Source organism: Acinetobacter sp. WC-323, assembly GCF_000314615.1.
Classification (GTDB): domain Bacteria; phylum Pseudomonadota; class Gammaproteobacteria; order Pseudomonadales; family Moraxellaceae; genus Acinetobacter; species Acinetobacter courvalinii.
Window position 1 is genome coordinate 1 of record NZ_AMZS01000045.1, and the last position, 57,671, is coordinate 57,671.

The 57,671-nt window shown below is 42.0% G+C and carries 52 protein-coding genes (1 of these 52 running past the window's edge); 16 read left to right on the plus strand and 36 right to left on the minus strand.

The features are described 5' to 3' along the window. From ACINWC323_RS09285 to ACINWC323_RS09255, 7 genes are all read right to left on the minus strand, one after another. The coding region (locus ACINWC323_RS09285) for an IS256-like element ISAba26 family transposase (protein WP_009506471.1) at positions 1-1,110 on the minus strand (1,110 nt) is incomplete at its 3' end. 257 nt (positions 1,111-1,367) lie between these two features. Next, positions 1,368-3,305, minus strand: a complete 1,938-nt coding sequence (locus ACINWC323_RS09280) for a BRCT domain-containing protein (RefSeq protein ID WP_009512265.1) — start codon at positions 3,303-3,305, stop codon at positions 1,368-1,370. A gap of 11 nt (positions 3,306-3,316) precedes the next feature. Next, on the minus strand, positions 3,317-4,537 hold the full coding sequence (gene ligA / locus ACINWC323_RS09275; protein ID WP_009512384.1) for an NAD-dependent DNA ligase LigA: 1,221 nt from the start codon (positions 4,535-4,537) through the stop codon (positions 3,317-3,319). 72 nt (positions 4,538-4,609) lie between these two features. Next, positions 4,610-5,620: a cell division protein ZipA C-terminal FtsZ-binding domain-containing protein gene (locus ACINWC323_RS09270; protein ID WP_009512398.1), complete on the minus strand. Its 1,011-nt coding sequence runs from the start codon at positions 5,618-5,620 to the stop codon at positions 4,610-4,612. A gap of 1 nt (position 5,621) precedes the next feature. Then, positions 5,622-9,107, minus strand: coding sequence for a chromosome segregation protein SMC (gene smc, locus ACINWC323_RS09265; RefSeq protein ID WP_009512298.1), 3,486 nt, complete (start codon positions 9,105-9,107; stop codon positions 5,622-5,624). 10 nt (positions 9,108-9,117) lie between these two features. Continuing rightward, positions 9,118-9,813, minus strand: a complete 696-nt coding sequence (locus ACINWC323_RS09260; RefSeq protein ID WP_009512415.1) for a GntR family transcriptional regulator — start codon at positions 9,811-9,813, stop codon at positions 9,118-9,120. 367 nt (positions 9,814-10,180) lie between these two features. Then, positions 10,181-10,981, minus strand: a complete 801-nt coding sequence (locus tag ACINWC323_RS09255) for a sulfite exporter TauE/SafE family protein (RefSeq protein ID WP_032881490.1) — start codon at positions 10,979-10,981, stop codon at positions 10,181-10,183. 6 nt (positions 10,982-10,987) lie between these two features. Here ACINWC323_RS09255 and ACINWC323_RS09250 point away from each other — a divergent pair, with 6 nt between their 5' ends. Both ACINWC323_RS09250 and ACINWC323_RS09245 read left to right on the plus strand, forming a co-directional pair. Beyond that, positions 10,988-11,764 (plus strand): biotin--[acetyl-CoA-carboxylase] ligase, encoded by a 777-nt coding sequence (locus ACINWC323_RS09250; protein WP_009512317.1) that lies wholly within the window; start codon positions 10,988-10,990, stop codon positions 11,762-11,764. A 15-nt stretch (positions 11,765-11,779) separates the two neighbouring features. Then, complete coding sequence (locus ACINWC323_RS09245) at positions 11,780-12,523, plus strand: pantothenate kinase (RefSeq protein ID WP_009512272.1); 744 nt, start codon at positions 11,780-11,782, stop codon at positions 12,521-12,523. Here the strand turns inward: ACINWC323_RS09245 and ACINWC323_RS09240 are convergent. Continuing rightward, positions 12,493-13,080 carry an RBBP9/YdeN family alpha/beta hydrolase gene (locus ACINWC323_RS09240; RefSeq protein ID WP_009512294.1) on the minus strand — a complete coding sequence of 196 codons (588 nt, stop codon included), beginning with the start codon at positions 13,078-13,080 and terminating at the stop codon, positions 12,493-12,495. The genes ACINWC323_RS09245 and ACINWC323_RS09240 overlap by 31 nt on opposite strands. A 160-nt stretch (positions 13,081-13,240) precedes the next feature. After that, positions 13,241-14,650 (minus strand): signal recognition particle protein, encoded by a 1,410-nt coding sequence (gene ffh, locus ACINWC323_RS09235; protein ID WP_004770827.1) that lies wholly within the window; start codon positions 14,648-14,650, stop codon positions 13,241-13,243. A gap of 147 nt (positions 14,651-14,797) precedes the next feature. On the opposite strand from ffh, the gene ACINWC323_RS09230 reads away from it, so the two are divergent. The 3 genes from ACINWC323_RS09230 to ACINWC323_RS09220 all read left to right on the plus strand — a co-directional run bounded on the left by ACINWC323_RS09230 (position 14,798) and on the right by ACINWC323_RS09220 (position 17,139). After that, positions 14,798-15,607, plus strand: coding sequence for a cytochrome C assembly family protein (locus ACINWC323_RS09230; RefSeq protein ID WP_009512368.1), 810 nt, complete (start codon positions 14,798-14,800; stop codon positions 15,605-15,607). A 24-nt stretch (positions 15,608-15,631) separates the two neighbouring features. Then, positions 15,632-16,135 carry a hypothetical protein gene (locus ACINWC323_RS09225; protein WP_009512393.1) on the plus strand — a complete coding sequence of 168 codons (504 nt, stop codon included), beginning with the start codon at positions 15,632-15,634 and terminating at the stop codon, positions 16,133-16,135. A gap of 74 nt (positions 16,136-16,209) precedes the next feature. Continuing rightward, entirely contained in the window at positions 16,210-17,139 is a 930-nt protein-coding gene (locus ACINWC323_RS09220) for a tRNA dihydrouridine synthase (RefSeq protein WP_032881492.1), read from the plus strand. 68 nt (positions 17,140-17,207) lie between these two features. On the opposite strand, the gene ACINWC323_RS09215 is transcribed toward ACINWC323_RS09220, so the two are convergent. The 7 genes from ACINWC323_RS09215 to ACINWC323_RS09185 form a co-directional block, all read right to left on the minus strand. Further along, on the minus strand, positions 17,208-18,209 hold the full coding sequence (locus ACINWC323_RS09215; protein WP_032881493.1) for a DUF6160 family protein: 1,002 nt from the start codon (positions 18,207-18,209) through the stop codon (positions 17,208-17,210). Positions 18,210-18,332: 123 nt separating this feature from the next. After that, on the minus strand, positions 18,333-20,756 hold the full coding sequence (locus ACINWC323_RS09210; protein WP_009512276.1) for a DUF6160 family protein: 2,424 nt from the start codon (positions 20,754-20,756) through the stop codon (positions 18,333-18,335). 29 nt (positions 20,757-20,785) lie between these two features. Beyond that, positions 20,786-21,514: a DUF6160 family protein gene (locus ACINWC323_RS09205; RefSeq protein WP_009512344.1), complete on the minus strand. Its 729-nt coding sequence runs from the start codon at positions 21,512-21,514 to the stop codon at positions 20,786-20,788. Between the two features lie 13 nt (positions 21,515-21,527). Continuing rightward, the gene (locus tag ACINWC323_RS09200; protein WP_032881495.1) at positions 21,528-23,684 is read right to left on the minus strand and encodes a hypothetical protein; all 2,157 of its coding nucleotides are present in this window, start codon (positions 23,682-23,684) and stop codon (positions 21,528-21,530) included. 242 nt (positions 23,685-23,926) lie between these two features. Continuing rightward, complete coding sequence (locus ACINWC323_RS09195; RefSeq protein ID WP_032881498.1) at positions 23,927-25,342, minus strand: hypothetical protein; 1,416 nt, start codon at positions 25,340-25,342, stop codon at positions 23,927-23,929. A 254-nt stretch (positions 25,343-25,596) separates the two neighbouring features. Then, positions 25,597-26,166, minus strand: coding sequence for a dCTP deaminase (gene dcd / locus ACINWC323_RS09190; protein WP_002120290.1), 570 nt, complete (start codon positions 26,164-26,166; stop codon positions 25,597-25,599). A gap of 107 nt (positions 26,167-26,273) precedes the next feature. Continuing rightward, positions 26,274-26,867, minus strand: a complete 594-nt coding sequence (locus ACINWC323_RS09185; RefSeq protein ID WP_009512370.1) for a LysE family translocator — start codon at positions 26,865-26,867, stop codon at positions 26,274-26,276. A 313-nt stretch (positions 26,868-27,180) separates the two neighbouring features. Here ACINWC323_RS09185 and ACINWC323_RS09180 point away from each other — a divergent pair, with 313 nt between their 5' ends. Continuing rightward, the gene (locus tag ACINWC323_RS09180) at positions 27,181-27,738 is read left to right on the plus strand and encodes a DUF2062 domain-containing protein (protein WP_032874814.1); all 558 of its coding nucleotides are present in this window, start codon (positions 27,181-27,183) and stop codon (positions 27,736-27,738) included. Between the two features lie 24 nt (positions 27,739-27,762). Here ACINWC323_RS09180 and ACINWC323_RS09175 read toward each other — a convergent pair whose 3' ends face one another. The 4 genes from ACINWC323_RS09175 to ACINWC323_RS09160 all read right to left on the minus strand — a co-directional run bounded on the left by ACINWC323_RS09175 (position 27,763) and on the right by ACINWC323_RS09160 (position 31,491). Further along, positions 27,763-28,638: a 5'-methylthioadenosine/S-adenosylhomocysteine nucleosidase gene (locus ACINWC323_RS09175; protein ID WP_171062194.1), complete on the minus strand. Its 876-nt coding sequence runs from the start codon at positions 28,636-28,638 to the stop codon at positions 27,763-27,765. 147 nt (positions 28,639-28,785) lie between these two features. Then, a complete protein-coding gene (gene apbC, locus ACINWC323_RS09170) occupies positions 28,786-30,015 on the minus strand; it encodes an iron-sulfur cluster carrier protein ApbC (protein WP_009512278.1) in 1,230 nt (409 codons plus the stop codon). A 302-nt stretch (positions 30,016-30,317) separates the two neighbouring features. Next, the gene (locus ACINWC323_RS09165) at positions 30,318-30,767 is read right to left on the minus strand and encodes a hypothetical protein (RefSeq protein ID WP_005228953.1); all 450 of its coding nucleotides are present in this window, start codon (positions 30,765-30,767) and stop codon (positions 30,318-30,320) included. 187 nt (positions 30,768-30,954) lie between these two features. After that, positions 30,955-31,491, minus strand: a complete 537-nt coding sequence (locus tag ACINWC323_RS09160) for a GNAT family N-acetyltransferase (RefSeq protein ID WP_009512421.1) — start codon at positions 31,489-31,491, stop codon at positions 30,955-30,957. A gap of 109 nt (positions 31,492-31,600) precedes the next feature. On the opposite strand from ACINWC323_RS09160, the gene ACINWC323_RS09155 reads away from it, so the two are divergent. After that, positions 31,601-32,098, plus strand: a complete 498-nt coding sequence (locus tag ACINWC323_RS09155) for a hypothetical protein (RefSeq protein ID WP_009512432.1) — start codon at positions 31,601-31,603, stop codon at positions 32,096-32,098. A 51-nt stretch (positions 32,099-32,149) separates the two neighbouring features. Here ACINWC323_RS09155 and ACINWC323_RS09150 read toward each other — a convergent pair whose 3' ends face one another. Further along, positions 32,150-32,611 (minus strand): hypothetical protein, encoded by a 462-nt coding sequence (locus ACINWC323_RS09150; RefSeq protein ID WP_009512346.1) that lies wholly within the window; start codon positions 32,609-32,611, stop codon positions 32,150-32,152. Between the two features lie 349 nt (positions 32,612-32,960). Here ACINWC323_RS09150 and metG point away from each other — a divergent pair, with 349 nt between their 5' ends. After that, entirely contained in the window at positions 32,961-35,018 is a 2,058-nt protein-coding gene (gene metG, locus ACINWC323_RS09145; RefSeq protein ID WP_009512395.1) for a methionine--tRNA ligase, read from the plus strand. 67 nt (positions 35,019-35,085) lie between these two features. On the opposite strand, the gene ACINWC323_RS09140 is transcribed toward metG, so the two are convergent. Beyond that, positions 35,086-35,856, minus strand: coding sequence for a hypothetical protein (locus ACINWC323_RS09140; protein ID WP_249364866.1), 771 nt, complete (start codon positions 35,854-35,856; stop codon positions 35,086-35,088). Positions 35,857-36,146: 290 nt separating this feature from the next. Here ACINWC323_RS09140 and ACINWC323_RS09135 point away from each other — a divergent pair, with 290 nt between their 5' ends. Then, a complete protein-coding gene (locus ACINWC323_RS09135) occupies positions 36,147-37,124 on the plus strand; it encodes an MBL fold metallo-hydrolase (protein WP_009512260.1) in 978 nt (325 codons plus the stop codon). Between the two features lie 61 nt (positions 37,125-37,185). Here ACINWC323_RS09135 and ACINWC323_RS09130 read toward each other — a convergent pair whose 3' ends face one another. The 3 genes from ACINWC323_RS09130 to ACINWC323_RS09120 form a co-directional block, all read right to left on the minus strand. After that, on the minus strand, positions 37,186-37,809 hold the full coding sequence (locus ACINWC323_RS09130) for a LysE family translocator (protein ID WP_005228946.1): 624 nt from the start codon (positions 37,807-37,809) through the stop codon (positions 37,186-37,188). A 139-nt stretch (positions 37,810-37,948) separates the two neighbouring features. Then, entirely contained in the window at positions 37,949-38,710 is a 762-nt protein-coding gene (locus tag ACINWC323_RS09125) for a class I SAM-dependent methyltransferase (RefSeq protein ID WP_009512407.1), read from the minus strand. Positions 38,711-38,806: 96 nt separating this feature from the next. Continuing rightward, on the minus strand, positions 38,807-39,487 hold the full coding sequence (locus ACINWC323_RS09120) for a DUF1345 domain-containing protein (RefSeq protein WP_009512356.1): 681 nt from the start codon (positions 39,485-39,487) through the stop codon (positions 38,807-38,809). A 185-nt stretch (positions 39,488-39,672) separates the two neighbouring features. Here ACINWC323_RS09120 and ACINWC323_RS09115 point away from each other — a divergent pair, with 185 nt between their 5' ends. From ACINWC323_RS09115 to ACINWC323_RS09095, 5 genes are all read left to right on the plus strand, one after another. Continuing rightward, a complete protein-coding gene (locus ACINWC323_RS09115) occupies positions 39,673-40,221 on the plus strand; it encodes a TetR/AcrR family transcriptional regulator (protein ID WP_005228943.1) in 549 nt (182 codons plus the stop codon). Positions 40,222-40,234: 13 nt separating this feature from the next. Further along, a complete protein-coding gene (locus tag ACINWC323_RS09110) occupies positions 40,235-41,881 on the plus strand; it encodes an MFS transporter (protein WP_009512274.1) in 1,647 nt (548 codons plus the stop codon). 125 nt (positions 41,882-42,006) lie between these two features. Beyond that, positions 42,007-43,074 carry an HlyD family secretion protein gene (locus tag ACINWC323_RS09105; protein ID WP_502322126.1) on the plus strand — a complete coding sequence of 356 codons (1,068 nt, stop codon included), beginning with the start codon at positions 42,007-42,009 and terminating at the stop codon, positions 43,072-43,074. Positions 43,075-43,139: 65 nt separating this feature from the next. Further along, on the plus strand, positions 43,140-44,012 hold the full coding sequence (locus tag ACINWC323_RS09100) for a 1-aminocyclopropane-1-carboxylate deaminase/D-cysteine desulfhydrase (RefSeq protein ID WP_009512441.1): 873 nt from the start codon (positions 43,140-43,142) through the stop codon (positions 44,010-44,012). A gap of 55 nt (positions 44,013-44,067) precedes the next feature. After that, positions 44,068-45,264: a BaiN/RdsA family NAD(P)/FAD-dependent oxidoreductase gene (locus ACINWC323_RS09095; RefSeq protein ID WP_009512437.1), complete on the plus strand. Its 1,197-nt coding sequence runs from the start codon at positions 44,068-44,070 to the stop codon at positions 45,262-45,264. A gap of 45 nt (positions 45,265-45,309) precedes the next feature. On the opposite strand, the gene ACINWC323_RS09090 is transcribed toward ACINWC323_RS09095, so the two are convergent. The 3 genes from ACINWC323_RS09090 to ACINWC323_RS09080 form a co-directional block, all read right to left on the minus strand. Continuing rightward, positions 45,310-45,489, minus strand: a complete 180-nt coding sequence (locus ACINWC323_RS09090; RefSeq protein ID WP_005228938.1) for a hypothetical protein — start codon at positions 45,487-45,489, stop codon at positions 45,310-45,312. A 276-nt stretch (positions 45,490-45,765) separates the two neighbouring features. Continuing rightward, entirely contained in the window at positions 45,766-47,463 is a 1,698-nt protein-coding gene (locus tag ACINWC323_RS09085) for a mechanosensitive ion channel (protein ID WP_032881501.1), read from the minus strand. 230 nt (positions 47,464-47,693) lie between these two features. Then, on the minus strand, positions 47,694-47,894 hold the full coding sequence (locus tag ACINWC323_RS09080) for a hypothetical protein (protein WP_005228936.1): 201 nt from the start codon (positions 47,892-47,894) through the stop codon (positions 47,694-47,696). A 206-nt stretch (positions 47,895-48,100) separates the two neighbouring features. On the opposite strand from ACINWC323_RS09080, the gene ACINWC323_RS09075 reads away from it, so the two are divergent. Beyond that, complete coding sequence (locus tag ACINWC323_RS09075) at positions 48,101-48,523, plus strand: hypothetical protein (RefSeq protein ID WP_009512444.1); 423 nt, start codon at positions 48,101-48,103, stop codon at positions 48,521-48,523. 29 nt (positions 48,524-48,552) lie between these two features. Here ACINWC323_RS09075 and ACINWC323_RS09070 read toward each other — a convergent pair whose 3' ends face one another. Both ACINWC323_RS09070 and ACINWC323_RS09065 read right to left on the minus strand, forming a co-directional pair. Next, entirely contained in the window at positions 48,553-48,876 is a 324-nt protein-coding gene (locus ACINWC323_RS09070; protein WP_009512286.1) for a hypothetical protein, read from the minus strand. A gap of 50 nt (positions 48,877-48,926) precedes the next feature. Continuing rightward, positions 48,927-49,688 carry a ferredoxin--NADP reductase gene (locus ACINWC323_RS09065; protein ID WP_009512296.1) on the minus strand — a complete coding sequence of 254 codons (762 nt, stop codon included), beginning with the start codon at positions 49,686-49,688 and terminating at the stop codon, positions 48,927-48,929. Positions 49,689-49,772: 84 nt separating this feature from the next. Between ACINWC323_RS09065 and gigC the strand changes: the two genes are divergently transcribed. Continuing rightward, on the plus strand, positions 49,773-50,657 hold the full coding sequence (gigC, locus tag ACINWC323_RS09060; RefSeq protein WP_005228933.1) for a LysR family transcriptional regulator GigC: 885 nt from the start codon (positions 49,773-49,775) through the stop codon (positions 50,655-50,657). A 52-nt stretch (positions 50,658-50,709) separates the two neighbouring features. Here the strand turns inward: gigC and ACINWC323_RS09055 are convergent, their stop codons facing one another. The 6 genes from ACINWC323_RS09055 to nuoL all read right to left on the minus strand — a co-directional run. After that, a complete protein-coding gene (locus ACINWC323_RS09055; protein WP_009512417.1) occupies positions 50,710-52,890 on the minus strand; it encodes a TonB-dependent receptor in 2,181 nt (726 codons plus the stop codon). 192 nt (positions 52,891-53,082) lie between these two features. Further along, positions 53,083-53,373 carry a cold shock domain-containing protein gene (locus ACINWC323_RS09050; protein ID WP_005283667.1) on the minus strand — a complete coding sequence of 97 codons (291 nt, stop codon included), beginning with the start codon at positions 53,371-53,373 and terminating at the stop codon, positions 53,083-53,085. A gap of 123 nt (positions 53,374-53,496) precedes the next feature. Further along, positions 53,497-54,132 (minus strand): uracil phosphoribosyltransferase, encoded by a 636-nt coding sequence (upp, locus tag ACINWC323_RS09045; protein WP_004770784.1) that lies wholly within the window; start codon positions 54,130-54,132, stop codon positions 53,497-53,499. Positions 54,133-54,238: 106 nt separating this feature from the next. Next, positions 54,239-55,735: an NADH-quinone oxidoreductase subunit NuoN gene (gene nuoN / locus ACINWC323_RS09040; protein ID WP_005228929.1), complete on the minus strand. Its 1,497-nt coding sequence runs from the start codon at positions 55,733-55,735 to the stop codon at positions 54,239-54,241. Between the two features lie 3 nt (positions 55,736-55,738). After that, positions 55,739-57,337 carry an NADH-quinone oxidoreductase subunit M gene (gene nuoM, locus ACINWC323_RS09035; RefSeq protein ID WP_005228928.1) on the minus strand — a complete coding sequence of 533 codons (1,599 nt, stop codon included), beginning with the start codon at positions 57,335-57,337 and terminating at the stop codon, positions 55,739-55,741. A gap of 1 nt (position 57,338) precedes the next feature. After that, positions 57,339-57,671 carry the end of an NADH-quinone oxidoreductase subunit L gene (gene nuoL, locus ACINWC323_RS09030; RefSeq protein ID WP_005228927.1) on the minus strand. Its footprint extends 1,563 nt past the window's final position, so only the last 333 of its 1,896 coding nucleotides appear in the window; its start codon lies off the right edge, out of view; its stop codon occupies positions 57,339-57,341.

Here is a 57,671-nt window from a genome sequence, read left to right on the forward strand (position 1 = left end):
TGATGTTGCTAAGTAAATGACCTTCTTTACTGAGTCATCAGATGAAAAGATTTTCCTTTTCTTCGTTGAATGGCGTATTACGCTATTCAACGACTCAATCGCATTTGTTGTATAAATAGCATGACGTATTTCGGCTGGATAGCTAAAGATCGTTCGGATATTTTCCCAATTGGCCCGCCAGGATTCTCCAATTTTGGGATACTGGTGATTCCATTGATCACAGAAGATGTCTAGGGACTTTAAAGCATTTTCCTCTGTACTTGCCTGATAAATCGCTTTCAGACCCGACGTAACAGCCTTGTAGTCTTTCCAGCTTACAAATCTCAGGCTATTGCGTACAACATGCACAATACACAGTTGAATATCAGTATGAGGGTAAACAGAGGCTATCGCGTCAGGAAAGCCTTTTAATCCATCTACACAGGCAACAAGAATGTCCTGTACTCCTCGATTTTTTAGCTCTGTCATGACTGACAGCCAGAATTTGGCACCTTCTGTCTGAGCAATCCACATACCCAGTAATTCTTTTTGCCCATCCATATTGATGCCTAAAGCAAGGTATACGGACTTGTTAATCACATTGGAGTGCTGACGGACTTTGACAACAATACAGTCAAGATAGACAACAGGATAAAGGCTATCTAAGGCTCTATTTTGCCACTCAGTCACTTGCTCAATCACAGCATCGGTAACTTTGCTGATGAGAGATGCTGACACATCGGCATCGTACATTTCTTTGAAGAAGGCTACAATTTCCCTATTAGTCATTCCTTTTGCATACAGTGAGAGGATTTGGTCATCCATACTGGTGATGCGTGTTTGGTGCTTTTTGATAATTTGTGGCTCAAATGAACCTTCTCGATCACGGGGAATATCTAAAGCCAGTTGTCCATCTTGAGTTGTAATGGTTTTAGAACTAAACCCATTACGGCTATTTGAGCCTTTCTTGGGCTGATGCTTTTCATAACCGAGATGGTCTGAAAGTTCAGTATTGAGTGCAGTTTCAATCATGAATTTTTTAAAGACTGCTGTCATTTGGTTTAAGTCTTCTGGTGTTTTTAGACCTTTAGCCAATTCGGCAGCCATACTTTTGATTGTTGCTTCATCCATGTGAAGTACCTTTTGTAATTATCCTCTGAAGGATAAATGAAAATTAAGTACTTACACAAAATTTAGAACAGTCCCCTTTCATCGCATGAAATCTAATGTATCATGATCACCAAACACTTTAAAAAGGTTCTTCTCGACTATGAAATTGCACGTCCTTCTTGTGTCTCAATTTAGCTCAAACCTAATCTGGCGCTTGTACCAGAAAAACTAGGCAACTGTCAGTTTAGGTCTGAGCTACTACAACAAAATATTTAAATTTACTCAATTAAGTTAAGATATTCCTGTTCAGTTAATACCTTAACTCCTTTATCACGAGCTGCATTAATCTTAGTTTCTCCGACCTTATCGCCAGTTACCAAATAGGTAGTTTTACTGGTAACCGATTTAGCCACTTTAGCACCAAGTGCTTTTGCATTCTTTTCCATATCGTCACGGGAACCTTGTTGCATCGAGCCAGTAAATACAACGACTGCTCCAGCTATAGGCGAATCTGAATTTTCTCTTTCAGATTCCTTGGGCGTAACACTTAAGTTGAAACCTAGGTTATATACTTTGAAAAACTCTTCTCTAACGTTTGATAAACCTTCAACAATAGCTTCAGCGCTTAATTCTGCAAAGCCATCTATTCTAACCATATCCTCGACTGATATTTCAAAAAGCTGAACTATGGCATGGTGCTGAAGTAATTTCTCACAGTTTCCACCGGCTAATCGGCTAACTCCAAATGCTGCAAGAAATCTCCAATCCTCTATTTCAATCTCTCTACTTGCTTCGAGTTGATGGATAAGATTCTGTGACGTTTTATCTCCAAATCCAAACTCGATAAATTGATGCTTAGGAATCTGATAGATTTCGTGGATGTGCTTAACTCCTTGATTAGCTATTTTTTCAATTACTTTTGGCCCAAAACCATCGACATTACCCAATGTTTTAAAAAAATGAATCAGTGTATTCTCGGTTTGAGCAGGACAGTCTGATTTATTAGGGCATATTAAATGATCGCCTTCCCAAATAAGGTGAGCTCCACAACTAGGACAATTTTCAGGTAATTCTGGCTCTGCTGGTTTGATAACTTCTTCAATTTTTGGAATAACTAAGCCACTTCTGACTAGCTTAATGATTGCACCTGGGCCAACCCCATTTGCCTTCACCATACGATAGTGATGAACGGTTGCCCTGCTTAAAGTAGCTCCACTAAGTTTTGTAGGAACCAATTCAGCTACTGGTGAAACTCGACCAGTCCTTGAAGTCTGAGGAACTACTCTCAATACTTCGACTTCAGCCGATTCATCATTCACTTTAAAAGCAATTTGCCATCTATGAAATTTTCTTGTAGAGCCCATATGCTCTTTAATTGGCACATTTGTTGTCTCTAAGACTAATCCGTCAATATCAAAATCAACTGAGTTCCATATTCTTTCTAGAATACTCTCAAAGTTTGACAACAAATCTTCAATGCTTCCAATCCAGTTATCTAATAGTGAAAAAGGGTAGAAAACACAAGCACCTTCATCAATTGCATTTTGAACATCTTCATCAACTTTCTTTTCAGCAATAATTGCTGCTTGGATATTGCGTGAGTTTTCAAATTTTTCACTCAATACTTCATCAAAGTAACTTTTATTGATTACAATTTCGCCAGCACCTAAACCTCTTCCTGCATTTTTTGCTACTTTGAGTCCTCTCTCAAATGCACGAGTAATATCTTGACCTCTTACCCCATCACCTCGGGTGTAGAGAGTTATACCATCATCATAAGCAGCATAACCATCAAGTTTTGGTGTAACCCTAATTTCAATTAAATTTTGATCAAATTCAATTTCTGACGCGGCTTTAGTAATTCTTTCTGTCCATTTTTTAATTTCATCAAAAGAATATGCTTTATCAGTAGAAAGCATTTTCTTTGGAAGTGGAACTGTCTTACTATCAATTAAAACTTCAGGCTCTACACTTAATAAGAATGGATTCTCTGGATCAAGAGTTTTGAAGTAGCTAAGATATTCATCATACTTATCATCTTCAATAATCGGATAACCAGATCTGTAAAGAGCATTGGCTACTTTAAGCAATATTTCCAACTCTTTTAAATTGTGATCGTTTGAAGAAAAGAGCTTCTCTAAATCGTCTGTATTTGAATTAAGCCCTAGTTTTTCAATAATGGCGATTTGGTTGTCGTTAAATTTATATTTAGACATTACTGCTACCCTTACACTGCCATTTGAAAATCTAATTGAGTTCTACTTGAAACATTTGAGTTTATGGTGACACCTACATCACCAGTACGGTAGACACTGACGGTATCGCCAACGCGCACATCTAAACGATGAATTTCACCAATATTGTGTAAGGTCACATTTGATACCGTTACCCCACCCACAAAGACAGGTGCTAAACGTGCAACCGGTGTCAATGTTCCTGTACGACCCACTTGCCAGTCAATATTTTCAACTTTGGTCAGTGCGGCCTGTGCAGGGAATTTATAAGCCGTGGCCCAACGCGGTTCACGACTCAAAAAACCGAGTTGCTGCTGCTGTTTAAGGCTATCCACCTTAATCACCATACCGTCAATTTCAACCTTGAGGTCTGGGCGTTCTTGTTGAATCTGTTCATAGCGCTGTTGTACTTCTTCAATTGAAGCACACAAGAATTGACGTTCTGCAATTTCAAAACCAAATCGGGTTAACCAGTGCAAACTGTCATGCATGGTCTCAAGTCCATGATTCGGTACACACTGCGCAATCCCATAGGCATAAAACGCCAATGGGCGTGAGGCTGCAATATTCGGATCAAGCTGTCTTAAGCTACCTGCTGCAGCATTACGTGGATTGGCAAAGGTTTTATCACCTTTGGCTTCCTGATCGGCGTTGAGCTTTTCAAAGCCCTGCTTCGGCATCAATACTTCACCACGAACCTCAAGAAACTGTGGAATGGCCTGATGCTGACTTGATAGTACTTTTGGCAAGTTGCGAATGGTTTTGACATTCTGGGTAATGTCTTCACCCGTCTCGCCATCGCCACGGGTCACACCACGTACCAGTACACCATTTTCATACCACAGTGAAATCGCTAAACCATCGAGTTTCAGTTCAACCTCATACTGGACTTTCTGATTCGGTAAACGTTCATCAATACGGCGGGCAAAAGCAAACAGGTCTTCCTGATTAAACACATTGCCCAATGACAGCATCGGTACTGCATGGGTAACACTTTCAAATTTCGATAAGGCTTGTCCCCCCACTTTATTGGTTGGGGTATCTGCCTGAATACAGTCTGGATATTGTTGTTCGAGTGCTTTCAGTTGATGAAATAAATGGTCATATTCACTGTCTGAAATGGAAGGCTGATCCATCACATAGTAAGCATGATTATGTTTTGCAATCAGTTGAATCAACTGACGCATTTGCTCAATAACTGAGTTGTGTTCCATTTAAATTTCACCATATAAAAGGGCGGAAAAACCGCCCTATAACTTTTCACTGAATTTATTATAAAAGATTCATTAAGCTGTTGCTTGATTTGGACGATAATCAATCACGTGATGACGCCAATGTTCTTTTAACTGCGGGGTAAATTCCAGATTATTTTCATCATAAACCTTACCATCCACTTCACGCGCAATTAAACCGGCAATACTGGTCATCATGTCATAACCCGTAACGGCTTTGCTATTTGGTAAAGCCAGGAAGAATGCAAGACCTTGCACCTGTTCGCCAGATAAGGTTTCCAGATCAAAACCCGCTGGGCCATTATCGGTCATACGCAATACCGAGAACATCAAGGCACTTGGTTCATCAGTATTTTCATAACGGTGGAAGCATGACATTTCACCGAAACGTAAACCGTATTTCAATAATACTTTGAGTGCTTTATCACCTGATAAGGCACGGCGCGGATTCGGATAAACATTCAGGGCAATGATCTGCTCTGCGGTGGCTAATGCACTCTCATCGTCGTAGCGTTGCTGTTCATGTAAATGCACATCCAGAATATTACTTTCGCCATCAAACTCTTCAATGGCGACCGTTTCGATATTTGGATTCAAGCTTAGTTCTGCTTCGGTTTTATTTTCCTCAGCTTTCTCTGTAGTCTCTGCATTTTCAGGGACGACTGTTGTTTCTGCTTCAGCAGTCACGGTCTCATTTTTTTGAACAGTTTCAGTGTCTACAACTGCTTCAACAGCTTCTTCTTTAGCAACTTCTGCTGTTGAAACCACAGCTTCTGTTTTTTCTACAGTATTTGCAGTCTCACCTGTTGTTTGTACCGGTGTCTCTACCGCAACCGCATCTGTATATAAGCTTGGTTCAACACGTTCAGTTGTGGTGACCACTTCGTCTGGTAAAACTTGATCTCGTACATGACGAGGAATAACAGGCTGCTGGCTTTCAGGATTGATATATAAATCCGCTTCTAATGACGGCTCGACTGGTTTTGGTTTTCTAAACAGCATCATTAAACCAACGAGCATAATCACAACGGCGATAACAATGCCTATTATTGTATTCATTTCCATACTATGACTCCGCAACTAACCCGTATTCTTTTGCCTGCTCTAAATCGACAGTCACTAATTTTGATGTGCCTGGCTCTGGCATGGTCACTCCCAGTAAGTCAGTTGCCATTGTCATCGCCAATTTATTATGTGTAATGTAAATGAATTGCACCTGTTCAGAAAGCTCTTTTACCAAATTACAATATCGCTGCACGTTAGCATCATCCAGAGGTGCATCAACTTCATCCAAAACACAGAATGGTGCAGGGTTTAATCTAAAGATTGCAAACACCAGCGCCAAGGCCGTCAAGGTTTTTTCACCACCAGACAACAGCGCCAATGAACTATTGCGTTTACCTGGTGGGCGTGCCATCAATTTCACCCCAGATTGCCAGTCATCCTCAAGACTTAAGCTGGCTTCCCCGCCATTAAAGACTTTAGGAAAGAGGACTTGCATCTCTTGATTGACCTGATCAAAAGTGCTCATAAATAACTTACGGGTTTCCTGATCAATGCTTTTCATGGCATCTTTCAGTTGATCAACCGTATTTTGTAAGTCCTGCATCTGGTGACTCAGCTCATCAAAACGCTGCGACACCTCCTCATATTCTTGTGAGGCTGCCAGATTGACCGCACCAATTTTTTCGAACTGCTGCTGGGCCTTTTCCAGTTTCTGCTGATGATCTTTGATTTCAATCGACAGATCGGATAAAGCGTCTGCATTCAACTCTTTCAGTTGTTCCAGATAGTGCTCACGATCCGATTTGGCTGCCTGCCAAGCCAAACGCTTTTGCTCTAACTGTTCACGCACCTGCTCATCTTTTTGCTGGGCTTGATGACGTTGTTCAGTCAATTGCTGCTGTTTCTCTTGAATCTGATTCAGTTCAAGTTGCCATTCATTCCAGTTTTTTTGCAATTTTTCGGTTTGCTGAAATTGCTCGTGGAATTGTGACTCTAAATTCGGCAGTTCAAGCTGAATTGGGTCAACAAATTTCTTTGCCTGTTCAATTTGTTCGATGATCTGATGATATTGCGTTTTCAAGAACGAAATATCTTTCTCTAACAGTTCAATTTGCTGATTGGCCTGAGAGGTCTGGCGACGCAGACTTTCACGTTGCTGTTGCTGCTGAAGCAGTTGTTGCTGTTGCTCATCCAGTTGCTCATTCAGGTTTTCCACCTGAAACTGCAAGGTTTTATAATTTGGCAATACTGCTTCGAGTTTGAGTGCAAGTGCATGCAAATCTATTTCCAGATCATCACGCTGCATCGCATCTTCTTCAAGCTGTAAATCCAGCTGTTTGAGTTGATCTGCCAATTGCTGTTGCTGCAACACAAAAGCCTGCGCGGTACTTTGCAATTTAGCAATTTGCACATCCAGCTGTTGTAGCTCTTTCTGTTTTTGTTTCAGGCTGTGCTGTTGTTGCTGTAAGTGCTGTTGTTGCTGTTGCAAGGTTTGCTGCTGTTGAGAAAATTGCTGTTCCAGTTCAAGCAGCTTAGGCTGTTTCTCCGCAAGTTGCAGCGCTATTTCATCTAAACGCACCTGATGACTGAGCATACCTTGTGCGCTTTGGCTATCTTCATCGTAATGCAGACCAATCACCCAATCTGCACCGACATGATAACCATCCAGCGTTAAAATTGACTGTGTCTGTTGGAGTTGTGCTTGATGCGCTAAGGCGATTGCCAGATTTTCGGCTACAGCCACATTGGTCCAGAGTGAAGATTGCGGGGTTTCGATCCAGTCTGATAGATATTTTAAATCTCCCCTAACCCCTCTTTGAAAAAGAGGGGAACTCCTCCCTTTATCAAAGGGAGGTTGGGAGGGATTCTTTAACTGACGCGCCACACCTTCCTGAAATGACTGCTCATCCTCCAGTAAATGTGCTTGTAACCACTTCGCCAAGAACTTTTCAATGATACTGGCATGGCTTTTACCTTGCGCGGTTAAACGCAGGCTTTGCATCAAACGAAGCATATCCTGCTGCTGTTTCGGACTTTGCTTTGCCACCAGTTGATTCAAATTCTTTTGTTCAGCCAGTAAAACCTGTATTTCGGTTTTAAGCGTTTGCACATCAGTCTTATCCAGTTGTTGTTGTTCTTGTTGTGCCTGTAAATTTTGCTGTAGTTCTTCAATGGCTGCTTCCAGCTCAATCATCTCTTGATGCAGTTGTTGCTGCAATTGCTCAAGCTGCTCCTGTTCTTCATCTTGAACCTGCGCACGGATCTGACCACTTTGCGATTGTAGCGTTTGCTTTTGCTGTTCAATTCGCAGCACATTTTTGGCAAGCTGCTCAATTTGTGCAGCCATCTGCAATTTTTGCTGTTGCTGTTTGTCGACCTGTGCTTTCAGTTGCTCAAACTGCTGCAATGCCTGCTTGTGCTGGGCCTGCACATCCCCCAGATTTTGCTCGGCTGTTTGTGTTTGTTGTTCTAATGCCAACAATGTTTCATTTTGCTCATCAAACTGGGCAGATAAAGTTTCGATCTGGAGTTCAGACAACTGTAAACGTTCTTTGGTCTGGACTTTTTGCTGCTCAAGCTGTACCAGGCTACTGCTATTCTGCTGGTACAAGCTCTGCTTCTGTTCCAGTGTCATTTTGAGCTCAGCCAGTTTTTTCTCTGCCTGTTGCCACTCCTGTTGCAACGGTGAAGACTGCTGAATCAGACGCTGGAATAAAGCACTGGTTGCTTCCAGATCATGTTCAATGGTCTGTGACTCGGAACGCACCAGCTTAAAATTTTCACCCAATGCCGTCATTTCAACGGTATATTCTTGCTGTAATTTTTGACTTTGATTGGCTTGAAAAGACAGAATCTCAATTTTTAAAGTACGGATCTGACCTTCTAAGGTTTTGTATTGAATCGCAGCTTCAGCTTGACGCTTCAAACTTCTCAGCTGTGATTTCAGTTCTGCAGCAATGTCATCTAAACGCGCCAGATTCTGTTCAGTATGCTCTAAATGCTGCAAAGTCTCGCGACGACGCGCCTGATAACGTGATACCCCAGCCGCTTCTTCAATAAAGACCCGCATTTCTTCAGGCTTGGCATCCACCAGACGGTTGATCATGCCCTGTTCAATCACCGCATATGAGCGCGGTCCTAAACCGGTCCCCAAGAAAATATCGGTGATATCACGACGACGACAACGTGTGCCATTCAAAAAGTATTCAGACTTGCCTTCACGCGTCACCTGACGACGGACGGCCAGCTCATTATAGGCGTTATATGCCCCACCCAATTTGCCATAGGTATTGTCAAAACGAAGTTCTACACTGGCGACACCAACAGGTTTACGCTTGGCGGTCCCGGTAAAGATGACGTCCTGCATGCTACCACCACGCAATTGACGTGCGTTGGACTCGCCCATAACCCAGCGAATCGCATCAATGACATTGGATTTACCGCAACCGTTCGGCCCCACAACCGCAGTTCGGTTCGCCTTGAAATTTAATGTTGTACTATCGGCGAAAGATTTAAAGCCTGAAAGTTTTAAACTACTTAAACGCATACTGCCCTAACTAGCGGCGTGAGCGTCTAGCCCAGGCCAATTCAATCTGTTTCATACGTGTCAGAGATTCCAACACAAGGTTACGCAAGTGTCGACAAAAATCTTCCATAAATAAAGCGGCTTGTTGTGATTTTCGGATCAAAATAGCATCAATCACCAGCTTAAACAGGGTAAATGACTCTTGCAGCTCCCGACGCGAGGTATTCAGGGTGAGAAAATAACTGCGACGCAAGGACGGCAACAGTTCTTTATAAAATTGCATTAGGTATGGATTTGCCACCATTTCATGTTGTTCGGCTAAATATTTAAAAATTGCATCGTAAAACTTTTCAATGTCACCAGCGCGTACGAACTCCACCAATTGATCCAGTAAAGCTTGTAAATGCTCTGCTTCATTGGCACGCCAGGTTTCGCTAATCCGTTGCACGATATGCCCGAGTACCATCACATTGGTATCAAACAACGCTTTGACCTGTTGTGCCGACATTTCCGAGACAATCGCACCACGTCGTGGAAAAATCTCGATTAAATAGGTACGTTCCAGTAATAACAATGCTTCACGGACAGAACCGCGACTGACATCCAGTTCTTTTGCAATGCGCAACTCTTGAATACGTTCGCCTTCAACCAGCTCGCCGCTAATAATTTGTTCACTAATATATTTTGCAATCTGTTCAGAAAGACTATCAGCCTCTTCGAGATTCATGAGCGCCTCACTATCTTTGTTATACGCATTGTCCAATGCTATTTACGCTTTTTTGTTTTAACTGATCTCACCCTATAAATTCTATATCATTGTCTGACAATTTTATTGCTTTTTAAGCCAATCGTCCTGAAAAAACACCGATCCATTCTCAAAATAGACTAAAAAATCATTTTTTCTCTGTTAAGTATCAAATATTTATCTTTTTGATGAGTCGTGAACCATTCATCTGATCCAGCATTAGTTTCATGAAATAAATCACAAAAAATATTATTTATATTAAATCAATCGCAATTTAATCATGGATGAATACGCACATAAGCGTGTTCATCCATTCTTGAAGTTCATAACCGAAGAGACAAATTCAGATCTACATCAGCCCTTTGTAGATAAAATAGCACCCAACCACCACCAGTAAGCCTGCAAAGCATTTTTTCAACATGGCGGGCGATAAGCGATGAGCAACTTTGGCACCAAATTTCGCGGTAATAAAGCTCATGACACTAATGCCCAAAAAAGCATAAACATGGACATAGCCAATGGTATTGGGAACGTTAACTTGCTCTTTGGCCCCAAACCACATAAAGCCCAGAGCACCCGCCACAGCAATCGGTAATCCACAAGCAGCAGAGGTTGCAACGGCTTTTTGCATCACCACTCCATGACGATTTAGATAAGGAACGGTTAAGCTGCCACCGCCAATACCAAAGATCGCCGATGCCACACCAATGCCACCACCTGCAGCCAGCTGTAACGCTGCGGATGGCAAGTGTCGATTTGGATCAACCACAGCATGGGCCCCTTTAAACATCTTATAAGCCATCCAGACCGCAAATACGCCAATTACCAGTTGCAAATGCTGCCCTGACATCAAATCGGCAATACCGGCGCCTAAGAATGAACCCACTACCAGTCCCGGTGCCAGATTACGGAACACGGACCACAGCACCGCACCTTTCTTATGATGGGCTGTTACCGAACTGATTGAGGTCACAATAATGGTGGCTAATGATGTCCCCACTGCAATATGCATAATGACATTCGGGTCATAATTCATTTGCGTGAACACAATATATAAAATCGGCACAATAATTAAGCCACCGCCCACGCCAAACAGCCCCGCAGCAAATCCGGCAATTGCACCAATCAGCAAATATATGATTAACTCCATAAACACATGACCACGCTACTTGTAAAAATGATGGATGATTTCGCAACCCGCCAGCTTCAACAGTTATTGAACGCAAAAAATCAGTTTCCCGAAGTGGTCTTACTCAAGACCACCACGACATCAACCAATGATGATATGCGTGAGATTGCAGAAAAAGGGATTACTACAGGACTGGTGTGTAGTGCACAGCAAACACAAGGTCGTGGTCAACATCAACGACCATGGTCCTCTCCTGAAGGAAACATTTATTTAAGCACACTGATCCAGACCAAGACAGCACTCGACGGTCGTCTGGCATTGGAAATTGCGTTAAATATTCTACAGATGCCGAGCTTACACGGTCTTCCTTTACAAGTGAAATGGCCCAACGATTTATATAGCCCTCAAGGCAAATGGGGCGGCATTCTGGTGGAACCGCTATCGACCCATCAAGCGATTATTGGGGTGGGAATCAACCTCACCACACCACCGGTAGAAAATCCAGACCAGCAAATTACCTCATTGCAAATGCTCGGTTTAGATCCGATTGACCGAACCGGCTTAATTGCCGAGCTCTACACAGCAATCCAGCAGGCTGCCCAGTGGTTTGAGCATGGCAGTTATAATCTGGCAGAGCGTTTTAACCATCATGCCATCTGGCTCAATCAGCAAGTTGAATTTGAACATACTCTAGGCAAGGTGCAAGGGCTATTCCAAGGGATTTCCAATGAAGGGGCGGTATTGATCAAGACCGATCAGATCCAGCAATTTTATCAAGGCCGTTTACGTCTCGCATCGATCTGAGGAAGTGAAAATTCTATGAAAAGTTTATGGCTTGATATTGGTAATACCCGCCTAAAATACTGGATTACGCAAAACGATCAGGTGCTTGAACATGCAGCCGAATTACACCTGCAATCCCCTGCTGATCTGTTGCTCGGTTTAATCCAGCATTTTCGTCATCAAAAGCTAACCCAAGTCGGTATTTCCTCAGTTCTGGACTCAGAGAATAATCAGCGGATTCAGATGATTCTGGATATTCTGGATATCCCGATCATCTTTGCCAAAGTGCATGCCGAGTATGCCGGCCTGAGATGCGGTTACGATGTGCCAAGCCAGCTCGGGATTGACCGTTGGCTGCAAGTACTGGCCGTAGCCAAAGCTGATGAAAACTTTTGTGTAATTGGTTGCGGGACAGCGCTGACCATCGATCTGGTGGAAGGATTACAGCATTTGGGCGGTTATATTCTGCCAAATTTATATCTGCAACGGGATTCACTGATCCAGAATACCAAAGGGATCAAAATTCCAGATTCAGCCTTCGATAATTTAAAACCGGGTCATAACACGGTCGATGCAGTCCATCACGGTATTCTGTTGGGTCTGATCAGTACCATTGAGCAAATCATGCAGCAATCCCCGAAAAAGTTGATCTTAACCGGTGGCGATGCCGCTTTGTTTGCCAAGTTCCTTAATCATTATCAGCCTCAAGTCGAATCCGATTTACTGTTGCAAGGTTTAAAACACTATGCTCAGCTCAATTCAGCTTTGAGCAAGGTCTGAAGTGCCTGCAACAACTGTGGAAATTCCTTAAAACCATCTTCCGCACGGAAATGCCCTGCCTGAGTGACCTCAATCAGTTGGGCATTCAGCAGGTTTGAAAATTTAAAGGTCAATGGCACAGGGATCACGGGATCATTACTGGAAAAGAACACCAGTCTTCGCTGAATATTCGCCCTCAGCATGCCGCTCTCAAACTGGGCCTGCTGAATAAAAGCATTAAATTCTGGACGTTGAGCAATCGGGTCATTAAAACCCGCAATAAAAATTCCCGCCTTGATGGTCATGTGCTGCAATTTCTTGGCTAAAAATCTTGAGAGTGCCACACAGGACAGCCCATGTGCTACGACAATACTCCGCTCATTCAGCCCTTTTAATTGCGCTTCCAGACAGGTTTGCCAAATCTCGGCTTCAGGATGACTGGCATCGGCAAGAAATACACGCTCAACGATCAGATCATCACTTTTCAATTGGTGTTCTAACCAGCCATACCAATGCTGGTCGGGATCGGCATGTTCACAATGCAGAATAAATACGCTATTTTTTGAATTATGTGACATATTTAACACTATTTTTCAATAAAAACATAAACTTAGAAACATATTGCTCTTTTTCAATCACACTTAACATTGATATTTTGTATCAATTTTATACAACACCACTCACAACATGAGCATAAAAAAAGGCGCATTACGCGCCTTTTCAGAAAGTCGATAGAACTTACTTTTTCTGGTCATTACTGCCAAATAAAGGGCCCATTCCACCGCCACCGCCGAATTGTTTTTGCATATTGCCTAATGATTTCAGCATTTTGCTCATACCTGATGGATTCGCAAATTTCTTCATCATTTTCGCCATTTGTGCCTGTTGCTTGATCAGTTTATTCACTTCAGCAACGTCCATACCACAGCCGGCAGCAATACGTTTTTTACGACTTGGGTTAATCAGATCAGGATTACGACGTTCCTTGATCGTCATTGACTGAATGATGGCTTCCATACGCTTGACTTGCTTTTCAGGGTTGGCTTTTTCAATTGCGTCCTGAATACCCGCATTGCTCATGCCTGGTAATTTGTCGAGGAAGCCCATCATGCCGCCCATTTTGCTCATTTGCTCAAACTGCATCAGCATATCTTCAAAGTTGAAGTTACCGCCTTTTTGCAGTTTTTTCGCCATTTTTTCGGCTTTTTCTTTGTCGATTTTGCGTTCAACTTCTTCGACCAAAGAAAGGACGTCACCCATCCCCAAGATACGTTGTGCAACACGATCCGGATGGAATGGCTCAAGCGCATCCAGTTTTTCACCAATACCCAAGAACTTGATTGGCTTACCGGTAATGGCACGAACCGAAAGTGCTGCACCACCGCGTGCATCACCATCGGTTTTGGTCAGAATCACACCCGTTAAAGCTAAAGCATCATTAAAGGCTTTGGCAGTATTGGCAGCATCCTGACCGGTCATTGCATCGACAACGAATAAAGTCTCGGTTGGTTTCACCGCCGCATGTAATTCTTTGATCTCGTCCATCATGTCTTCATCGACATGTAAACGACCTGCTGTATCGACAATCAGAACATCAGCAAACTGGATTTTGGCCTGTTCAATAGCACGATTGACAATATCAATCGGCTTTTCAGACGCTTCAGATGGAATGAAACCGACACCGACTTCATTCGATACTGTTTCTAACTGCTTGATCGCTGCTGGACGGTATACGTCGGCAGACACCGTCATCACTTTTTTCTTTTGGCGTTCTTTTAAGAAACGTGCCAATTTTGCAGCAGTCGTGGTTTTTCCCGCGCCCTGCAAACCGGCAAGTAGTACAACCACCGGTGGTTTTGCACTTAAATCTAATGTTTCATTAGCCTCACCCATCATCTTGGTGAGTTCATCATAGACAATCTTTACAAATGCCTGACCAGGAGAAAGCTGAGTCATGACTTCCTGACCGAGCGCTTCTTCCTTAACTTTCGCGATAAATTCACGAGTTACAGGTAACGCGACATCGGCTTCAAGAAGTGCCATACGTACTTCACGCAGGGTATCTTTAATATTGTCTTCGGTCAGCTGCCCTGAGCCAGTAACATTTCTTAAACTCTGTGTGAGTCGTTCTGTTAAGGTATCAAACATTGCGAAATCCGCTTAAAATGGCTAGTTGCAAAAAAATCTTTCTTAAAATAGAAAATTTATGCATAAGATGCTATAGGATACTGTAGTTCGAAGCGAATTTATATCTTATATGGCGAATATTATTCATCCTCCTAAAAAAGGTTTGACATGATCAGTCTCCCCTTGGTTTACACAATTTTGGCACTTATCGCCTATACCAGTTCATTTTGGTATTTGTTTATTCGATTGATGTCAAAACGTACTCCAAATCTTTGGTGTTATGGCCTGATGGTCGGTTTAGGACTGGTGCTACATGCCACCGTTATTTCCCAAGACATGCTGACATCTATTGGGGTGAACTATGATGTATTCAACCTGATGTCCTTCACTTCCGGACTAATGTTGGCACTGAGTCTGATCCTGAGTCTGATTCGCCCGATCCTGCCTCTCAACCTGATTGGCACCCCTGTAGCTGCCTTTGGTTTAATTCTGGGCTTCGCATTTAGCCAACCCAATCAGGTGATTGAACAACATAGCTTTGGTCTGGACCTACATATCATTCTGTCGCTGGCGGCTTATGCCGTACTGCTGATGGCGACCATCCATGCTGTGCTTTTATGGTTTCAGGACCGGGAACTGAAAAAGAAACAAAAACGACGCATCTGGGTGAATTTACTTCCGCCCTTTCAGGTCATGGAATCTGTGTTATTTGACCTGATTATTACCGGATTTGGCCTGCTCACTGCCGCATTATTGTTCGGTTTCTTTACTATTGATAACTTTTTTGCCCAACATCTCGCACATAAAACTGCATTTAGTATCATTTCATGGTTCTTGTACGGCGCGTTATTGATCGGACATTACAAATTTGGCTGGCGTGGACGCAAAGCAATTCGTTTTACCATTACCGGTTTTGTCCTGCTTGCGATTGGTTTTATGGGCAGCAAATTTGTTTTGGAAATGATATTAGGACGTTGATAAAACGTTCTAATATGGACTCTCATGTACTCTTACTATAAAAATACAGATAGAGATGGTGTAATAGTCCTGTATGAATTAGATCAGGAATATTACTGCTTAAGAGCAATTTGTATCACGTCAACAATAATTTTAAATTCAGCTGTTATCGATGAACAATCTAATTTTTTTCTTCCAGAAGGAAGCTTTTCTGAAAATTTAGAACAATTATCTGTAACGACAAAAGAAGAGTTTTTAAACTTTTGGCATAAATCTACATTTCAATATTTAGAGGCATGGAATAGGTTAAAGACCAGATTTCAGATCAACCAATGCATTGATTCAGAAATCGTTTGTTTTTATCCCCAAGGAGTAATTGTAAAATTTGGAGAAAGTTTTTATGGTCTAGCGAACTATAAAGACTGCGAATCCATTTTAGGAACAGACAATATTTATCTTCAACAAAAAATTAAGCTTTATGTGCAAAACTTTGATGATGAAAACTTATGGATAAACTTCTCTGTAAACACCCAACATCAACTTGTGTAGAACCCCCTATCATTTTCTAGACATCTTACCAAAAAATGCGTATAACGCTGTTTTCGCTTCGCTAGGTAAAAATCGTGAAACTTGTACTCGCTCCAATGGAAGGTCTGACTGATCCGATCATGCGTGATGTGCTCACCCATGTTGGCAGTTTTGATTGGTGCGTGACCGAGTTTATCCGTATTACCGATAGCATTCAGCCCGATCATATCTACTACAGCTTTTGTCCAGAACTCAAAAATGGCGGCAAGACTGCGGCTGGCACCCCGGTACATGTTCAGTTTCTAGGTAACAATCCAGAGATGCTCGCAGCCAATGCAGCCAAAGTGGTTGAACTGGGTGCACCTGCAATTGACCTGAATTTTGGTTGTCCGGCCAAAACCGTAAACCGCCATCGTGGTGGCTCTGTATTACTGGATGAACCGGAAACCGTACATCTGTTGGTCAAAGCCGTTCGTGATGCCGTACCAGCACATATCCCTGTTTCAGCCAAAATGCGTTTGGGCTATCTTGATGAAAATCATACCTTAGACAATGCCCATGCCATTGAAGATGCAGGCGCCAGCTGGCTCACCGTACATGCACGCACCAAGGCAGATGGTTATACCCCGCCAGCCTACTGGGAAAAGATTCAACCGATTACCGAAGCATTAAAAATCAATGTCATTGCCAATGGTGAAATCTGGAACAATGCTCATGCCAAAGCTTGTCTGGAACAATCTCATTGCCAAGATTTAATGATTGGCCGCGGTGCGGTGACTACACCAGATTTAACCTTATGCATTCGTCAAGATATGGATCATGCGCTGCTGTCTTGGCAAGACTTGGTGGAACTGCAGCTACGCTTCTTGAGTGGTCAATACAAGACCGAAATTGGCATGGTCGGACGTTATAAGCAATGGTTAGGAATGATGACCAAAGCCTATCCTGAAGCCCAGCAACTGTGGACACACGTGAAGAAGATCAAACAGCTTGAAGATATCCTTCAGTATTTAAAACAGAGCTGAGGCTTGTACTTAAGATTTAAATAAAAAAAAGCGGGCTAAGCCGCTTTGGAAAACCCAAAAACACTTCATTACATGCCACTGACTTTCATTTTTAGATTTGTGATCGAAGCACCTGTCATGCCAATATTACCAATTGAAGCATTTGGTAAATTATTAAAAACCCCTGACTGTTGAGCTGCATTTGAACCTAACAGGACATTGTTTAGCTGTAAATCAAACTTGTCTGTTGTGCTGGCATTGCCAAAAATAAGCCCCCCCTTATCAGTCCCTTCAGGGCCATAAACTCCAGCATAAAAACCTTTAAGCCCAAAGGGATTACCATTATTTCCTGTCAATTTAAAATTAAAACTTGCGCCAACCGCCGGCGTTGCAGAGTTTCCTGATGTTGCATAATCAGATACCAGCATGATATTACAGCCATTTCCTGATCCACAAATGGACTCAATTGCGCCATCAAACATAATCATATGGCCTTGCGGTGCTGCACCCAGCTGGATATTCATACTCGGTTTATTCGCTGCAAAAACAATATCGATTCCTCCAACCCGCAACAGCTCTTTGACATCACTTTTCAGTAAGGTCCCTGCGGTAAAAATAGAGTTACGTGTATAGCTACTTCCATTTAAATTAGAAAGTGAACTTGATCCTGCGGTATAGATAGAGAAAGGTGAGATTCGAAGTCCTGTAATACTATTATCAAAAGTTAAACCAATATTAGCCAAAGCGCCCTTTGCTGAAACATTACCTTTATCCGTATCGATCGTTGCTTTTAAACCGAAAGTGGTCTCAGTACTACCATTCAATCCTGTTACTTTAACTGGACTGGCAACAGCTTGACCCGCTACGCCTGCAATTACCAGACCAGCACGTCCCGTATAGCCACCACTCGGTAGACCGTCATTATCAATGATTGCCAATTGATTAAACTGGACATTGGACTGTACGCCAATAGTCAAACCGTCTTGTCCAGTTGTTGCTGAAAGACTCTGATCATCCATCGGTTGCATCGCCATTGTTAATGGACTTAACAATACTAATGACAAACACGCTAGTTTCTTGTTTTTATTCATTGTCCTCATCCATAGACAAATGTTTAAAATATATACTACAGCTTAACATAACCGACTCGTTACACAATCAATTTATCATTTGATAGATAAGTAGAAGCATCTACTGTTACGCCATCAAATATCTTAGTTTCGAGGCATGATTGAAAATTGACTGGTTAAGCGTCCACCCGTAATTGCCATTTCACCTAAACGCTGAGCACCACCACTCGGCCCATAAAGGTTAATATCTCGAGTTCTAAAGACACCGTCAGTGGTACGATTCGGGTTAAAGGTCAGACCGGCATTAAAGCTTGCTACCCCTTCTCCTGAACTATCTCGACTGATCTTAATGGCGTTATTAAACGCAACATCACCCTGAATATTATCTAGGCCTAAAGTTGAACCATCCACAGGATCACTAATTTGTATCGTGTTATTGCTTGCTGCATTTAATTTAAGATCACCGACAATATTCAAGGCATTGCCTGTACCATCTCCTTTATATTCGTTATTTGGAATAAGAGATAGATTCATATCTCCTCCAATACGAAGTTTTAAACCAAATAGCACATCATTACTCAATGCAAAGTTATTATTAGGTGACACGCCACCTGTATAGGTTGCACCAGGTAAATAACCCGCAGCAACTTCTGCCGCCATCACGATGAGCATATCTTTAAGTGTTGCATTGAAACTGCCATTTTCAAGACCGAGGCTTCCCGTTCCTTTTAACAACATATCAATATTACGCAAGCCCATGTAATAGTTTCGAGCACCGTCAATTACCAGAATAGAAGTGGTTTTATTTCCTAAAGCCTTATAGGCGCTATCTCGATCTACACCTGTGGTACTGAGACCCAATGAAAAACCTAATCTCGGCGTTTCACCACTGTTTCCTACACTACGCTTCACACCATTTTTGTCAAAATAGAATGCCTCATTGGCATTCACTTTTGTACCATACATGGCCATATTGGCATTCAGGTTATAAAAAGGTAATGCTAGCCCCCAGTTATTATCCGTATGATTGGTAATTGCTGCATAACCACTTTCAGGATTACTGGTTGCACTATTAGTGAAACGTCCTCGTCGAGAAATTGCCTGAAACTCTGCGCCACGAATGGCCACAAGCAGACTATAAGGGTTTGTGGTTCCTGTTTGGGTATGCAGACTTTGTGTATAGTCCACATCTCGGGTTAAGAAACTGCCATTACCAAATTTAGAAGTTTGAAAAACATAGTTTGCTGGCAAATAGACTGAACGGGCATCCACCAGATTGAGATAGACATTACCCGTATCAAAGGAGCCTCGGGTGCCTAATTGCAAACCCGTTAAATTGCCGAATTCAAAACCATAGGTATTTAATCCTGCACCACCTATTTCTAAGGTTGTGGCCTTTCCATCACTCCCCAACATCGAGTCATTATCTTTGGTAAATTCAGCCTTCATACGGAATGCAACACCTGTTTTCCCCATGATGGCATTTCCGCCAGTGGTGCTGCCGAGGATATTGGTTCCCTCAGGATTGCCATAGCTGCCTCCATAAGCAGGATTTGCGGCATTACTTGCATTGATACCACGCAACTGTAGAGAACCGTTAATCATACGACCATTGGCTCCGACACGAATTAAACCTTTAGCCTTATTATCAGGACTGGCTTGCTGATTTAACGGTGTGTTGGTTGCATCCAGTGTATAAGGAGAAGCTGGATTTGCTTTTTTATTCAACAAAAACTCTAAATTTAATCCGGCATTGGTGGCTACGCCGCCATCTGCGTAGGTTCCAGCTGTAACATTGCCTGTATCTTTAACTCGGGTAAAATCGACATAACCATAATCAGTCGTCGGCGTCTGGGTCAGCGAAGCTTTGGCTGCATTTCCAGTAAGTAATGCATTATTGGTTTGTAGCTTGATCCCTTCAACAGAATCGACAAACATCACACCTTTACCTAAGAAGTTAAAATTTAGGTTTTTCAGCACCAGTTGATTCAACTCATTATTTGAAGTCTGACCCAAATAAATATTGGCATTTTTAAGACCTAACTCTAACGAAGCCTGGCTGCTTTTACTAAAAAGACCATCTGTCGTTTTAAACTTTAAATCTAATGGTGAAGTGGTCTGAATTGCTAAATTACCAATATCACTACTACATCTGTTGGTGTCACAAATCTGAAATGAATCAATGGTGATGAGAGATGGATTTGAGGAAAGTTCGATGTCCAATCCCGTTTTATTACCATTGCTTCCTGTATTTAGCTTATAGGTTGTTCCAAGCGGATTGCCTAAAGCATTTTGCTGAATATTAAAATTATTAGCGACTGCTTTTAAGGTCGTGCCCGCCGCATCAGAACTACCTCGGCCAGCATCATCTTGCCAAAAAAACTGGTCCACATGTATCTTGTCATAGGTGGTTTCAATATGGACACCATCTTGTCCATTCACACTACGTAGAGCACTATCATCCAATGCTTGTAATGCATAAGCAGAATGACTAATAAAAAATATACTTGCAGCTAAGGTATTGAGTGCAAAACCTATATTCCGACTATTTTCATTATTTTTTTTCATCGCTTCAATCCTTTGAAATTTAGATCCGATTAGCAACGCGGATGGCTTGCATCGCAAGAAAACATCATTACATTTCCTTGAATGGCCAAATTACCATTCATTTTTAACCCCATAAATCCCGTTTCTTTATTACGGTCATACACGGAAGGATGATCTGCAGCGTATGTCGGTGCTTTTAAATAGCCATAGCCACTTGCTGGCGGTGTAGTCGGATTATTCCCTTCGACCAATTTTCCATTACTATCATAGTAACTGGTAAAATCATCTTGCTCGATGGCAAGAGCATTAAAACCAAAATTTCGAATCAGGATTGGCTTAGTCGGATCAAAGCTTAATTGCATTGCAGGTTTAGTTCTTGCAACTCCACCGTCATCGTTGTAAATCAGGTCAACACCATCCAAACCTAACTTTTGCAGATCAATCGTGCCTTGTATCCCTTTAAAGACCAACCAGACTTTATTTGCTGGATTGGCTTGGGTCGGATCACTGACAGGCTGACTGCCATTTCGGACAAAACGTTTATTGACTGAAATCCCAAGATGACAAAAGGCTAAGTTTTCACACACACCACCCAGACCATTATCAAACTCATATTTTCCAGTGGTACTGTTATAAATCTGGTTTAATGATAGCTTGAGAGATAAATCCGCCCCTGCCTGACCTTCAACAGCCTGTAAAGCTTCATTATCCAGACTTTGTAATTCGGCATGCGTTAACGTTGTGGCTAATACAAGAAGTAAAGTTGTGATTTTTTTCATCGTATTACTCCTTTTAAAGTCCAGTTGTCGTAATTTTAAGATGCTGGATCAACACACCATCAATCACAGCCGAGCCCATGTTATTTAATGGTGAAAGTGCAGGTGCTGACACAGGTGTCGTTGGTACAATACTTTGTGGATTATTGGTATAGGTTGAACCTAAAAAATCTTTGAATCGCTGATTAGTTGTAGGATATGCCGAATTATTTGGATTCATCCAAATTGCGGGATTACCATTTGCTGTCCAGTCTCTATTATTACTGGTTGGGTAACCCGCTGATTCTGGACTACCTCTTGAAGGTAATGGTTTCCGATCAAATTTAATAAACCCATCCCATCCTTCAGAAGTCGAATCTGTTCCCGTTCCATTATAATAAACCCAGTCATACATAGTTTGACTATTACAAAATATATTACCCGTGCACCAAGTCCCTAAGCTACCGCTCTGTTGACGATACTTATACTGATATTCAGTATAAACCTTAGTCAGATCATTAGTTGTACTATTCAATTTACCAAAGGAAATACCAACTGCATCTATGCCTTTATAGGCTTGTAGCGTTTTACCACCATCATTACTATAAACACTACCGATACTAATACTACTGTGCGTTGCATTTGAACCCTGATAGGTTTTTCCACCCAAACTAATATTGGCGCCACATTGATAAACGTTACAGGTAGACCCTTTATAGCTGGTATCTGCGCCTGAGTAATCAGTATAAATTTGCTTATAAATACTTTCTTTATTCGGAATACGTGCCACTTCCAGACTAAAGTTCTTACCGTCTGAACCTAAAATGACGGGCTGATATAAATTACCTAACACGAGATTGGTATTTAAGTTATAAATAAAAATCCCTTCATTGGCATCAAAATTAGGTGCTTTACCACCTTGAATCGCAGGTGTAGCTAATCGATCAGTATCCGCAGTTTCTCTTGTGCTCAATCGTAAGACTTTATTATTTAGATTACTAGGCAACGTCCATGTAGTTCTGGTCTGTTGTGTCGTTTGTCTTTTTTGAATATAGAAGCTACATCCGGAGGTATTCCCACCGTAGTTTGGCGCTCCGCTACTATTATTACATGATGAACCTGAACCACTTGGCTTCGTCGGATCAAATGTGGCATTGCTTCCATCGTGAATCGTATTCCAAACAGAAGTTGTATTTTGTACAACCTCCTGATTTACACTTGCTTTAAAATCTGCTCCATCCCCGCTGTTTAAACGGAAAACACCAGCTAAACCCAATGTATTATTATAAAAAGGGCTAAGTCCACCGGTACTGCCCGCGCCATTTAAAGTCTGAAATATCTTTAAATTGCTGCCATTTAGGCTAAAACCATTCCAGATTCCCTGTAGACGTAAACGATTCGCACGATTCGGATCAATATCGGATCCAGTTCCAACTAAGCCAGCACTATTACCATATTGAAACTGATCACTTGCACCATTAGCTTTATTGGGATTACGAACAAAAGCATCAGCCCATAAACCTAATTTTAAATTATAAGCATCAGCACCGGCTGAATCAGCGCCTGTTTTAATTACAGTTGGAGCACCTGTACCTGTTGCATTATCATTATAATATTCATACAAAGGCGCTTCTAAAGCCATATAAGTGACTTGCCCTGTATCTGTATTCGGTGTACTACCGTCTGGCGTAAAGGTGGGAACATTGGCTTGCGACTGAACTTTTAAGATCCATGGATTAGTTGCTGTGCCCCAGCTACGAATCGCATTAATTGCGGTTCCAGCAGTATTTAACCCGACTCGTTCATTATGATTATCTGCACGTTCTGTATTTGAAGCTGAAAGCGCCAATCCATATAGAAATAAATCAGCTTTACCAACTGCGCGGTCTCCCGCATCTACACCACCACTTTTATTTGTGTCTGTTGTAGCTGTAGATAAAGGCCCAATGGGAACATAGTTAATATAACCCGTATCCAGTTCACGATTCAGTAAGTCTGCGCCTGTCGTCGTATTTTTTTCTCCCTGAAAAATCATATAGGTATTTTGAGGAAGTAGTGCGATGCCTTCACCTGTGGTTTGGCTTAAACCTTCATCAGAGAGTTCTTGTAATGCAAAAGCAGATTGACTGATACATAGTCCAATAAAACTTGCTAAAACAGTCTTTTGAAATGAATCCATATGGAGTATAGCCATCTTGACCTTCCTAATTAACCGATGCTCCGCACCTACGTTATATTTTTTCTTTCGTCCCTCTGAGTGATTTAAAAACTGCTTCCTAGCATCACTCAAGCTGTAGACAAATCATGTCTACCTCATCACAATTTATTATGCCGAATAATTACACAAATGCAAAACAAACTGGCTAAAAGTTACATTTTTCCGATAAGCGCATAAATAAAAAGCAGCCTGAGCTGCTTAAGTTTTTAAATAGGGACTTAGCAGAACTTTAAAGTACCGTAACAGTTCGGCGTGAATTTTTGAGTTGCTAATTCTAAATTCGTCAAAGCCATTTGTGGTCGTGTTGCATTGAATAAATTAACTGTTCCGACGGGAATATCGCCTCCAAATAAGCAATTTCCTGCAAGATTATTACCACATTGAATTCGCCCTTCATCCGTTTTTAAGAAATTACTTACTTGCCTAAATGCTTCATTGAGAGTGTCTTTAGGAATATCAACATTAAAAGTAGGTTGAATAAAACCGATATCAATTGGATTACTAAACTCTAACCACCAACCATTTTGAGATATAGATTTATTATTGGTCCATTGAATATTTTGAGACTGTAAAGACAGTGATGCTGCGGTACCGTTGAGATTTGCTTTATGGAAATATCCCAAATCTTCACTAATAGCAACATCAACCATCAAATTTTGAATAACCCCAGTTACATTTTTATTATTCAATGGCACGTCAATAAAGCCTAACGCTCTAGCGACTGCATCAATAGTACCAGTTAAAGCGATATCTCTAACCGCTGCTGTGGCCGTTAAATTCGCACTATTTATCCGTTTTCCTGTGATCTCCTGTTGTTTTAAAGTTAAATCACCTTTTAAAATATTACTACCACTCGCTTTATCACGAAGGTTTAAGTTATAAGCAGTTGTTGTAAATGGGATATTTCCCCTACCAAACAATGTACAACACACCTCGCCTGAAATAGCATTATATCCATCTGATTGTTTTAATGTTCCTTTTTCTGCCTCCCCTGAGACCAGGCTTGTACCAAAACCATTTACATTGGCAAGACCTGTTGTGGCCGCAATTTCCATATAACCACTGAGGGAATTAATCCCACTTTTCCCCGCGCCATTTTCCAGACCAAAGGTAATTAAACCTAAAGCCTTTTCTGCGCTTAAATTCAGTCCAACAATTTGACGCGTCGAAGCTTTATCCGGGTTTTTGATTGCAAATTCGATAAATGGATTGGTTAAAACTGCAGATGAACCCGCCCGAGCAGCACGATCAGCTGCACTATCAGTATTGGAAGTGGCAGAATTGCCTAGACCACTTAAGCTTAGATAATCAATATCAATATCACAACCCCCAGCTCCATTGACGCCACCACAACCCAACTGAAGTTTTTTAATGTTGACGTTGAGTTCCATTTCAGCTTCTAAACCGAGTTTATAAAAACCAATGGTGTTGTCTCCACCAAAACGCTTTGCTTCCTGATTGGCCGAATCAGTGGGTGAAATATAAGACAAACTCATCAATGCTTGCCCCGTCGTTGCAGACAGCTCACTATCGGTCATACTTTTCAAGGTATTTGGAACTGCATAGGCAACCGAATTTAAACCTAAACTGCCTAACAAAAGCATTGCTAGATGAAGTGACTTAAGCTGTCGCATAACCGACCTCCATGTATACCAATATCCATAACTCATTATTTTTATAACTTATTTACAAAATCACTCATTAGCTTATGCACCTAAGTTTCCTGTGATTTTGTACAAAAACAAATCAAACCTAATAGATTGTATCTTATTTTTTTTAAAATACTAGGTTCATTCGTCCGAACAATTTAGACGGTTAAAAGATAAATAATTTTTAAAGTCTACAGAGAAAAAACTCACCATATTTATGGTGAGTTTTTAAAAGATAATCAGGTCTTCGGCAATGTCACGCCAGTTTGACCTTGGTATTTACCACCACGATCTTTATATGAAGTTTCACATACTTCATCACTTTCAAAGAACAACATTTGTGCAACACCCTCACCTGCGTAAATACGTGCTGGCAAGTTGGTCGTATTCGAGAATTCCAGGGTAACGTGACCTTCCCACTCTGGCTCTAACGGCGTTACGTTTACAATAATGCCGCAACGTGCATAGGTTGATTTGCCAAGGCAAACAGTTAATACGTTGCGTGGAATACGGAAATATTCAATGGTACGTGCCAAGGCAAACGAGTTTGGTGGAATGATACACACATCAGACTCGATATCGATAAAGCTTTTATCATCAAAGTTCTTAGGGTCAACAATGGCTGAGTGGACATTGGTAAATACCTTGAACTCACGCGCACAACGGACATCATAGCCATAGCTCGATACCCCGTAAGAAATCAACTTTTCACCGTTTTTATCAAAACGAACTTGATTTTCCGCATAAGGTTCAATCATGCCGTGTTTTTCGCTCATTTCACGAATCCAACGATCAGATTTTATAGCCATGACTTTTTATCCAAAGACGAAGTTAATAATTGGCGAGTACTTTAACTTAAAATGCTATTAATGAAAACAACACCTCTCATGCGTTCGCTTCAATAGAGGTGGGAATGTTATAAATTGTTGAGTGCTGAATAGCTAATTGGAATCGCAAAGCTGACCAGCACCACACAGGCGGTACGTTGCAGTTTCGCTTGAGAGAGCCAGTTCACCTTCTTGCTTGCCACCATTGCACCGACTGAAATCCAAAATAAAGCAATCGGAAGAATTAAAGCCACAAATGTCCCCATATGTACCAAGTAAATATCCTGACTTTTCCAAGCAGCAGCAGGGAAAATAGCAGAAGCAAACAGTAAAGCCTTAGGATTGAGCAAGGTTGCGCAGAGGAGTTCTTTAGGGCGAATGGTCGGCTGATTTAAAACCACATCCTGATTCGCAGTCCGCCATAACTTGATGGCAAGAAAAATAATATAAGCCGCACTCAATAATTTCAAAAACGTCGGTAATAAAGGAAAAGTGGCCGATACTTTACCAATCAACATGCCCCAAGCCGTAATGGCAATAATATAGCCGACGGCTTCCGCCGGAATAAGCAGTAAAGATTTACGTAATCCGACCTGAATCCCTGAAGATGCAAGTAAGGTATTAGTTGGGCCTGGTGTCAGCAGAATGGTGATTACTAAACCAATAAAAAACCATGAAATCATTGAATGACCTCACTATGAGAGATTTTCAGATTAATCCAATTACTCAGCTATAGCAAAAAAATAACTGTAAGGACTTATGACGAAAATCTTTATAAGCTTTTATTTTATTTATGTTTTTAAAATTACAAGTAGTGCCAACTGCACAGTCACAGGCAGATGCCTGAGTATTTAAGATTCAAATTCTGGAGATGGCTTGATAAGTGTCCCCGCCACCCCCAGATAAATGGGGACATGATTTTAAGTTTTTGCTAAGTAATTAGTGTTATTTTATAAGCTGTTTCCCCTCCTATCTCTTATTCGCTCCACATGATTTATGCCTAAGCAATTTTTTCATAAGTGGCTACCTTCTTCGGAAAAAGTCGCTCGACTAAAATTTATGAAGATTTTTGGTGAACGCACCTTAAATCCACTGCTTTGGTATGTAAATCGCCGTTCTATTGCAAAAGCCATGTTTATTGGCACCTTCTGGGGCATTTTACCGGTTCCGTTTCATAGCGTGTTTATTATCCTGACCGTGCTACTGTTTGAAGTGAACTTGCCGATTGGATTATGCATGGCATGGTTAACCAATCCCTTTACGGTTGTACCGATTCTTTATTTAGGGTTCTGGTTCGGTAGCAAGATTTATCACGTCAATATGATCAATAAAGACATGTTGCTTGGTGTTCTGCATCAGATTCTAAACTGGATCAAAAATTTTGGGCATGGACATATTGATTTTAGCCTTGCCAAGATTCTGGTTTCAGGGCTGATGATTGAAGCAATTTTATTTGCGGTTTTATTTTATGCGGCGACACACTTACTCTGGCGTTGGAGTGTGATTCGAAGCTGGAGAAATCGTGAAAAAGGGAAAAAAGAAGAAACCATCTAAATGATTTCTTCTTAATAAAAATACTTATTTCGCTGCGGCTTTGGCCTTCATATATTGTTCTGCTACTTCAAGTGCATATTCCTGACATGCTTCACCTGTGGCAGGGTCATAGGCACCATTATTGGTAATGTTATTGGATAACACACGGATCCCCAAGAATGGCACATTGAATTGATGGGCAATCTGGGCCACTGAAACTGCTTCCATCTCTTCTACCGAAGTCCCATAAACCGTATGGAACTGCTTGATACGATCAAGCTCGTTATTCCAGGTATCTGCCGAACCAATCGTACCTTCCACCACTTGTCCTTTGCTGTAATTTGGTTTTGCCTTGTAAGCAGCAAGCAAGAGTTCTTTGTCACCTTCAAATTTACGGATCGCAATTGGCTCAGGTTTAGACTCATCATCAGGTAAGACATCAAAGGCTTCATTCCACTCTAAAGCATTTGAACCACCACCCAGAGGTTTATTGGGTGTTTTAAATGCACCGATATTGGTGGTGTATTTACCTAAAACAATATCAAAGACATGTAGGTCTGGATCATGACCACCGGCTGTGCCCTGATTGATAATCGCAATCGGTTTGTAATGTTGAATTGCAAGTGCAGTGGCAGCAGCAGAATTACTCATGCCCATACGCGTCTTGGAAATCACCACAGGATAACCTTTATAGGTGCCCTTCCAGAACTTCCATTCCCCAATCATTTCTACAGTCGCATTCTCTAACTGGGCAGCCATTTTTTCCGACTCGACAGGTAATGCCCCCTGAATCACGATCGGCTGGAGTTTCGCTTGTTCTTGAGGTTGAGTCGAATTTGAGTTGCTATCACCATTACATGCAGCTAAAAAAAGCGTCGTACATAGCGTGGCAATACCGATAAAAGATTTGAATTGCATCATTCACCTGTCTTAAAAAAGAAAGTCTATACAAAGCAAGTTATGTACCTACTTTGTTTTTAAAAGTAAGTTATGGAATGGTCTAGATCAAAAGTTGATTTCGATTAGAAAGCAAAAACCCAACATTTGCGTGTTGGGTTTTCGGTGGGCTTAGAAAATTCGTTTATCGTCTTTCTGGCGCTTTGGCAGCTTATCCATTTGTTGCAACACGGCCTGGGCAATATTGAGATAGCTTTCGGCGGCGGTATCCTTCGCGATTACACTTGGTGTGCCCTGATCGGCATGCTCACGGATTTTCGCATCTAAAGGTAAGCGTCCCAGTAATGGAATCTGGTATTGCGTTGACAATTGATCGCCACCGCCTGTACCAAAAATCTGTTCTTCGTGTCCGCAATTCGAGCAAATATGGGTCGACATATTTTCAATCACACCCAACACAGGAATATTCACTTTATTGAATAGCTCAATGCCTTTGGTCGCATCCATTAACGCCACATTTTGTGGGGTAGTGACAATCACCGCACCCGTGACCGGAATACGTTGTGCCAAGGTCAATTGAATATCGCCAGTTCCCGGTGGCATATCAATGACCAGTACATCCAGATCAGGCCATAAGGTCTGGTTAAATAACTGCATCAATGCACCGGTAGCTTTTGGTCCACGCCATGCCACAGGCGTATTGTGCTCACCGATTAAATGACCAATCGACAGTACGGCCATGCCATAGGCATCTAAAGGTACAAAGTGTTCATTTTCAATCAGTGGGGTTTTGCCGGCATTGTCCAACATGGTTGGAATACTTGGGCCATAGATATCGGCATCCAGCACACCTACTTTTAGGCCGAGCTGTTGTAGTGCAAGTGCAAGGTTTACTGTGGTGGTTGATTTACCCACACCGCCTTTACCTGATGACACCAGAATCACGTTTTGAATACGGGGATGAGCAGCAACATCGCGCTGTTGCGGTGCCGCTTTTTGAATCGGCGGATTATTAGGATCTGCTTCTGCCTGAGGTGAAGCATCCATCACAGGCGGTAAATTGCTATTTTCTGCTTTTGGTTTGGATGAGCAGCTGTGACCTGCCTCACCATGCGCCGCATGTTTTTGCTGAATAATATGTAGATTTAATTCCTGAATGCCACATTTTTCCAATGCTTCTGCAAGCTCATCATGAATCTGTTGCAAGTGATCTTTTTCTTGGGGAAAGGTATTGATGGTCAGCTGTAGAATGCGGCCTTGTACATTGACCTGACTAATCCGATCTTTGAGCGCATTTTCTGAATGCGGTAACACATAACTTTGTAGAACTGTTTGAATCTCGTCTTCCTTCACTTCTTGCGCTGGTGAAAAAACAGATTTTAAGGAAGAAAGCCACGACATTTTGTTTACTCCAAAAACAGATCAACATAGCATTGAGTTTGCTTAGTTTAGCAGTATTGAACAATTGACGCTCCTCTCAAAGCAGATAATTGCTCATTTTTTATAGCAACTTTTTTGCTTTAGATTTCTCTGCCCAACAATACACTTTTTTTGTCAGGAAAAGCTTAGATCGAACAACGCGAGACTGGATATTCAGTCTCATGTCGCCCAGATATTTTTAAATCCCTTTAAATAAAAAAATCCCCAAACATAGCATAGATATATTTGGGGAAGTCTTTCATCCTATTCGCAGAGTAAACGTATTAACCTTTGAATTTATTGATGGTATCCGTTGCGGCTTTCTTTAAATCATCCAGCTTGTGACTGGCCTGAGCTTTAAGATCGTCAAATTTTGCTGCAGCTTCATCTTTCAATTCAGCGGCTTTGGCTTTGGCATCATCCAGTTTATGGCTGGCTTCTTCTTTCAAGTGGTCAAATTTGTCTTGAACCGCATGCTGGGTATCTTCCAGTTTTGCTTTGATATCATCCACTTTGCTCGAAGCTGCTTCTTTACCTTCAGCATTTTTTTCAGAGACATCTTTCTTTAGATCATCGACGGCTTTTTCGCCTTTTAACTTCAGTTCTGCGGCAGAATGTTTTAAGTCATCAATTGCCTTTTCACCTTGTAGCTGAGTTTCTTTTGCTTTGTGTTTTAAGTCATCGCCCAATTCAGCGGCTTGGTTTTTTAATTCATCAAGTTTTTCATTTGTCATGGTATTTCCTCACTATAGGTAAAAAACATATTGTTTGGAGCAATCTTAGTTATACCGCGTTTAACGCTATTTTTTGCTGAGCGCTGCAAATTGAAACAAATGAAATACAGGAAGATTCAAATTATTGCTGAACAATAAATTATTTTTTTATCAGATATAAAAAGCATATAAATGAATAACATCCTGCCTAGCGAATAAAATCCTTGGCTAATATCTCATAGAGCACGTGCCAACTGAGTGGATGATCTTTGGCTATAGTGGGATGCTGAAATTCACCGACCTTATTCATGTTTAATTTATGCATGACCTTTTGCGACTTCGCATTGTCCACCGTGGTAAAGGCCACCACTTTATCCAGCTTTAACTGCTCAAAAGCAAATGCAAGCGCAGCTTGGGCAGCTTCAGGCGCATAACCCTGTCCCCAATAAGCCTGATCAAGTCGCCATCCAATTTCCACGCACGGAGAAAAGGAGAATTGTGTCGGTTGATTATGCAACCCGGTAAAGCCAATAAATTGCTGGTTATGTTTTAACTCAACCGCCCAGAACCCCCAGCCTTGCGTGTCAATAATTGATTTCATGCGCTCAATCAAGGCATCACTTTCTGCCCGTGTCAGCAGGTTTGGAAAATACTGCATTACTTGAGGATTGATACTCATGGCTGCAAAGGCTTCATTATCCTCTGCTCGCCATTGTCTGAGACGTAATCTGGCTGTTTCGATCATTTTTAGAACCAATAAATGTGTATTAAAAACTATTAACAATATAGGGAGATAGATCGGATATACTGCTGAAAATATCTCAATCATAGACCTTGTCGTCAAAATTGCCTATATGAATGAAAATGAACTTCTAGAAATTCAACAGGAACTTCAGGCCCAAGAAAAACGCTTGAAGTACATTGTTTCAAGTAAAAGAAGAATCCAGAATATGATTCTGTCTTTTGAAAAGGATTTGGCTGAACAGTTAATTCCCGTTATTGATCACATCAGTGATGATAAAACGCCGGTTGAAAGCAGTTTGGCGCTGACCATTTGCTGGAAATTTTCGAAAGCCGAGTTTCCTAAAACTGAACATTGGTGCAGCGAACTGAGCATTACTGACCTTGAAATCAAGGATCAATTTACTGTGGTGTTAAAAGCACAGGCATGGTTAGGGACATTGGGAAGTGATGAGCTTTGGCAAACGCCGATGTTTGCTGAGATTACGCTTGATCCGAAAACGGATGGCTTAAAGAGCTATTTCATCCATTTTCTGTCTAAAGGAAAAGTCATTTCGTTAAGAAAGAACTCCAAGCACAGCATCACAGTCAAGCAAATGCAAAGTATGTAATCCTTCGGGATGCATACTTTTCTGAAATAGATGTTCAATCAAAGTAATTCATTAGTATTTACTTAACAGTCTTTCGATCCAATTCGAAGTAATAAAGCCTAATATTAATGGAAATAACATAAATACAAATGAGAGGATTAAAGTTGTAAATATAGTCAAATCCAAGCTCTGAAAACTTAAGAAAACAACACTACTCATAACATAACCCAAAAATAGAAGACCTAAACCTTTCAGTATTTGAGAGATATCTACAATTTTTTTAGAGTGCCGTAGAAAATAATAACTAATAAAATAAAGAAAGCTATGCCAACCAATTAAAACTGGCGTGAACATGATGATTGCAGCAACGCCTCTAAGAGCCCCATTAGAAAGTTCTTGAGGTGAAAACGTCTGCTCATAAATCAAAAATCCCCAAACAAAAAACACGATACTGAGCGTTGCAACTGTGCCCGAAATCACTGAACGGATACACCACCAGACAAAAGAAGTCTGTTCGCCATAATAATTCTTCATCTATTTCTCTTTTTATTTAATATAAATATTAATCACTTACCCAAATACCTGACAAAGCAAGCATGTAAAATTTATTATAAGATAAATTCAGATAATCATCTTCAAATAACATCATAAATGCTAAATATTAGTTCAATTTAGATGACCTATAGAACAAGATCATAGAGAGAAAAAGCAAAGCCCATCCAGAAGTTATATCGTTAATTCTAGGGCAAATGAAGTCTGTATAAAGCCCTCAAAATTGCCTCCATACCTAGCTTGAAAAGATTTCACTGAATCCCTTGTGCAAGTCGGGGTCAAGTCATGTAAAATCATCTGCCTTGCAAATACGAATGAGAGAACAATATCCGTGCGTAAAATTTTAGTCACCAATGCCCTACCTTATGCCAATGGTCCTATCCATATGGGTCACTTACTCGGTTATATCCAAGCAGATATTTGGGTTCGTGCGATGCGTGCAATGGGCCATGACGTGACTTATGTATGTGCGGATGATGCTCACGGTACCGCGATCATGCTGCGTGCTGAAGCCAATGGCATTAGCCCAGAACAGCAAATTGCCAATGTTCAGAAAGAACATATCCGTGACTTTGATGGTTTTGGCGTACATTTCGATCACTATGATTCGACCAATAGTGACGAGAACAAAGCACGTTCAGAAGAGATTTATATTAAAAACCGTGAAGCAGGCAATATTGCGATTCGCCCTGTTACCCAGTTATTCGATCCTGAAAAAGGCATGTTCCTGTCTGACCGCTTTATTAAAGGCACATGCCCGAAATGTAAGGCTGAAGATCAATACGGCGATGCCTGTGAAGTATGCGGTACAACCTATAATGCCACTGAACTGGAAAACCCGCGCTCAACCTTAAGTGGTGCGACTCCTGTTGAGAAATCATCAGATCACTACTTCTTTAAACTTCCGAATTTTTCAGAATACTTACAGAAATGGACCCGTGACCAAGGTCGTCTGCCAGTTTCAATTGCCAATAAATTAGACGAATGGTTTGAAGCAGGTTTATCGGATTGGGATATTTCGCGTGATGCGCCTTATTTCGGTTTTGAAATTCCAGATGCGCCAAACAAATATTTCTACGTTTGGGTGGATGCACCAATTGGTTATATGTCAAGTTTTGAAAACTACATCAAAACCAAACGTCCAGATTTAAGCTTTGATGATTTCTGGAGAAAAGACAGCGATAAAGAAGTTTATCATTTCATCGGTAAAGACATTGTTTACTTCCATGCGCTGTTCTGGCCTGCAATGCTTGAAGGTGCCAACTACCGTACCCCATCAGGTTTATTCGTGAATGGTTTCTTGACAGTGAATGGCCAGAAGATGTCGAAGTCTCGCGGTACCTTCATCAAAGCTGAAACCTATTTACAGCATTTGAATCCTGAATATTTACGTTATTACTTTGCGTCTAAGCTGTCTGACAAAGTTGAAGATTCAGATTTGAACTTGGATGACTTCGTTCAGAAGGTGAATTCTGACCTTGTGGGTAAAGTGGTGAATATTGCCAGCCGTTGTGCAAAATTCATTAACAGCAACTTCAATAATACCTTGTCGAGTACATGTGCAGAATCTGAACTGGTGCAAGGCTTTATTGATGCAGGTGATTCAATCGCACAAGCTTATGAAGCACGTGAATTCTCGGCTGCGATCCGTGAAATCATGGCGTTGGCTGACCGCGCCAATCAATATATTGATGAGAAAAAACCGTGGGCACTTGCCAAGCAAGAAGGTCAGGAACAACAAGTACATGATGTGTGCTCGGTGGGTATTAACCTGTTCCGTCAACTTGCGATTTACTTGGCGCCAGTCTTACCAACGCTTGCTGCACAGGTTCAAGCCTTCTTACAACTTGAAAGCTTTGACTTTGCATCACGTCAGCAGATCTTGGTTGGTCATGAAATTGCGCAATTCCAGCCTTTAATGCAACGTGTTGATGCCAAAGCTGTGGCTGCAATGGTGGATGCCTCTAAAGATTCTTTAGCTGCGGCGGCAGAAGCGCCAAAAGCAGAGAAGAAAAAAGAAAAGAAAGCTGAGAAGAAGCCTGAGCCAAAAGTAGGTGAAGCTGACATCATTGATATTGAAGATTTCATGAAAATTGATCTTCGTGTGGCAAAAGTATTGGAAGCTGCGACGGTTGAAGGTTCTGATAAATTGCTGCAACTGACTTTAGATGTGGGTGAAGCTGAACCGCGTAATGTGTTTAGTGGTATTCGTGAGTTTTATCAGCCAGAAGACCTAAAAGACAAATTGGTGGTGATGGTGGCAAACCTTGCACCGCGTAAGATGCGTTTTGGTATTTCTAACGGTATGGTTCTTGCCGCTGGTAATGGCGAAGGGGTTTGGGTAATTTCTCCTGAATCTGGCGCAAAACCGGGCGATAAAGTGTCTTAATTTTTTAGACACTTATAAAAAGCCCTGCTATATTCTAGTAGGGCTTTTATTTTAGGTTACAATATTTTTAAAAATAAACTCTATGTCTTTTTTTAGGCAATTCATGGAGTTGCATAAGTGCAGAAATGAATATTTCTTTCTTTCTCTTACTTATACGGTCAGCATTAGCCGTATTATCAAACAAAAAATCTAAAAAATTGAAGAGCATTAATAAAGCCATTTTAAACATATAAGCAAAAAGAAATATAATTAAAGAAATAAATAAAATCCAAAAGAAAACCACCCAAAAATCTAAAGAATCATAGATCATATATAAATTATCTATATTTACTCCACTTGCAACATTCAACCCCATAAATAATGCAACCACACCCATAAACATAGCCAAAATTCTATTCTTAGATTCAGAGGAAAAAATATATCCAATAAATTTATCTCTATTTAAAGAAGGTTTGGCATACTTTTCTTCCAAAATATAATATTTATCGGTCTTTTCAGCGAGAGTTGCAAATTCATGTACAGGAATATCAATCGTATTTTCCAACCATTTTTTCTTAATTTCACTCAATCCCAGTGCCTTATTATACTTTTTCCCATATTTTTCAATTATATAATCATCTCTTTGCTTCTCCAAACTTCTAAATAACAATAAAGCAAAAACTTCTGCCATTAAGACAAAATATAGTCCAGAGTCTTGAAAAAGATAGTTTCTTTTGTCGGAGTCAAAAAGATTAAAAACAAAATAAATAAATAAGAATAGAGAAGCTATAGAAAAAAATAACTTAGGATTTTTTAAACTCCAAAAATTCCCATATGACTCAAATTCTTTATAATACATATTTATTATTCTATTCAAACAGATACCTCCAATAAAAAAACAAATTTCAACGTACTAAAAATTTAACCCAGCAACAAATCAAATAAAATATATTAACCAAAAAATAATTACTTCACAAAGCATTAAATTAGCTCTAAGTTTTTTAAAATAAATTTTCATCCAAAATACTAATCGAATAATTCTTATAAGTCAAAAATTTACTAACAACTTAAACTCTATATCAATTTGCATTGGAATAAGATTAGATGCTAAAAAGTAGACAATTCAACTAAACTTGAGAATATCTATAAATGAAAAAAACAGTCCTACTCCTTTCTGTCTCATTTTTGAGCAGCATCCCTTTACTGAGCCATGCAGAAACAAGCAAGACCCTGCCAATCATTGAACAACAAAAACAGGTTGCTGGCTTCTATCAATATCAGGCTGGTGATGTGCAAATCACTGCATTATTGGATGGCACTAACTTTATGTCGCCAAGCTTGTTTAAAGATATTTCATCGCAACAAGTTCAACAAATCCTGAAAAAGTATTACGCAGATCAAGACAAAGGCGTACAAACCTCTATCAATGCTTTCCTCGTCAATACAGGAAAATCACTGGTACTCGTCGATAGCGGTGCAGCCAGTTGTTTTGGCCCACATTTAGGTTCAATCCTGAAAAATCTGGTTGCTTCGGGTTATAAACCTGAACAGATCGATACCATTTTACTCACACATTTACACCCTGACCATGTCTGTGGCATCAGTAAAGATGACGTTGCCAATTTCCCCAATGCAACCGTATATGTCTCGAATGATGAAGCCAGTTACTGGTTAGATCCCAAACAGGCAGCCAAGCTTCCAAAAGACAAACAAGCGGGTTATGAAGCAACGGTGAAGCAAGTTAAACAGGCGATTGCACCTTACCAAGCCAAGCAACGCTTTAAAACTTATAAACTCGGTGATGACATTCAGGGCTTTAAAGTCATTAACACGGCGGGACATACTCCAGGCCACTTTAGTTATGAACTCAAAAGCAAAGGCGAAAGCGTAGTGTTTATTGGCGATATCGTGCATTCACATACCGTGCAATTTGAGCAACCCAAAACTGCGATTGAATACGATATTGATCCGAAAAAAGCCGTCGCTACACGCTTAAAACAGTTTGCTGATTTCGCCAAGAATGGACAAACCATTGCCGCACCACATTTACCTTTCCCGGGGATTGGACATATTTATTCAGCAGATGGTAAGAGCTATCAATGGATGCCGGTGCATTTTAAAGATTAAGCTGAATAAGTGGATTCTAGGCAATAAAAAAGCGACCTTCGTGGTCGCTTTTTTTGGGGCATTATTTCATGCCAAAAATCAGTTTTAATCCCAACAGCGTCATCACACCTCCTGCGATACGGTCAAACACAGATTTGGATTTTAAATAGACTTTGCGTGGCCCTTCTGCTGACAAGGCAACCGCCACCAGCGAATACCAGCCTGCATCAATAAAGAAGCACAACATCGGTAACACCACATAGTAGTAGCTTGGGATGTCTTTCGGTAATAAGGCCGTGAAAATACTGGCCAAGATAATGGCAATTTTCGGGTTACTGAGCTGGGTAATCAGCCCTAAACGAAAGGCTTGTGCATAGCTCATCTGATTCACAGTACCATTGACTGCTTCCATTGGCTCTTTGGCATGCTTAATAATTTTATAGGCCAGCCAAAGCAAATACAGGCCACCAAATACTTTTAAGGCGATATAGGCAGAAGGCACTGCCAATAAAATTGCCTGTAAACCCATGACTGCCAGCAAACCAAACAAGGCTGCCCCCGTGCCTGTACCTAAAGCGGTAAATAGGCCATGTTTACGTGAAATCGCAATTGAATTCTTCGCCACATAAATAAATGTAGGGCCCGGGCTAATCGCCCCTAACATTAAGGCCAACGCAATTGAGCCTAAAATCAATAACGATTCCAAGATAACCTCTAGATTAGAATAATTTTCAAGCAATGATTTTACTTAAAAACGGGATCAAGGTGATAGATAAATTTTGAGTTGTCCTCTTATTTTTCACGCTTGAATACAATATTTTGAGCCTATACCTTTTATATAAAACTTAAGCCCAACTCAAAACCAGATACATCACTTCACTACGAAATGAGCCATCGGCCTGAATCTGATAATAGTGACGCGTCTGATCGGAAGCTTTGTGCTGTAAATGCCGTATGGTCTGGACTGCATAATCAGGCGTTTGCATCCGTTCTGTCCAGCTCTGAAACTCTAACTCTAAATGCTGTTTTTCAACACATTCGATTCGAAATCCTGCACATTCAGCAAAGTGCATCCATTCTTGCAAACTATAATTGCGCACATGACTTGGATCGCGAATGCTTTCAATCGTCTGAAAGAAGGTATCCATGACAGGATTCGAGTTTCCCAAAATATCCACCATAATCACCTTACCTTGTGGCGCCAATACACGGCGAATTTCCGCCATCGCCTGTGCCACGTTCTGCCAATGATGCGCTGAATAACGGCTAATGACGCAATCAAAACTTTGTTCGGCAAAAGGCAAAGCCTCGGCAGCCCCTTGTACAGCTATGACATGATCAAAGCCTTTTTGCTGGGCCTGCTGAGCCACTAGTTCGACCATCGATGGCGTTAAGTCGTAGGCAGTCACCTGCTCTACAAAAGGTGCAATCTGATAACTGACATGCCCGCCGCCACAGCCCAAATCCAGTACTGTTTTAAATTGATGCGCCTGAATCAACTGCTGCATTTTCTGAAATTCAATACCCTGTGCATGCACAGTACTGCTTAAATAGGCCTGAGATTTATCCTGATATTGCTGTTGATTGACTTGATGCTGGGTGCTCATATTCATATCCTTGCTGTGTCTGATTGCCTTTACAATAAACAGCCACAATCAAAAATAAAAATGATCAATTTTAATTTTATTGATAAAAATAAGTTATTAATTCAATCCGATTAAACTCGCCGCGACATTGATCGCAACCGCCAGAATCACGGTATTAAAGATAAAGGCCAGTACACAATGAAAGATATTTAAGTGTCTGAGTGCAGAACTGGTAATCGACACATCTGCTGTCTGAGCCGAGGTACCAATGATGTAGCTGAAATAAATAAAATCCAGATAGTCGGGTTGATCTGTTTTAGGAAAGTCCAGTCCTGCTTCTTGATGACGGCTTTTGGCCAGATAATAGTCATGGGCATAGTGAATCGCAAATAAAGTATGCAGTAATAACCAGGTTGAAAATATCGTGCCGATGGTCAGTAGAATCAGGGCGCTTTTTAAAATAGGAAAATCTTTCGGCACATGACTGAGCTGTACCACAATTGAAATAAAACACACCACAATCGCAATCAATACCACCGTGAGGATCACCCACTTGCCTTCATCCTGTTGCCGGGCACGTTTTAAAATGTGGGTTGCATCCAGATGCCACATCATTTTCAGGGTCAGAAACAAATATAGCCATATGGCAATATTCCAGCCTAACTGCAAACAGGTGGCCCATTTCCAGTCGGTAAAAAAGTGCAATGCCGCATAGATCAGCAACCCCAGACTAAAAGTTGCGGACAGGTAAGGACGATGTTTTATCCCTCTCGCAAAACCCTGTACAAATGCTTGCATGCTTCACCTGATTGTATTTTTTATTCATGATTCATTTCACTTTATTTTTTAACATTGTATGCACTTGGAAAAATATCTTCTACGATGGATTTTACCGAAAATAAACAAAATAAATTTTCGCTACATATTTACTTCGGACAAAAATGTCCGTTTAATTCACATTATATCTTCCACGAGTCTTGGTCATGGCAAAACGTCAGCAATTGGCGGCTCACAATCGTGATGAACTCCTCAACGCCGCAGAGGAAATTTTCCGCAAGCAAGGGGTTCATGTGCCTTTACAGGCCATCATTGATCATGCCGGTGTGGGACGGGCAACTTTTTATCGTAATTTTGCTGATCGTAAAGCCTTGATTGCAGCTTTGCTGGAACGGGCCATCACGCGTCTGGAGCAGAAGGCCAAAGAATTACGGGTCTTTAATGATGGCTTTATCCGTTTAATCGAAGGTCATATCGAACAGATTCCACAGTTAGTGGTGCTGATTGATTACTGGCGCATCATTGATCGTCAAGACCCAATCATGCTAAACATTTATGAACGACGCGATAAAGCATTACAACCGCTGATTGATCAGGCGATCCAACACCAGTTATGTCGTGCTGATCTTACCCCTCAGGATTTTGGTATGATCACCGCGATTTTGGGGTCCTCCTTTCAGGGACATCAGGCGAGCGACCAGCTACGGCTGGCGAAACGCGCAATAGAATTATTATTAAACGGCATTAAAGTGTAGTTCGAGGAAGAATATGGATAAAAACCCTCGCTATCTAGAGACTCCTCCGGATTGGTCTGCAGACGAGCGTCCAACCTTACCTGGCTCGCCTGCAGCGATTGCACATGCTCGCCCGAAACGTTTCGCCTACTTTGTTATTGGCCTGCTGATCTGTATTGCTGCCAGTCTCAGTAATGGCTTCATTGTTGCCAATTTACCGATTTTTCAGGGGGAATATGGATTAACCGCTTCACAAGCGGCCTGGCTCCCTGCGGCCTATGTCATGGCCAATGTCAGTTCAAACCTGATCCTGTTTAAGGCCCGTCAGCAATATGGCTTACGCCTGTTTTCAGAAATCGGGTTACTGGTTTTTATTGGCGTACTGATTCTGCATATCTTTGTCAAAACCTATGAAATGGCGCTTTTTGTCCGTTTCATTGCCGGTCTGGCCGCAGCTCCCCTCAGCTCGCTCGGCATGTATTACACCATGCAGGCCTTTGGCAAGGCCGATATGGCCAAAGGCATTTATCTGGCTTTTGGCTTTCAGCAATTGGGATTGCCATTGGCCTGGATTATTTCACCGTTCCTCCTCAGCGCAAACCAGTGGGATGTGATTTATACCTTTGAGCTGGGTCTGGCCATTTGCTGTTTTGCCATGGTGGTATCGCTCAAATTGCCACGCAGCTTGCGTCTGGAAGTGTTTGAGAAGCAGGACTTCTTTACCTTTGCCCTGTTGGCACCCGGCTTTGCCTGTCTGTGTATCGTGCTCACCCAAGGACCAATTCTATGGTGGTTCGATAGTCCGTGGCTGGCTTATACCCTGATCGTGGGCTTCTGTCTGATTGTTTTGGGTCTCACCTACGAACATTACCGGACCAATCCGCTAATCATGACCCGTTGGCTGGCGGCGGGTGACTTACTCAGTTTTGTGGTCAGTGCGTTTGCATTACGCCTGCTGATGTCAGAGCAAAGTTATGCGGCCGTGAATTTCCTGAAGACCATGGGCATGGGGCCAGACCAGTTTGTGCCGTTATATGTGGTGATCTTTTGCGGAACCATTGCCGGTTCGGTTTTTAGTGCCCTGACCTTCCACCGTGAACGATTAATTTTAAATTTATTCCTTGCTGAAATCCTGATTCTGATTGCCTGTGCACTGGATTATCACCTGACCAGTGATGTACGCCCGGCCAATTTCTATCGTAGTCAGTTTTTAGTGAGCTTTGCCGGTGGTGTGTTTATTGGGCCACTGTTGCTGATGGGCTTTATGCGGACCTTGCAACGGGGGCCGCAATATGTGGTGACCTTTATTGTCCTGTTCTCAGCAACGCAAAACTTTGGTGGTCTGGTCGGTTCATCATTTTTTAATACCTACCAGCAACACCATACCTATGATTATAAAGTCGAGATTAACAGCAATCTTGACCCGACCGACCCATTGGTGGCCCAACGCTTACAGGCTTATCAGCGCAGTGCCATGGTGAGTACCAATGATCCGGTCCTGCAAAATAATCAGGCCTTGCAAAACCTGAATAAAGTGGTAACCCGCGAAGCACAGGTTCGCGCCTATAACGATGTGATTGTCTTAAATGGCATTTTTGCTGTGGTTTTACTGCTATGGGGCTTATTTAAATATGTGCGTAACAAGTACATGACCCGAAAAAATCTGCAAGCAGCCAGTTAACCCTGATGGTATTTGATTGAGAAAACATTATGTCTGAACAAGATAAACCAGAAAACACCAATGCCCAGAACAACGGGCAAAACCAGACGGTTCCAGCTGAAAAGGCGCCAGAAGCGGTGGCTCAAATGCCACCGCCTCCTCCACCGCCAACCAGTAAGCTGATCAAGACCAAGCGTTCAACCTTATGGTGGATGCTGCTGGTGCTTATTGTCGGGATCACGATTATTTTATGGGCTTGGCGAATCGGGCCATTCCACACGGCGATTGAACAGACCGACAACAGCTATGTGAAAGGTAAAACCACCATTCTTTCTTCACAGATTAATGGTTACATCAAGGATGTGCTGGTCAAGGACTTTGATCATGTCAAACAGGGTCAGGTACTCATGCATATTGATGCAACCACCTATGACCAGAAAGTGACTCAAGCTGTCTCTGGTGTAGAGCAGGCACAAAATAGCCTGGCCAACCAGACGCAGGCCATTGCCCAGCGTCAGGCCGATGTGGCTGCAGCGCAGGCCAAAATGGATCAGGTCAAGGCACAATACGATTTATCCGTTGCGCAACTCAAACGCTACCAACAACTTGGCGATAGTGGTGCGGCATCAAAATCAGAGCAGGATAAAGCAGCAGCCGATGCACAAAATAACCTTGCCTTGCTGAAACAGGCCCAAGCCAACATTCAGGTCGCGCAAGAAGCCTTAAAAACAGCGCAAGTGGCACAAGCCGGTTTAAAGGCTCAGGTCAATAGCGCACAGGCACAACTGGATCAGGCCAATACCACCAAGGATTACAGTACCATTGTGGCACCACTGGATGGTCAACTCGGCGAAGTCAATCCACGCGTGGGCCAGTACGTTGCTGCCGGTACACAATTACTGTATTTAATTCCGCGACAAACCTGGGTGATTGCCAACTTTAAGGAAACCCAAATCGCCAATATGAAAATTGGTCAAAAAGCCTCTTTCACGGTAGACGCCCTGAATCATCAGAAATTCACCGGACAAGTCGAACAGATCTCGCCTGCAGCTGGCTCAGAATTTAGTGTACTAAAACCGGACAATGCAACTGGTAATTTCACCAAGGTGGTACAGCGAATTGCGGTACGGATCACCGTAGATCCGAATCAGCAAGGCATAGAAAATTTACGTCCCGGGATGTCGGTGATTACTTCGGTCGATACCAGTTCCTAAACGATACTGACATTCTCAATCAAATCCATTTACAATGTGGTCAAATTTATTTCTCTTGTTCGAAAATGTTTGATCACATTGCTTTCCCCACTCCCTATCAAACATTAGCGCTTCCCGGTACGGTCCAACTAACCATTAAGCGTCTGGACCAGATTCATCCCTACATTTCAGGCAATAAGTTTTTTAAGCTCAAATACAACCTGCTTGCCGCACAGCAACAAGGTTTGACACAAGTACTGACCTTTGGTGGTGCATTCTCTAACCACATTGCAGCAACCGCTTATGCTGCCCAGCACTTCGGTTTGCACAGTATTGGCATGATTCGGGGTGAAGAGCTGGCTTTGCAAGCCTTAAACCCTACCCTACAAACTGCACAAGATTTGGGTATGCAACTGCATTTTGTGAGTCGGGCCGAATATCGGCTGCGCCATGAAGCCGCGTATTTACAGCAATTACAACAGCGCTATCCGCAAGCATTGATTATTCCTGAAGGAGGCAGCAATGCACTGGCGCTAAAAGGAACACAGGAAATCTTAACTGAAGATGACCGCGAAAATTATGATGTGATTTGCTGTGCAGTCGGCACCGGTGGAACCATTGCCGGGCTGATTGAAAGCAGTTCCGATCGACAGCATGTGCTGGGCTTTTCTGCCTTAAAAGGGGATTTTCTAAAACAAGACATTCAACAATGGACCAATAAACAGAACTGGGCTTTAACTGATGCCTATTGTTGTGGTGGCTATGCCAAAACCAGTCCAGCACTCCTGCACTTTATGCAACAGTTTGAACAGCAATACCGAATTCCTTTGGAACAGGTATATACCGCCAAAATGATGATGGGTCTGTTTGACCTGATGCAAAGGCAGCATTTCCCAGAACATACCCGTATTCTGGCGATTCACACAGGGGGGTTACAAGGAAAATTGAAAACATACTAAAAGCTGCATAAATCTTTTATAATTGCCCGCTTTTCCGCTCTTGAGTATTTCTCCCATGATTCATCAAGTTGATGTTGTTGTTTTAGGTGCAGGTGCATCAGGCTTGATGTTGGCTGCAGAAGCAGGCAAACGTGGGCGCTCGGTTGCTGTACTGGAAAAAGCCAATAAAGTCGGTAAGAAGATTTTGATGTCTGGTGGCGGTAAATGTAACTTTACCAATCTGGAGGTCGAACCTGCCAACTATCTTTCTGAAAATCCGCATTTTGTTATTTCTGCCCTGACCCGTTATACCAACTGGGATTTTATTGGTCTGGTATGCGAATACGGGATTGAATATGAAGAACGCAAACACGGTCAGCTGTTTACCTTGAAAGGATCAAAAGAAATCCTGGAACTGTTACTGGCAGAATGTGCAAAAGCCAAGCGTGTACAGATTCAGACGCATTGCGAAGTCCTGCAAGTCAAGGCACAAGCAGAGTCAGGTTTTAGCATTGAAACCAGTCAAGGGACTTATCAGTGTGAATCACTAGTGGTTGCCACAGGCGGCTTGTCTATTCCAACTTTAGGCGGTTCAGGCTTTGGCTATGAGCTGGCACAGCAGTTCGGGCATCATGTTTACCCGACCCGTGCAGGTCTGGTTCCGTTTACCTTCTCTGATCAATTCAAAGAGGTAACGACACGTCTAAGTGGTAATGCACTGGATGCAACGCTAATGAATGAGCGTCATCAATTTACCGAAGCCTTACTGTTTACCCATCGCGGACTTAGCGGCCCAAGTTCCTTGCAACTTTCCAACTACTGGCATGTCGGTGAAAGCTTTAAAATTGATTTCTTCCCAAGTCAGGATTTTGCTGAATTTTTCAAGGACAAGAAAAAATCTCAACCGAAGGTACTGCTACGGACCCTACTTAGTGAATTTACCGCCAAAAGTATCGTGCTGGAATTGCAGCAATTGATCTGGGCAGAGCAAAGCGAAACTGCGATTGGCAATATCAGCGACCTGCAACTGGAACAGATTGCAGCACAACTTCATGCCTTCTCGGTCAAACCTTCTGGAACCGAAGGTTATCGCACCGCAGAGGTAACGCTTGGTGGTGTCGACACCAGCGAAGTTTCATCCAAAACCATGGAAAGTAAAAAACAGAAAGGTCTCTATTTTATTGGCGAAGTACTGGATGTGACCGGACACTTGGGGGGTTATAACTTCCAGTGGGCATGGTCATCTGCACAGGCAGCAGCCCAATTCGTTTAAATAGGGTTTTGACGCAAACCACTGCTTTTTCAGATGAATCAATGCTTAATGTTGTTCATCTGAAGAATTAGCGGCTTCTGACGAAGGCATTTTCTGTGTTTTTTGCATTGACTTGTCTTTGCTTGGGCTTGATTTCGCCACCACAAATTTGTAGGCACTCGCCAAAAAACCGACAGTAATACCTGCAATAATAACTGGTGCAAATACACGATTTGGCCTCTTCATTCTGTTCTCCTATCGACTTTTTATTGAGAGACTAGGGCGACTAGCTCTATAAATGAATTGCTTTTTAGGCCAAATTTTACTTCGACCACCTCAAATGCCCCATCCATACTTTCGACGTCACTCAGGATTTAGGTCATTTCCCGTTCGGCGATATTAAGAAGCTTATGTCTTAATATTGCTGATCTGGTTATAACCAAAGGCCTTCCTACTCATAAAAAACAAAACGACCACCCTGCTTAGAGTGGTCGAATTGCTAAAAAAAATCAAAGATTATTTTTACGACTCATCCGAATAAGGCGGAGTCGGTGGAGTTGAGTTATCTGGAGTATTTGGTGACACTGGTGTTGGGCTCACTGGAGTTGTTGGTGAGGTAGGTGTCGGACTCACAGGATTAGTCGATGAAGCAGGTGTTGGACTCACAGGATTAACTGGAGACACTGGCGTTGGAGTCATAACATTGTTTGATCCAGCATCATCTTTGTGCAATGGGTTCGGTTGCTTCCCTTCTGTTTTTGCCTTGTCTAATAAATCACTTAACAGACGCTCTGCTGGCTGGCGACCACCTAAACCAAAGGCCAGAGCAAAGGCGACAGCAACTGCACCCAGGGTTAAACCAAATGCCAGATTGACGATAGAATCGGCAATACCCATTGCTCTTAAGCCCATCGCAATCACAAGGCCCATAATTAAGACACGGACCAGATTACCTAACCATCGTGAGCTATTATATTCACCGCGCTGAACCACATTGGCAACCACATTGGCCAGCCAGAAGCCAATCACCAGAATTACCGCACCCAGCAAGATACTTGCACCGAACTGGATGAACATGGCAATCAGCACACTCACCTGTTCCAGACCCAAACGGTCCGCCGCTTCTGACACCGCAAACAGCATGGTGAAGAAAACGATCAGATAACCGACAATGTCAGAAACACGTGTTTGACCTAGAAAACGCTGTAGATCGAGTTTTGCCGGAATTTCATCAACGCCTGCACCTGAAATCAGTTCAGCCACCAAGCGTCCAACAAAACGTGAAACGATATAAGCCACGATTAGAATCAGGCCTGCTGCAATAATTTGTGGAATTGCATGCATGATTTCATTCAGCATCGAGGTTGCCGGTTGCGAAATCGCCTCAATACCCAATGCTTCAAATGCCACGATTAAAGTGGTAATAATAATGACCGCAAAAACAAACGATCCTAAAAATTTCGAGACATTTGAATTTTTAAATAGACCGACTTTTTCAGCCTGTGCCTGTAAACCGAAGCTATTACTGAGACCTTCCACAATGCCACGGACAATCTTCGCGAGAATATAACCCACAAAGATAATCACACCTGTAATAAACAGATTCGGTAAATAAGCCACTGCTTCATTGACCATGTTCTGTACAGGAATCAGTAGACCTGTTAAACCCAGGATTGACAGTACAATCGGCAAGAATAGTAATAAAACCAACCAGTAGAAAATTTCGGCAATATTGCTGCTCAGTGAACTGACACCCACCTCGCCACTGAGTTTCTCATCCAGTTGGGTTCTTGCCAGAACATTGGTCAAGCCTGCACGTACCAGACGGGCAACGATCCAGCCGATAAAGCCGACTGCAACGGCAGCAAACAGATTCGGGATAAAGGCCAGAATACGCCCGACCATATTGCTGAATGGATCACTTACACCACTAATATTTAAAACATTTAATGCACCCACGACCGCCAGAATCATGATAAACCAGAACACCAGCTTGGAAATAAGATTCTCAATATTTGGGGTACGGCCAGTTGCAGACGACAATTTATGATTGGTATCAAGTTTTTGCAGTAATTTTTTCACGCCAGCAGCAATCAGCAACGCGATAATCCAGCCCACCAGCAGGATCACGATTGCAGCTAAAATAGGGTGAAATTGATCCCAATAATACATTGCGTCAAATCCTCCACGGTTGGAGGGGTCATTAAAAAAATCATTCATGTTGTTATCCTTATGTTGTGTTTTTCGGTTTTGGTCTAAACCACCCATGCTTGCTCTATGAACTAAGAACATGATTTATGGATGCTTCCACCATAATTTTTGTCTATTTTCCAATCAATAAATGGCAGCACTAATACAACAAAAAGTGCGCAAAATATTGCAAAAAAGCTCATTGATTCACACCAATGAGCTTTTTGAAGAATTAATTCTCGGTCTTAAAATATGCTTGTCTAAGCATTCAGAACTGCCGACTGCATTTGTGACAAGATCACTTGCGCAGTTGGATTGGCCGAATGGTCAGCAACCATATAAACAAGTAATGCAACCAGAAAGATTCCCACTAGAATCAAAATATAAACGGGTAATCTTCTCTTTTTGGTAACTTCTTCTTTGCTCGCCACATGGGGTTGTGGCTTACTAAAATCATGCATGATAGCAGCCCTCTTCCTTATTACTTTTCAATATTTATATTAACAATCCCCTATGTAGCATTGTGTGAAGAAGCTTCGGACTATCGTTGCGCCAGTTGCAGAACTCTACTTTTTTTATTTTATTTTTTGTTTAAAATATAGTCGGCTTTAGCGGGCAACAAAAATAAGCTATACTATCCAGTCCCGTTTTTTAAATGTTTTGCTTTATGTCCTATAGCCAACAAAGCGTTTCTCTTGATTTGGACACTGATGTTACGCATCAATGTTTTTTACATCACACGCGCGATGAACATTTGATTGGCATTATTGAATTTAATAAGCCAAGCTATATCCTGAAATGGGGAGATCTGGAATATTTTCGTCGCCGTACAGAAGAGTTTTCGGTGATGCCCCTGCCTGACTGTATCAATGCCATGATCATTGATATTCGTAATGTACGGCCTTTCCTCGACAATGAAGTACCCATTTTACCCTGGCGCCTGCTTGAAGAAGATTGTCCAGTCCGTCTGGTCGTTCCCCAAGAACGCCTGGAGCACTATATCGGGTTATTTGAACCGACTTGGCTAACCACCGATGTAGACACCGCGATTCAGGAAATTCGTGAATTTATGGATATGTTTGTCCATTAATTTTGTATTTAATTTATGCTCTTATGGCTTTAGCTGCCTGCAAAAAACAATAATATCAACCCCATTGCCAAGCCATGTAGTCCCATAGCCCAATTTGTGAGAGACAAATCCAAGTTGGGCTGTTTCTGATAAACAAGCCAAAGATACAGTGAACAAATAAAAAAGAATAAGCAATACACAGCAAAAGCCAATAAGGTTAGCCCTAGCATGATATTCCGGCTTAAATCGCCCCAGCCTCCTGCATAAACCGTCGTGTAGCTATAAATGAGCAGCACAAGCATCAACAGCAGACCGACAAAAAAAGCCATATAAGGTACTTTGCCTATTCTCTTTTTTTTATCTTGTTCTTGCATGCCATTGTTTTTCCTTATTATTGAGTAAGCTGGAATCACTCACCCTTACTTTACCAATAATTCTCCACGGCAATATTGCCTTCACCACGGCGGTTCATAATCAGACCCCGTTGCTTCAAGGCTTCCTTGGTATCTTCCACCATCTGCGGATTACCACATAACATCACATGACTACTCTCCCGGTTAAAAGAGAGTCCTGCTGCTTTTTCCAGTTCACCATTGCCAATCAAAACTGGTAAGCGATCATGTAAGGCTGCATTCGGATCACGGGTAATAATCGGAATAAACTTAAAGCCGGTATGCCCTTCGCCAAAGAGTGCTGCAATCTCCTGAATACGCTCGACATAAGCCAACTCAGATTCAGTACGAACGCTGTAAACCAGATTGATTTGCTGATATTTATTCCATGTTTCAAAATCTTGCAACATGGATAAGAATGGCGCCAGACCCGTCCCGGTCCCCAACAACCATAAATCCTGTGGCAAAGGTTGCTGATAACGAGCAAGGGTTAAATAACCATAGGAGATCTTTTCCAGATACAGCTCATCACCCACTTTCAGATGTTGCAGATTAGAGGTAAATGCGCCATCGGGTACCACAATCGAAAAGAATTCTAGCGTTTCATCAAAGGGTGAAGACACCACAGAATAAGCACGGACCACCAGTTCGCCATCCACCATTAAACCGATTCGGGCAAACTGCCCTGCAGTAAATTTAAAATGGGCTGGACGGGTCATGGTAAAACTAAACAGATTGTCAGTCCAACCCTGTACAGATAAAACCTTTTCTACGCTAAATTTTTCAATTGACATGATTTGAACGTGGCACGAAACAGTAGGCTCATGTTAGCATGATCGAATAAATGATGGATACTCAAAACATTAAGGCTATTTAACATGCGCATGACTTTACGCCAGTTGGCTGTTTTTGTGGCGGTCGCTCAAGAGGGAACTGTAACCAAAGCGAGTGATGCTGTTCGTCTCACACAAAGTGCGGCAAGTATGGCCTTAGCAGATTTAGAAGATGGTCTGGGTGCACCACTGTTTGACCGCCTCGGGAAACGCCTACAACTCAATGATTTAGGCCGTTTTCTACTTCCTCAAGCCCTTGAAATTTTAGGTCGTTGCGACGCTTTTGAGCAGGCAGCCAAAGGTGAGTTGCAAAGTATTGATTTACGTCTCGGGGCGACACTCACCATCAGTGATTATTTAATGCCTGACTTAATGGCTGACTTCTTACAGCGTCATCCACAAGCACATTTGCAATTGCAAGTGGGTAATACCCGTCAAATGATCGAAGCGGTGAATCAGTTCCAGCTTGATCTGGCCTTAATTGAAGGTTCCTGCCATTTACCGCAACTGCAATGCATTCATTGGCGCAATGATGAACTGGCCGTGTGTTGTGCGCCGGAGCATCCGTTGGCACAACTCAACCGCCCGATTACCCCGGCAGATTTTCATGAAGTGGAATGGATCTTGCGTGAAGAAGGTTCGGGCACACGTGAAGTCTTTGATAATGCCATTTTACAAGATTTACCCGATGCCAATATCCGTTTAACCCTGGGCCATAACGAAGCAATTTTAAAAATCGTCGCCGGTGGTTTAGGCATGTCCTGTATCTCCAAACTGGCAATTGAACCGCTTCAGGAAAAAGGTCAGTTGGTGATTCTGGATACCCCTTATTGGGAATTAACCCGTCCGCTGTATATGCTGGTACATCGTCAGAAATATCAGGGTCCCGGTTTAAAAGCCTTTTTGCAATTCTGCGAAGCTCAGGTTTAACTTTTAAAATAAAAAATGCTTCCAGTTGGAAGCATTTTTTATACCGTTCAATTTAGAAATCGAAGCTCACCCCGAGTTTATAAGTACGGCCTGCGCCAACTGTCGTAAAGCCACTGGTAAACACACCATCCCAATATTTCTTATCAGCGACATTATCTACATTGGCACGGAACGTTGTATTTACTCCACCCAGTTTAGTTGCGTACTTCGCACCTAAATCAACCAAGGTATAATCAGGTAATTTTAAATTATTGTTCGCAGTTAAATATTGGTCATCCACATAAGTCACAAATGCGTTCATGCTTAAACCTTCCACATAGGGCAAGGTGTAATCTACACCAACGCCTGCGGTAATCTCTGGTGTACCCTCAATGGTATTGCCAGATATATCGACTCCGCCCGTTAAAAGTCCTTTCTTATATTCAGTATCAATATAAGCCAGATTACCGTAAACGATTAAGTCTTCCGTCACTTTACCAGAGAAACCGTACTCAACACCTTTTGATTCAGTCTTCGCACCATCCGTTGTGATTTGCTTAATATTGGCATTGTTCGGATCACGATAGCCTGTATCCGTCATCGTGCTCGGTTTTTTAATTTGATACAGCGCTAAAGTATGTAACCAACGGTCCCCTTGATATTTCGCACCAATTTCATATTGCTTACTTTCAAATGGAGCAAATGTTTTATTGTAATTTGCATCTGCCTCATTAGATACTGTTGCACCTCGAACCAGACCTTCCACATAACTCGCATAGAATGAAGTTTCTTCACCAAAAGGTTTCACGACAATAGCGGCACTTGGAGATAACTTATCATCTTTCAATTTGGTATTGGTGGTGAGCGCTTTTAAATTCATATCTTGATAACGTACACCTAAAATAAACTGTAATTTGTCATCTAGCATGGAAATCTGGTCACTCAGACTATAGCTGACATAAACATCATCTGCTGTCGGAACAATTTCTGGCCATGTATCAGGCATATGCCCTTCGCTACTTGGATTATAGATATTGGTCGGGAAATAAACTTCTTTTGCGCCACGACCTTTATGCTGGCTATATTTACGTTTCAGGTAATCAGTGCGAAATGCCAGCGTATGAGAAATATCACCGGTAAAAATCTGACCTTCCAAACCTGCATTAAAGGTGGTGTTATGTTCTTTTGAGCCTACACGATAATATTGTGCCAGTGCATCACCATTCGCGCCAACTAATGGACTGGTATTGCCCATACCCTGATGATTCATAGGATAGTCACCTACAATCATACGGGTACCAAATAAATGCCCACGGTATTCACGCTCATTGAATCCAGCGCCAGCAAATACTTTTAAATTCGGTAGTAGCTTATATTCTCCTGATAAGCCCACATAATTAGCACTTTGCATACCTTCTAAATGTGGGAAATAATTCAGTTTTCCATCTGGTGCGGGTAAAACACGCCCTAAAGTCGCAAAAGAGATCATTGCTGGTGAACCACCATCACGCTTATCTCTTACCGAATAAGCATCAAAGTTAATTTTGGCCTGATCGGTCGTATAGTCGAGTGCCAGTACCGCAGCCGTATTTTCATCTTCCAGCCCGTCAACAATATGTTCACCTTGTCCATAAGTCGCACTGACACGCGCACCAAATTTGTTGTCTTCACCAAAACGGCGAGATACATCAAAACCTGATTTGTAATAACCACCATCTTCGTACATCGCAGAGACTTGGGTCAGATCCCGATCCGCACGTTTGGTTGTTGCCATCACGACTCCACCAATACTCCCGCCTGGTGCCATGCCTGCGATTAACGCATTGGGACCTTTCAATACACTGGCAGAACTTAAAATATCAGTCGGTGTACGACCACTTGGTGACATACCATAAGCACCATTAATGTTGGCATCTTCCCATGTCACCGCAAAGCCGCGAATCATAAAGTTTTCGTTTAAATGCCCACTGTTAGTGGTGGTACGAATACTTGGATCATTTTTAAGAATACCTGCGATCGAATCCGCCTGCTTATCCTTGATTGCCTGCTCGGTATAGGACTGGATACTGAATGGTGTATCCAATACAGCTTTCTCACCAAGGATGCCTAAACTGGTATCTTTTTTAAGCTTACCTGTTGCATCTGTTGCTTGTGAATCAGCCTTCACGACAATAGTGGGTAAAACCGTATTGTCTTCAGCAACGGCAAACATCGGTAATGCAATGAGAGATAAAAATAATAAATTCTTTTTCATGTAATCAGTCCCCGATAAAAATTTGATCACATTATATAAGATAAATTAACAAATGATAATAAAAATCATTAACAACATCATAACTATTTCATATTTTAATATTACAGGCCAAATAAAAAAGAGGCGCTAAAGCCTCTTTTCTCATCATATTTAAATGGATAATTGAACAAAGAAATAATAAATAAAGCGCAGTTAACGGCGGAAGTTTGACAATAATGCCGATGTAATCGAATTATTGTGCTCAGCAATTTTGGTCTTCTTGGTTTTGGCAGGATTCGGATCAAGACGTTCAATCTTGGTCGCTTTGTACTTCCCGTCATTTTCAACCACGATAAATTTTACTTTTTCATTTCTTTTCGGCTCAGCATCCGCTGGATATTCAGAAATATGAAAAAATACATCCCCTTCAGAAGTCCCAATAAAACCAAAGCCTTTGTCTGGATTATATTGTTTAATTTTGCCTTGATAGAATTCTTGCTTCATGACATTTATCCTATTTTCTCAATGCGATGATGACAGTATATAAAAATAAAAAAGAGACTTTCAATCGATCCCCAAAACAGCTTCAGGATGAGATCAAGTCTCTTTTTATGAATGTGTCAAAAATTAGTCTTTTTGAACACTACCAAAGATTTTATCGCCTGCATCACCCAGACCAGGAACGATATAACCTTCTTCATTTAAACCTTGGTCAATCGATGCGGTATAAATGCGAACATCCGGATGTGCCGCTTCAACTTTAGCTACGCCCTCTGGTGCAGCCACCAGCACCATAACACGAATATCTTTACAGCCACTGGCTTTCAATACATCAATCGCAGCGATGAGTGAATTACCCGTCGCCAGCATTGGATCAATAATCATGGCTAGGCGATTGGCAACATCTGGTACTAACTTTTTATAGTAAGTACGAACTTCCAACGTTGCTTCATCACGCTCTAAACCCAAAACACTCACTTTGGCACTTGGGATCAGGCTCAATACGCCTTCCAGCATCCCAATACCCGCACGCAAGATCGGTACAATGGTGATTTTCTTCCCTGCGATACGCTGAGTTGAGACTTTCCCTGCCCACCCATCAATTTCATGCTCAACAACAGGAAGATCCTTTGTTGCTTCATAAGTCAGTAACATCGTGACTTCTTGCGCTAATTCACGAAAGTTCTTGGTACTGATGTCAGAACGACGTAGTAAACCAAGTTTATGGCGAATTAGCGGATGACGAATTTCTTGAATCGACACGAGTGAGTACCTAGGTAATGTTAATCTTTGTCTATTATAAAGCGTTTTTTTACTCGGCAATAAAAAAGCCCCCAATTTTGGAGGCTTTTTTGTACAAATCAGACGATTACTGTTGTTGAGACAACATAAAGTGCAATGGAGACAATATCTCAGCCTTCAAAGCCAGATTAATCATCGGATCTGGGTAGACACCCATCACGAACACCAGTAATGCAGCAGCAAGCACCATCAAGCCACCCACTTTAGTTCCCCAGTGTGCATCGGCATCAATACGTGGTACATCTGGTGGTGTCATGTACATCACCACCATCACACGTAAGTAGTAATACAAACCGATACCACTGCCTACCACGATCATGGCAGCCAGGAACCAGTGCTGAGTGGTGACCGCAGCCATGACGACAAGGAACTTACCAATAAAGCCTGCAGTTAATGGAATACCCGCTAAAGACAGCATCATTACCGTTAATGTTGCGGTCAAGATCGGACGGCGCCAGAATAAACCACGGTAGTCGGCAAGACTTTGTGCTTCATCCACGTTGTTGTACGGGCTCGACATTAATGCAACTGCACCGAACGCACCGATAGTGGTGAGTACATAGGTAATCACGTAAACCGTTACGCTACCGAGGCTTGCATAAGTCATGCTGATCAAAGCAATCAACAAATAACCAAAGTGTGCAATGGATGAATAACCGAGGATACGCTTCAAGTTGACTTGACGTACTGCAAGTAAGTTACCCACCACAATCGACAAGACTGCAATGATGGTAATCACTGTCACAATCGACTCAATCAGGATCGCGCCCGAAGTGAGTAAGTAACGCACAAACAAACCGATCGTTGCCACTTTCGCAGCCGTAGCCAAAAAGGTAGCCATTGGCGCTGGTGCACCGGCATACACATCTGGCGTCCATTTATGGAATGGCGCAAGTGAAAGTTTGAATGCCACAGCAAAGATAATTAAGCCTAAGCCCAATAACACCATGGGTTGTTTGATGGCAGTAAACAATGCCTGAACAGAGTCATAGAATGACAATGAACCGGTATATGCATAGATATACGCCATACCCATCAACAACATTGCAGACGCAGTCGCTGAAAGTACCAGGTATTTAATCCCCGCTTCCAAAGACTGGCTACGTTGATAGGTATATGCCAACATGCCGTACACAGGAATCGACATCAACTCCAAGCTGATGAAGAATGCTGCATAGTGCGAACTTGCCACCAATAACATTGCACCTGCTACTGAAGACAGCAGCAAGATGTAAAGTTCTTCGCGGTTTTCCTTATAAGTCTCGATATACGCATGAGACAAAGTACAGCACGCCAAGGCAGCAATCAGAATCAGGAATTGATAGAGCATGGTAAATGGATCAACCATAAACATGCCCATCACGTTGACTGGGGCAAAGTGCCCAGTAAACATGGTGTATGCAATAAAGATTGCAGCAAGGTTTAAACCGACAACCGAAGTGGTCGCAATGAGGTTGTGATTACGCTTAATCGCAGTCAACAACATCACGACGATTGCGGTCAGTGCCACAATCATCACGGGAGCTAAAGGCATCAGCTCAGAAAAAGAAATTGTGAAGTTCATGGTTTATTGCATCTCCACATGTTCAAGTTGAGTTGCAGCCTGTTGAACAGTTTCAACAACTTCTTGTACTGGCATATAACTATTTACTAACCACTGCATGCTTGAATGTGACATATCCAGGAATGTTTGCGGGTAAATACCTAACCAAACCAGACCGATCACACAGATCATCAAAATGCTAACTTCACGCACTGATAAATCTTTCAGAGGAGTTTTGTAGTGTTGCTTTTGCTCTGGGTTTGGCTCACCAAACAATGCTTTGTGAATCAGGATCAGACCGTAAAGACCAGCAAATACCAGACTCACTGCTGCAATGATGGTGAAAGCTGGATAAGCTTTGAATGAACCCATCAAGATCAGAAATTCACCAATAAAGTTACCTAGACCTGGTACACCAACCAATGCTGCTACAAAGAACATCAGGAAGAATGGCAAGTATTGCAGCTGACCACGCAGGCCACCCATTAAGCGTAAATCACGTGTGTGTAAACGCTCATACACCTGACCAGACATAATGAACAACGCAGCAGATGACAAGCCATGTGCCAACATCATGATCATGAGGCCCTGGAATGTCAGGATATTACCTGCATAGATTGCAAGTAAGATGAAACCCATGTGCGAAATAGACGTATACGCAAGTAAGCGCTTCATATCGGTTTGCTGGTAAGCAAGGAATGCGCCGTAGAAAATACCAATCAAGCCCAGAATAATAGCGATATCAGCGAATTGTGCTGACGCTGCCGGGAAGAATGGAATAACGAAACGAAGCAAACCGTAGGCAGCTGTCTTAATCAAGATACCCGCTAAATCCACAGAACCCGCTGTTGGTGCTTGCGCATGCGCATCAGGCAACCAGCCGTGTAATGGGAATACTGGTAATTTCACCGCAAAACCGATGAAGAAACACAGCATGAATGCATAAGCAACTTCAGGTGGTAAGTGGTTCGCAACCGCCAAGAGGTAGTTGTAATCGAAACCGATCATGCCTGTCATCATGTATCCATAGACCACGAGGCCCAAGATACCGATCAACATGATCAAACCAGCGATTTGGGTATAGAGGAAGAATTTGGTTGCAGCGTAAACACGTGAACGACCATTCGAACCTTTATGACCCCATAACGCGATCAGGAAGTAGATTGGTACCAGCATCATCTCCCAGAAGAAGAAGAACAGGAACAAGTCAATCGCCAGGAATACACCGATGACCCCACCTAAACTCCAAAGCAAGTTTAAATGGAAGAAACCAACATTCTTCTGAATCTCACCCCATGAACAGCCAACTGCAAGTACACCGAGTAATGCGGTTAACAACACCATAAGAAGAGATAAACCATCCACTGCCAAGTGAATGCTAATACCTAAAGTCTGAATCCATGGAAGATGGAATTCAGCTGCCCAAGTCGGGACTTTACCGCCCAACTCGTAGCTATATGTACCACTTTGCCAAAGTGCAATGCCCAAACCAAAAGTAATGAGCATACCAATTAAGGCAATCCAGCGCGGTAAGTGCTGGTCGAATTTATCAACCAACCAGCAAATAAAACCAGCAATGAAAGGAACTAAAATCAGTGCGGGTAAAATTAAATTGTTTTCCATTTTATTTCCCCACAACCTGAATCACGATCAAGATCATCAATAACACCACTACACCGAGTGACATGCTTGATGCGTATTCACGTAATGAACCTGTTTGACGCGAACTTGTAAAGCTATTACCGCCCTTCACAATGGCAGGGAGCACTAACCATAAACCGTCAACCGGATCACGACCTAAAATTTTCGCAATCAATAAATAAGGTTTTACAAAGACGATGTCATACAAGGCATCGAAACCGAATGCAGTACGGCAGATATGCGCTAAACCTGAACCCAAAGAACTTTGAGCAAATGATTTAACTGCACCATACGCAAAGGCAAACAAGAAGATACC

Bases quoted from the DNA above. Each gene is read 5' to 3' on its own strand.
- ACINWC323_RS09280 (WP_009512265.1), bottom strand. From the start codon at position 3,305: ATGTCTAAATATAAATTTAACGACAACCAAATCGCCATTATTGAAAAA.
- ligA (WP_009512384.1), bottom strand. From the start codon at position 4,537: ATGGAACACAACTCAGTTATTGAGCAAATGCGTCAGTTGATTCAACTG.
- ACINWC323_RS09270 (WP_009512398.1), bottom strand. From the start codon at position 5,620: ATGGAAATGAATACAATAATAGGCATTGTTATCGCCGTTGTGATTATG.
- smc (WP_009512298.1), bottom strand. From the start codon at position 9,107: ATGCGTTTAAGTAGTTTAAAACTTTCAGGCTTTAAATCTTTCGCCGAT.
- ACINWC323_RS09260 (WP_009512415.1), bottom strand. From the start codon at position 9,813: ATGAATCTCGAAGAGGCTGATAGTCTTTCTGAACAGATTGCAAAATAT.
- ACINWC323_RS09255 (WP_032881490.1), bottom strand. From the start codon at position 10,981: ATGGAGTTAATCATATATTTGCTGATTGGTGCAATTGCCGGATTTGCT.
- ACINWC323_RS09250 (WP_009512317.1), top strand. From the start codon at position 10,988: ATGACCACGCTACTTGTAAAAATGATGGATGATTTCGCAACCCGCCAG.
- ACINWC323_RS09245 (WP_009512272.1), top strand. From the start codon at position 11,780: ATGAAAAGTTTATGGCTTGATATTGGTAATACCCGCCTAAAATACTGG.
- ACINWC323_RS09240 (WP_009512294.1), bottom strand. From the start codon at position 13,080: ATGTCACATAATTCAAAAAATAGCGTATTTATTCTGCATTGTGAACAT.
- ffh (WP_004770827.1), bottom strand. From the start codon at position 14,650: ATGTTTGATACCTTAACAGAACGACTCACACAGAGTTTAAGAAATGTT.
- ACINWC323_RS09230 (WP_009512368.1), top strand. From the start codon at position 14,798: ATGATCAGTCTCCCCTTGGTTTACACAATTTTGGCACTTATCGCCTAT.
- ACINWC323_RS09225 (WP_009512393.1), top strand. From the start codon at position 15,632: ATGTACTCTTACTATAAAAATACAGATAGAGATGGTGTAATAGTCCTG.
- ACINWC323_RS09215 (WP_032881493.1), bottom strand. From the start codon at position 18,209: ATGAATAAAAACAAGAAACTAGCGTGTTTGTCATTAGTATTGTTAAGT.
- ACINWC323_RS09210 (WP_009512276.1), bottom strand. From the start codon at position 20,756: ATGAAAAAAAATAATGAAAATAGTCGGAATATAGGTTTTGCACTCAAT.
- ACINWC323_RS09205 (WP_009512344.1), bottom strand. From the start codon at position 21,514: ATGAAAAAAATCACAACTTTACTTCTTGTATTAGCCACAACGTTAACG.
- ACINWC323_RS09200 (WP_032881495.1), bottom strand. From the start codon at position 23,684: ATGGCTATACTCCATATGGATTCATTTCAAAAGACTGTTTTAGCAAGT.
- ACINWC323_RS09195 (WP_032881498.1), bottom strand. From the start codon at position 25,342: ATGCGACAGCTTAAGTCACTTCATCTAGCAATGCTTTTGTTAGGCAGT.
- dcd (WP_002120290.1), bottom strand. From the start codon at position 26,166: ATGGCTATAAAATCTGATCGTTGGATTCGTGAAATGAGCGAAAAACAC.
- ACINWC323_RS09185 (WP_009512370.1), bottom strand. From the start codon at position 26,867: ATGATTTCATGGTTTTTTATTGGTTTAGTAATCACCATTCTGCTGACA.
- ACINWC323_RS09180 (WP_032874814.1), top strand. From the start codon at position 27,181: ATGCCTAAGCAATTTTTTCATAAGTGGCTACCTTCTTCGGAAAAAGTC.
- ACINWC323_RS09175 (WP_171062194.1), bottom strand. From the start codon at position 28,638: ATGATGCAATTCAAATCTTTTATCGGTATTGCCACGCTATGTACGACG.
- apbC (WP_009512278.1), bottom strand. From the start codon at position 30,015: ATGTCGTGGCTTTCTTCCTTAAAATCTGTTTTTTCACCAGCGCAAGAA.
- ACINWC323_RS09165 (WP_005228953.1), bottom strand. From the start codon at position 30,767: ATGACAAATGAAAAACTTGATGAATTAAAAAACCAAGCCGCTGAATTG.
- ACINWC323_RS09160 (WP_009512421.1), bottom strand. From the start codon at position 31,491: ATGATCGAAACAGCCAGATTACGTCTCAGACAATGGCGAGCAGAGGAT.
- ACINWC323_RS09155 (WP_009512432.1), top strand. From the start codon at position 31,601: ATGAATGAAAATGAACTTCTAGAAATTCAACAGGAACTTCAGGCCCAA.
- ACINWC323_RS09150 (WP_009512346.1), bottom strand. From the start codon at position 32,611: ATGAAGAATTATTATGGCGAACAGACTTCTTTTGTCTGGTGGTGTATC.
- ACINWC323_RS09140 (WP_249364866.1), bottom strand. From the start codon at position 35,856: ATGTATTATAAAGAATTTGAGTCATATGGGAATTTTTGGAGTTTAAAA.
- ACINWC323_RS09135 (WP_009512260.1), top strand. From the start codon at position 36,147: ATGAAAAAAACAGTCCTACTCCTTTCTGTCTCATTTTTGAGCAGCATC.
- ACINWC323_RS09125 (WP_009512407.1), bottom strand. From the start codon at position 38,710: ATGAGCACCCAGCATCAAGTCAATCAACAGCAATATCAGGATAAATCT.
- ACINWC323_RS09120 (WP_009512356.1), bottom strand. From the start codon at position 39,487: ATGCAAGCATTTGTACAGGGTTTTGCGAGAGGGATAAAACATCGTCCT.
- ACINWC323_RS09115 (WP_005228943.1), top strand. From the start codon at position 39,673: ATGGCAAAACGTCAGCAATTGGCGGCTCACAATCGTGATGAACTCCTC.
- ACINWC323_RS09110 (WP_009512274.1), top strand. From the start codon at position 40,235: ATGGATAAAAACCCTCGCTATCTAGAGACTCCTCCGGATTGGTCTGCA.
- ACINWC323_RS09105 (WP_502322126.1), top strand. From the start codon at position 42,007: ATGCCACCGCCTCCTCCACCGCCAACCAGTAAGCTGATCAAGACCAAG.
- ACINWC323_RS09100 (WP_009512441.1), top strand. From the start codon at position 43,140: ATGTTTGATCACATTGCTTTCCCCACTCCCTATCAAACATTAGCGCTT.
- ACINWC323_RS09095 (WP_009512437.1), top strand. From the start codon at position 44,068: ATGATTCATCAAGTTGATGTTGTTGTTTTAGGTGCAGGTGCATCAGGC.
- ACINWC323_RS09090 (WP_005228938.1), bottom strand. From the start codon at position 45,489: ATGAAGAGGCCAAATCGTGTATTTGCACCAGTTATTATTGCAGGTATT.
- ACINWC323_RS09085 (WP_032881501.1), bottom strand. From the start codon at position 47,463: ATGAATGATTTTTTTAATGACCCCTCCAACCGTGGAGGATTTGACGCA.
- ACINWC323_RS09080 (WP_005228936.1), bottom strand. From the start codon at position 47,894: ATGCATGATTTTAGTAAGCCACAACCCCATGTGGCGAGCAAAGAAGAA.
- ACINWC323_RS09075 (WP_009512444.1), top strand. From the start codon at position 48,101: ATGTCCTATAGCCAACAAAGCGTTTCTCTTGATTTGGACACTGATGTT.
- ACINWC323_RS09070 (WP_009512286.1), bottom strand. From the start codon at position 48,876: ATGCAAGAACAAGATAAAAAAAAGAGAATAGGCAAAGTACCTTATATG.
- ACINWC323_RS09065 (WP_009512296.1), bottom strand. From the start codon at position 49,688: ATGTCAATTGAAAAATTTAGCGTAGAAAAGGTTTTATCTGTACAGGGT.
- gigC (WP_005228933.1), top strand. From the start codon at position 49,773: ATGCGCATGACTTTACGCCAGTTGGCTGTTTTTGTGGCGGTCGCTCAA.
- ACINWC323_RS09055 (WP_009512417.1), bottom strand. From the start codon at position 52,890: ATGAAAAAGAATTTATTATTTTTATCTCTCATTGCATTACCGATGTTT.
- ACINWC323_RS09050 (WP_005283667.1), bottom strand. From the start codon at position 53,373: ATGAAGCAAGAATTCTATCAAGGCAAAATTAAACAATATAATCCAGAC.
- nuoN (WP_005228929.1), bottom strand. From the start codon at position 55,735: ATGAACTTCACAATTTCTTTTTCTGAGCTGATGCCTTTAGCTCCCGTG.
- nuoM (WP_005228928.1), bottom strand. From the start codon at position 57,337: ATGGAAAACAATTTAATTTTACCCGCACTGATTTTAGTTCCTTTCATT.